The organism is Deinococcus aerius, from assembly GCF_002897375.1.
GTDB lineage: Bacteria > Deinococcota > Deinococci > Deinococcales > Deinococcaceae > Deinococcus > Deinococcus aerius.
The window spans coordinates 1-55,204 of record NZ_BFAG01000007.1 but is presented as its reverse complement, the minus strand read 5'-3'; the positions used below and the strand labels follow the sequence as shown (position 1 = coordinate 55,204).

The window sequence follows — 55,204 nt, the reverse complement described above, 5'->3', positions numbered from 1 at the left end:
GCTGATGCGGATCAAGGACGGCAAGACCATGAAGGACGTGGAAGCCTTCTTCCAGGCGCCCGATCCCTCCCAGGCGGGCGAGCCCCCCTTCGAGGACGCGGGCGGGCTGGAGACGATCTCGGGGGGCCGCAGCGCGTTCGTCTCCTTCGACCTCGCGCCCGGCGAGTACGTCGTGGCCTGCTTCCTGCCCAGCGCGAAGGAGCACATGCCCCACTTCATGCTCGGCATGATGACGGGCCTGAGCGTCCAGTAAATGCCCCCCGCGGGCGGGGCCGTGTTCCAGCCCCGCCCGATGGTTTGGAGCCGACATGCTGCCTTTGCCCCCACGCGTTCGCCCCCTTTTGGTCCCCTGGGTCCTGGGCGTCCTCCTGTTGCTGAGCGGCCCCGGCCGGGCGCAGGACCTCCCGCACGATCACACAGCCTCCAGTCCCAGCCCTTCGGCCACCCACGACGCGGTGATCCGGGACTTCGTGACGGCGCCGAACGGCACGGTGCCCCTGAAGAACTTCACGGGCCAGGTGCGCGAGTTCACCCTGGAGGTCCACGAGATCGAGGCCGAGATCGCCCCCGGCGTGCGGGTGAAGCAGTGGGCCTTCGGCTTCCCGGGCCAGCCCGCCAGCGTTCCCGGGCCGGAGTTGCGGGTCGGCACCGGGGACCTCGTGAGGATCACGCTCAGGAACACCACGAACCGCGCCCACACCCTTCACCTGCACGGCATCACCTCGCTGGCGCAGGGCATGGACGGCGTGCCCCACACCTCGCAGGCCGTGCTGCCGGGGCAGAGCTTCACCTATGCCTTCGTGGCGCAGGGGGCGGGCACCCACATGTACCACTGCCACGTGGAGACCAACCTGCACCTCGATATGGGGATGTACGGCCCCCTCATCGTCGAGCCCCGCGGGGGGCCGGTGTGGGTGAAAGACCACGTGCTCATGCTGGACGAGTGGGACAGCCACCAGGACCCGGACGTGCTGCCGCACCGGGCCACGCCTAACTATTACCTCGTCAACGGCAGGGCCTACCCCCTGATTCCCGACCTCCAGGTTCCGCAGGGGGAGGTGCACCTGATCCGCCTGCTCAACGTCGGGCAGGAGGTCCACAGCATGCACCTGCACGGCATGACCTTCCTGGTGGTCGCCAAGGACGGGCAGGACCTGCCTCTCCCCTACCGGGCGGACACGGTCCTGATCGCGCCCGGCGAGCGGTACGACCTGCTCGTGAAGGGGCGGGACGGCACCTTTCCCCTCCATGACCACATTCCCCCCCACGGCACGAACGACGGGGTGGACCCGGGCGGCATTCACCTCATGGTGGTGGGTGGGCCCGAGCTGGCGGCGGACGGCACGCCTGTTGTTACACCGTCCATGCACGACCACACATCCTCCGCCCAGAGCGCCCCGGTTCAGAGTGGAACCGTGGAGGTCCACATCAGCGGCTTCCGGTACGCCCCGGCACCCCTGCATGTGAAGCGCGGCACCAAGGTCGTGTGGGTCAACGACGACATGGCCGCCCATGCCATCGAAGTGAAGGGGGTGAAGACCTCGCCGCCGCTGCGGAGGGGCGGGCGCTTCGCCGTCACCTTCGACCAGGCGGGGACGTACACGGTGGTCTGTGTCCAGCACCCCTTCATGACGGCCACGGTGACCGTCGAGCCGTGAGCCTGAGCCTCTTCAGCCGCCGCGTTTCCCCCGGGAACGCGGCTTTTTCCCGCGTCATGCTGCAATCATCCTGACCTGGCTACCCTGGCGCCATGACACAACTCGCCCCGCGCCCCGACGACGTGAAGCCGCTCGACTCCCCGACCTCGCCCGCCTACGAGGCGCTGTGCCGCCACGCGCGGTCCCTGGGCCACGACCCCGCGTTCCTCTCCCTGCTGCGCAGACCCGGGCTGGACCTGAACGCCGCCCTGCGCTTCGCGCTCGACGCCGCGCCCGCCCTGGAACTCCTGCCCCTGCCCGTCCTCGCCGAGGAACTCAGGGTGATTCTGGAGCGGGCGAGGTGCATCGGTCGCGGCACCCCCTCGCCCGGGCGCGTGTGGCTGGCGTGAGGCGGCCTCTTCCCCGACTCGCCCTCGTGGTGCTTGCGGCGACTTCGGGGGTGGCGGCACCCGCCGGACCCGCCGGACGAATCGCGTACCTGAGAAACGGCGCGGTCTGGGTTGAAAGCAGGACCGGCCAGGCCGCCCGGCAAGTGCCGAACTCGCGCGGCGCGGTGCTGCTGGACCTGTCGCCCACGGACGGCACCCTGGCCTTTCTGACCGGTCCCCCGGGCACGAGTGTATTCGCCGACAAGGTGCCGCCCCTCACACCCTTTCTCAGCAAGCCGCCGTACACGAGGAGCGTCCCGTGGAGTGCCCTCGTTCCCGACCCCGCCCTGAGGGCGGTGCGTGCCCGCTGGCTGACCTGGGAGGACGATGGGCGCAACCTCGTGGTGGGCACGGACACGGGCACCCTGGCGTGGAAGGTCTCCACCGGGCAGAGCTTCATCCCCAACCAGTCCACCCTGTACCAGAGCACCTCACGGAATGGCAACGTCACGGCGATGCTGGGCTCGGTTCAGTCGCCGGACGACGTGGGCGTCCTGCTGTACGGCCCCGGCGCCCGTCCCGGCACGGAGGTGTTCACCCGCCGTCAGCCGGGGAACCTGATGACCGCGCTGAGGGCTGCTCCTCAGCCCGCCCTCCGACGGTTCCTGGCCGACCTCGACCCCCGGGCGCAGGCGGACGACGTGAGCTGGACGGTCACCCCACCCGAGGTCACCCCGGACGGACGGCGTGTGTACTTCGCCTCCAACGCCGGGTGGGGGGTGGGCAGCGCGGGCACGACCACCTCCGCCGTGTTCGAGCTGGACGTGGCGACCCTGAAGTTGCGGGTGCTGGGCTGGCTGGGAACCTTCGCGGGCAGTGTGCAGGGCGTCATGCCCTCGCCCGACGGGGGGAAGCTCCTGATCCTGCTCGCGCGGCATAACAGCAACGCGCAGATCAACACGTTCGTGTATGCGGCGGACCTGGGACACAAAACTGTTCGGGAACTGGCGGTCACCGCCGCCCCGAGGGGCACCCTCAGCGTCCTGGACAGCGCGTGCTGGCTGGCGGACTCGCGGGAGGTGGCGCTCAGCGTCGCCTATCCCCGGCCAGGCGACCTGAACGAGAAAAACGGCTTCGAGCCCCCGGTGGGCGCGTACACCCTCTTCGTGAAGGACACGGGGAGCGGGAAGACCCTCTCCCGCGTGCCCGGCGCCACCCGCGTCTCGTGCGGCCCGGCATGACGCGCCCGGTGCCCGTCCCCCTCCTGGGGTGGCTCGCCCGGCTGGCCCGGCAGCTCGCCCTCACCCTGCTCGCGGCGGTGTTGACGACCCTCACGGCGGCGACGCTGCTCACGGGCGCCTGGCTGATCCTTGACTCGGCGGGCGCCCTGGCCGACGCGCCCTACGCCTGGCTGGGCCTGTTCATGGTCACGCTGGCGTTCGGCTCGCCGGGTGCGGTGCTGTTCGGCCTCCTGGTGGCCCCGGTCGCGGCGCGGGCCGGGCGGATGCACCCGGGTTGGCTGTGGCTCGTCTCCGCGGCGGGAGGAGGAGCGCTGGTGCTGCTGACCACGAACATCCGCTTCGCTCTTCTGGGGGTGCTGGGCGGCCTCTTCTACGCGGCGCTGGAACATCAACTGACGGGGTGGGCGGAGCAGAGAACCGGACGGCGCGGGACGCCGGGATGAGCAAGGTTCTGAGTCCCCGCCGCGTGTCTTTGTGGGAGGAGGGGGCAGGACCAGGACGGCGCCGGGATGGGCCGGGCTCAGAGCGTGTTTTGAAAGTTGGACGGGGCTTCCCAGAAGCACGCTGAGAACGTTCTTGTTGCTCCTCCCCCCGTTCTGGGGAGGCGGGGAGGGGGGAACGCAAGCGCCCTCCCCGCGCATTTCGTCTTCAACGAGGACCCTTTTAAAACACAGGCGTTTATCTCCACTCGGTACAACCTCTGTAGCCTGCCCTCATTGGCCGATTTTGCCCGTTGCGCGCCCCCTCACCCCTGGCTGCGCCAGGCCCTCTCCCACGAGGGGAGAGGGTCGGAACAGCCAAGGAGGAAGGGGCAGAAGAGAGCAGAAGAAAGTTGTACTCGGTTGAGATAAAAGCCAGTTTAAAACACGCTCTCGCTGAACTTTCGAGCCGCTCCCGAATTCCTGACTGCTTGGCAGTCACGTCCTCGTCGGCTCCGAACTTGCCAGACGCCCGCCCCTCGCCCCGCAAGGGAAGTGGGCGCCACCCCACCCGGAGGGCGCTCACTTCCCGCCCTCCTCAGCGCCGGGTCATGGTCAGGGTGCCGCGCCCCAGGTCGTCGCCCTCGTAGTTCGTCCAGCGCACCTGGCCCCGATAACGGTCCCCGTCGAACCGCCCCTGCACCTTGAGTTCCATTGTCCGGCCCCCGACCTCCAGGCCGATATCGAGTGCCCCGGTCTCGCTGTTGCCGTTGGCATACTCCACCGGCTCGTCCCCGTAGCCCAGGATGCGCGGCGAGTCGTCCTGCAACTTGAACTGCACCCGGTATGTCTGGTCATTCACGGTGATGACCGCGTCCCACGTCCCGCTCGCCGTCCACTTCGCGGGCGTTGGGCTCGCCACCGTCCCCGAGGGGGAGTTCGGCGTGCTGTGGCTCGGCGTGGGTGAGCCGGAGGCACCCGGCGCGGGAGGCGTCACCGTTCCCCGGCCCGTTCCCGGCGCACTCTCGGGGGGCGTGCCAAGCGGGCGGTTGAAGAGGGTCTGCCCACTGCCGGAGGCCAGGCTCAGGACGTGCTGCCCGCTGGCCTCCACCTTGACCAGGGCGCGCCCGGTGTACGGCCTGACGTTGTTCTTGGCGGAGGACACCTTACTCGGCGAGCAGGTGTAGCCGGTCGAGGAACTCGTGGTGGGCGTGAAGGTCAGCGCCGCGCCGTTCACCGCCACCTTGCCCTTCTCCTGCACGAGGAGCTTGGAGGTGCAGCCGTAGGTCGTGACGACGAGGAGCCCCGTGCGTTCATACGTCAGGTTCGCGTTCAGCTTGAGGATGATGCTGGTGCCGCTGGCCTCGGCCCACTTGCCGGTGGCGACGTTGTAATACTCGACGGGCGACACGGCGCCGCTGTGCCACTCGCCGCGCAGCTCGGTGGGCAGGGTGCCGCTCGCCGCCGGGGGAGGGGCAGGCGTCCGGCGAACCCAGGTGGACGCGTCCTGCCCGGAGCCGAAGGTGAGCTTGGTTCCGGCGACACGCCACACGTCGCTCTCGGGCGGTCCCGGCTTTTTCGTGGACGCCACACCGGCAAATCGCTTGCACCCCGGATTGAGGGCCGCGGGCGAGAGCCCCGTGATGGTCTTCAGGGAGGACGGCGTGAGGGTGATCTTGTTCCCCTGCACCCTGAACGTGCCGCGCTCGGTCGTGACATCCAGCGACTCGCAGGCGATGAGTAGCGTGGACATGGGCGCGTAGCCGGGAATGTGCGTCTTGACGAACCTCGTGAACTGGTAGGTGCCGTCCTTGGCGAACACGAACCGGGCGGAGTTCGCGCCCGCGAGCGAGGGGGTGCTGTAGGCCTCGTCGGGGAGTTGCGCGCCGTTGAACCACTGGCCCACCAGACTGGCAGGCACGCCCCCGGCGGAGGCGGCGCCCCCGGGCAGGGCGATCAGGAGGGCGGGCAGCACGAGTCGGGTGAGGGTTCTGGGCGTGGCGGTCGTGCGGTTCATGGGTTCCTCCGTTCGGTGCCCGCACCGGGCGAGCGTGACGGCAAGGTAAACGGGGAACCGTGGCCCGAGGATGGCAACGAGGACGGGGGCCTGGAGGCGAGATCGTGCCCGAGAAGCGGCGGGACTGACGCCCAGGCCCCGTCACCCCTGAATCATCCACCCCCCCGTACGCTCGCCCCATGAGACTGGCCCTGCCCCTCGCCCTGCTCGTGCCCACCGCCCTTGCCGCCTCATCCCCTCTCCCTCTGCCGCGCGTGACCTTTGACGCGCGGCTCCTCGGCCTTCCCGCCACCGTCCACGACCGGCCCGCCGAGAAGCGCGGGGAGGACTCGCTTGAGTTCTACGCCCCGCGCCATGTGGAGGCCACTTTCGGCCCCGAGAACGGCAACACGCTGCGAATCCTGGACGTGTACCCCGTCGCGGGCCTGATCGCGCAGTACCCGGGAATGCGGGACGGCGTCCGCACCGAGATCGGCTTGTCGCCGTTCTGGTACTGGCTGGTGGTCTGCGTCTCGAAGGCGGCGCGGGCGGCGGTGGCCCACTGTCCCACGGTGGCGTTCGCCTCGTCCTCCCCGGTCGCGGCCCTCCGCTCCACGGTGCCATAGGCCCAGTCCGCCTTGTGACGCAGGAGCAGCAGGGCGCTCTCCCGCAGCAGGATCGCCAGCGCGCCGGGGGCGTCGGGGTCGTGGCGGCGGGCGAGAAGTTGCAACTGCCGCTTCACGTCCTCGCCGTTCCCGAACAGCACCTGGACCCGGACCGCCTGGGTGCCCCGGCGCCGCCCCGCCCACCCCTCGTACAGCGCGGAGAGGAGCACGAAGGCCAGCAGCGCCCCCACCACGAGGAGGATGGCGGTGAAGCTTCAGGAGGAGCCGTCCGGGGACGTGCCCGTCGTCTGCGTGACCACGGTGGACGACGAGGTGACGATCACCGGGCTGGAGGTGGAAGAGGGCACCGGGGCGGGGCGACTCGGCGGGGTCGCGGCAGGGGTGGCCGTATGAGAGGCCGTGCCGCCGAAGCCTCCCCCCGTCACTCCCAGGGCGCCGCCGAGCAGCAGCGCCGACAGCAGCGGCAGGAGGCGCAGGAGACGGGAAGGGTCGGGGGCCGGGTTCATGGGATTCACCTCTGCCGGAGGAGCGGGCCGTCTCTGCGGACTTCGGGCCGCCCCGCTCAGTCGCCGCTCTTGGGCAGCCGCACTTCGAGGAACATGCTGGGCGTGAGCGCGTTGTAGTCGCGGGTGAAGCCCCCCGTGTAGGACGCGCCCCATGCGGCGGGGGTGCGGCCATCCATCCGCTGGCGAATCTGAAGCGGCTTGCCGTCCAGCGTGGCCGTCACCTTGTACGTGCCCCACATGACGTTGGGGATCACTGGGCCGCTGCCGCTGGGCAGCAGCTTGAAGGTGCGCGTCTTGCCCGCCGAGCCGTCCGCGAGTTTGCCCACGGGCGTCAACGTCACCTGCACCTGCGCCGTGTCCACGTCGTACTCGCCGATCCCGCGCTCCACGAACACCCGCCCCAGGTTGCCGTAGGGGTCCTCGGCGGTGACCGGCTTGGGCCTGAACACGAAGTCGCGCACGCCCCCCGCCACGCCCGCCACGGCGTCCGGGTTGTTCGGCACCAGCTCGACGTTCACCGTGAAATCCCCGTACTTGAGCTTCATCTTCGCGTAGACCTGGAAGGTGAAGGGGAGCTTGCGGACATCCACCTTGTACCGGCCCTGCGCGTCGGTGTACGTGATGAGGCTGCTGTCGTAGGAGAGCGTGTTGTCCACGTCGATCTCGACGCCGGGCAGGGGCTTGCCCTGCTCGTTCACGACGGTCCCCGTGACAAAGCCCTTCTGGGCGGGAGTGGCGGCGCTGGCGGCTCCCGACAGGCAGGCGACGCTCAGCAGGGCGAGGGCAACGAACTTGGTGTTCTTCATGCTTCTTCTCCTTGGGCAACGCTGGGGGTTGCTTCCTTCGTGCCCCGAGGGTAGGAGGGGGAGGATGGCTGGGGGATGGCGTGGGGCAGTCCTCAGCGCCCCCCGTTCACCAGGGGGAGGCGGGCCACGAAGGCGTCCACGTCCTTCACGGCGGGCTTGCCACCCATCGGGCTGAACGAGGTGCCCGCCACGAAGAGCGCGTCCCTCGTGGGCAGCACCTGGGAGCCGTAGTCCGACTGCGCGGTGCCGAAGAGGCGGGTCCACAGCCGCTCCCCGCCCGCCGTGTAGCGGCTCACGAACACGTCGTACTCGCCCTGCCCCTTCTGGTCGAAGAGCCCGCCGTCGGCCTCCCCCGTCACGAGCACGTCCCCGTTCCCGGTGATCGTCACCCCGGAGGCGCCGGCCGTGCCCTTGCCCCCGAACTGCCGGATCCGCCTCGTCCCGCCCTTCGGGTCCACGCAGATCACGAAGGCGTCATTGTTGACGCCGTACTGGCCCGGCCCCGCCGACTTCTGCCCGGGCAGCACGGTGTCGGTGTTGCCGACGAGAACGGCCATGTCGCCGCGCACCGCCAGGCCCGTCACGTAGGACTGGCCGCCCGTGGCGTACGTCTTTGCCCACAGGGGACGGCCCGCCGCGTCGAACTGCGCGAGGAAGCCGTCGTAGTCGGCCAGGTCGTTCGTGCCGACGCTCCCGGCGGCGTAGACGTGCCCCGTGCCGTCCACGTCGACGCCCCCGGCCACGTCGTCGAACTCGTTGCCGAGCTGGTGCATCCACAGCAGCTCGCCGCCCCCCGAGAGCCGGGCGACGAAGGTATCCTGGCCGCCCGGCAACGTGCCCCCCGTCTCCCCCACGACGTAGAGCGAGCCGTCCGGCCCCAGGGCCACGCCCCGCGCCAGGTCATCGGCGGACGAGCCGAACTGGCGCGTCCACGCTACCTTTCCCCCGGGGGTCAATTTGGCGACGAAAGCGTCCTGCCCCCTGGCCGGGGCGCCGGATTGCAGCTCACCCCCCGTCGCGCCCGCGATGAAGATGTTGCCCGCGGCGTCAGCCGTCATGCCGAAGATGTTGTCCCTCTCCAGGGTCGAGATGGCCGTCGTCCACAGGACCTTGCCGCCCGGGGAGAGCTTGCGGACGAAGCCCTCGCGGTTGCCCACCACCGCCCCCTGATAAGGAGCGCGAACCTTTGCGGGCGTCAGGCCGTCTACCGGGGACGCCCCGCACAGGTCTCCCCGGTCGAGCTTTCCATTGCCATTCACGTCCTTCCACGCCACGACGCCGCGCGGGCTCTGCGGCGCGTCCTCGAAGGTGAACCCGGCGGAACTGCCGTCCTGCCGGGTGATCTGCTGGGACTGCCCCGTGCCCCCCACGCAGTTCCCGCGGGGGTCGAGGTCGCACAGGGTCACCCAGGTTCCGCGCACGTCGTGCTGGCCCGGCACGTGGACCGACCCCTTCAGGGGGCGGCCCCTGCACTGGCGGCAAGGAGGACCGCCAGCAGGGCGAGCGGGCGTGCGGCGGGGCGGCGCCGGGCCAGTCGGGTGGGAGCGAGAGTGGGCCAGTTCCGGGGGCTGGGCAGGAGCGAATTCCGGGGCATGAGGGCACGCTACGGGGCGCGCCGTGACACGGGGATGTCGCCCGCCTCACCCGCTGCCGCCCGTTTCCCCCTCGACCTGGGCGAGGAGGGAAAAGGCGGGTGAATGCACCGAATGACAGTTCTTCCCGGGAGGGCCCAACCCAGCGAGGGTGTCACCAGCGCCAACGCTCCTTTGCCGCTGGTGTCCGGGGAGCACCGCGGTCCAGCCACCGGGGCCGAGCCGGGCGGCTTGCTCCAGGCCATCCGGGCGGGTTCGCCCTTTCTGTCCAGCCCTGTGCCGGGGCAGCGCCGCTTCCGGGATTCCCACCTCGCCCTGGACTCTTTGCGGGTGTGGTTACCGTGTCCCCCGCTCAGCGCTCGTTTCTCCACCACAAGGGCAAGTTTCGCTTCACTTGGCCCCGAGAGGGCAGGCTTACACTACAACGCGGCTATGTCTCCACACTCCGGCCCGACTCCAGCGTCCTTCGACGTGTTGGTGCTGGTCGCCCCGGCCGACACGCTGGAGGTGGCCTCGGCAGTGCTGGCCGAGCTCCCCGCCGAGTGGCCCGCTCCGGTGCTGATCCATGGGGCGAGCGACGCGGCCGGGGTGCTCAGGCGCCTCACCCGGCGGCCTGTGGACCTGGCGGAGAACGGCACGGTGCTCCAGGCGGGCCGGGTGTACCTCAGCCCGCCGCACACAGTGCTGGAAGTGGGGCCGGACCGCTGTTGCGCCGTCATGCAGCCGGAGGTGCCTTCGGCACGCCCGCTGGACCGGCTGCTGCTGTCGCTGGCGGAGAGCTTCGGTCCGCGCGCACTGGCGGTTATCCTGGCTGGCCCGGGACGTGACGGGGCGGCGGGGGCGTGCGCCCTGCGCGGCGCGGGCGGGACGGTGCTGGTGCAGGACCCGGCATCCGCCACCCCCGCCGCCCTCCCGCGCGCGGTGATGGAAACCGGGGCCGCGGGCCTGGTCTTGCCACCGGGCGACCTCGGCCGTACCGTGACGGACCTGCTGGCGGGCAGGCGCGTTACCGGGGCGGCCACGGCCCGGGCCGAGCCGCGCGCGGAGGGGATTCTGGAACGGATGGGCGACGCCCACTGCGTTCTCGACCGCGACTTCCACATCGTGAGCGTGAACGCCGCCACCGAGCGCCTGCTCGGCGTCCCGCGCACGGCACTCCTGGGACGCTCGCACTGGGACGCGTTCCCGGCCTCGGTGGACGCGCCCATCGGCCTCGCCCTCCGGCGCGCCGTGGAGGAGGGCACCGAGCAGCACCTCACCCACCACTACACGGGCGAGGGCTACGACCTGCACCTGGAGGTGGACGCCTACCCGGCGGGCGAGGGTGGGGTCTCCCTGTTCTGGCGCGACGTGACCGCGCGGGTGCGGGCCGAGGCCGCGCTGCGAACGAGCGAGGAGAAATACCGTGCCCTCTTTACCGAGATGGACGAGGCCTACGCGGTCGTCGAGGTGCTGGCGGACGAGAAAGGACGCTGGACGGACTTCCGGTTCCTCGACGCGAACCCCGCGTTCCTGCGGCACACCGGGATGCCGTACCCCGTGGGGCGCACCGCGACCGAGTTGCTGGGCACGCCGAACCCGCGCTGGGCCGAGCTGTACGGGCAGGTCGCCCAGACGGGCAACCCCCTGCGCGTGGAGGAGAGCGAACTCACGCTGGGCCGGACCTTCGACCTGAACATCTTCCGCCTGGGGGGCGAGGGGAGCCGCCAGGTCGCGGTGCTCTTTACCGACATCACCGGGCGCAAGCGCCGCGAAGCGAATCAGGCACTGCTGATCGAGATTTCCAAAGACCTCAGCCAGCTTTCCCGTGAGGAGGAGCTGCTCCACACCGTTGGCGCCAAACTCACGGCCCACCTGGGGCTGACCTGCTACCACTATGTCGATGTGGACGAGGACCGCGCCGAGGTCACGGTCCGCCACTTCTGGCACGCGCTGGACGTGCCCTCCGTCCTGGGCACCTATCCCATCGATCGCTTTGTGTCGCCGGGGGAGCTGAGTAGCCTCCGCGCCGGGGAAACGTCCGTCATCCACGACGCCGAGAACGACCTGCCCGGCGACACGGCCGCCCTGGTGGCCCTGAGGGCGGGGGCCGCCGCCCAGAAGATCGGCGCGTACATCGCCGTGCCCTACAGCCAGGACGGAAGGTGGAAAGCCTACTTCGCGGTCGCAGACAGCCGCGCCCGGCGGTGGACAGGGCCCGAGGTTGAGCTGGTTCAGGAGATCGCCAGCCGATTGTTCCCGCGGATCGAGCGCGCCCGCGCCGAGGCCGCGCTCGCCGAGTCCGAGGGCCGCCTGCGGACGCTGATGGAGCACCTGCCCGGCGCGGCGGTCTTCGTGGTCGATCACGACCTGCGGTACGTGCTGGCGCAGGGTGAAGCGTTGGCCGCCGTTGGCTTGACCCCCGAAGACCTCGTGGGCCGCACCGTTGCGCAGACCATGGGGCCAGAGCTCGCCCCCGGGTACGAGGCGCTGTACCGTCAGGCGCTCGCGGGCGAGGGCTTCGACTACGAGCACACGGCGCACGGCCGCACGTTCATCACCCGGGGTGTGCCGCTCAGGAACGCGGCGGGGCGCATCTCTGCGGCCCTGGCCGTGTCCTATGACATCACCGAGCGCAAACGGGCCGAGGCCGCCCTCCAAGCCTCGGAAACGCGCTTCCGCGCCGTCGCCAACCTCGTGCCCGACCTGCTGTGGGAAAGCCTGCCGGACGGCTTCACCACCTGGTACAACCAGCGCTGGTTGGAATACACGGGGCAGACCTTCGAGCAGGCCACCGGCTGGGGCTGGACGGACGCCGTCCACCCGGAAGACCGCGAAGGATCGTCGCAGCAGTACCGGCAGGGCGTGCGGGCGAACCAGCCGCTGCGTCAGGAGCACCGCATCCGCCGCCATGACGGGGAGTACCGCTGGTTCGTGGTCAACACCTTCCCGGTCCGGGACGAACGCGGGGAGGTGGTCCGGGTGTACGGCGCGGCCACCGACATCCACCACCTGCGGGCGCTGAACGCGGATCTGGAGGCGCGGGTGGCCGAGCGCACCCGCCGCCTGGCGGACCTGAATGCCGAACTGGGCAACGTGATCACCCGCACCGCCCACAACCTGGAAGCCCCGGCCCGGCGGCTGGGCCACCTGCTCGACCCCGGACGGCCCGTTGACCCGGAGGCCCTGGACGGCCTCTCGCCCTATGATCCGGCGGCGCTGCACGACGAGGTGACGCGGCTCAGGGGGGTCGCCCAGGACCTGCGGCAACTCGCCCGGCTGGAGGGGCAGGACGTGACGAAGGACCTGCTGCCGCTGGGCGAACTGTTCGAGGAGGTGCGGGCTGAGGTCTCCGCCACGCCGCGGGGCGCCCAGGTGTACTGGCTGATCAACCCCCTCCCCATCGTGCGGGGGGACCGGGCGCTGCTGCGCCAGGCCCTGGAGGTGCTGATGACGTTCACGCTGAGCGAGTCGCGGGGGGCGCGGTACGTGACGGTGAGCAGCCAGGACGTCGAGGGGGAGGTGCAGGTCACGGTGGAGGACAATGGCCTCGGCCTGACCGGGGAGGAGGCGGCGACGCTCTTCGACCTCGCGGTGCGGACGGACCAGGCGGTGCCGGTGCTCCCGGGAAGCGGCCTGGTGCAGGTGCGGCGCATCCTGGCCCGGCATGGGGGATGGGCCTGGGCGGAAGCGCAACGCATGAGCGGCAAGGTCGTCCTGGCCTTCCCCCGGGACGAGGCGGTGAATGAACTCGAAGCCCTCTTCCGGCAGGACAAACCCGGGTGGTAGCGGCGGAAAGGACCGCGGCCAGGTCTAACCGCCGGAGTCATTTCACTGCCGGAACCTTGGGCCAGGCGAACTACAAGGTCGCCCCCTGGTCTACCCTCCCCTCACCCCAGGCCCGGCCCCCGAAGCGCTCGCACAGCCGCCGGACCAGGGCGAGACCGATGCCCGTTCCCTCATACACCCCGGAAGGGTGCAGTCGCCCGAACAGCTCGAAGACCTTGTCCTTCTGGCGCTGGTTGAAGCCCACCCCGTTGTCTTCCACCCCGATGTGGTACTCGGCCCCGGCCTCCTGCACGAGGACCCGCAGCCGGGCCTGGGGCCGCGTGCGGGTGAACTTCAGGGCGTTGTGCACGTCCTCGTGCGGTGGCATTTACACCGTCAAAACCAGTCACGCCCACACCGGGGCACCACGTGACCTGTGCCGAGTCTGCGGCTGGCCGTTCACGCTCGACCCCACCTGGCGCCGGAGGCCCCCGGAAACGGAAGCGTTGGTGGACCGGTTGCTCGGCCAGCGCATCGCCCTCCTGGGGAGGCGCCGGGTGACCGGGGGGCGCCCGGTCGTGGTTGCGCCGTCCCCTGCTGAAGTTGAACAAGGTTGTGCCACACAGCCTTCAACTCCCCGAGCCCCCACCAACAAAAGGGGCGCATTCCACCGCCGCTGGTGCTGGAGTGCGCCGAGTTCTGCCCCTTTGTGGGTCGGCACGACCGCCCTCTCTGGCTGGCAATGGACCGGACCTCCCGATGCACCGCCGGGTGTTTCGTGGGCCAGCCAGACGCGCTGGGCGCGTTCGGACCCTGGGAGAGCCTGCTCACCCCCTCCCTGGATACCGGCTGTATGACAGACGGCCTGTCCCTTTCCCGGGGCGGGAGCTTTGGTGCCCTTCACCGCCTCGGCGGGATCCAGCATATGGGGCGGTTCCATGCCCCATCACCTGGTGCCCAAAAGGCTCTCCTGCCGCCGCACACAAGCCAACCTGGACACCCGCCCCGGGCTCTTCATCCACCGCTACGACGCCTCTTGACCTTGAACCCCCGACCCGGCCCCGGCGTGATGGTGTGCTGGCACGGTACTCGGCGCGTTCGTTGGGGTGGGGCGGTGGGTGCAGCCGCCCGGCGCGCACCACCACGTTCTCCTCCAGGTGGTAGCCCGCGTCGAGGAACTCCTGGATAGGAACTTGCCCCGTGCGGGAACGTCCCAGCCGAAGAGGCGGTGGCGCACGGCGGGGGGCATCCCCACATGGCGCGCGAACAGCGCCTCCCAGCGTGCGTGGTCGCCTGTGCGGGGAGGGCCGCGGAACACCTATACGGGCCGCTTCCAGGGCCTCGCCGCGAACGGGCAGCCGCTGGGCGGCGGGCAGGTGCGGCTCACCCGCGAGCCCCTGCCCGTGCGGCAGCGGTAGGGGGCACATCACTCCCCCGGGGCGCCGACTTTCGGCATACCCTCGTCAGGGCGTGAAGCGGCGCAGCTCCACCCCGTACCTCCCCCCCCGGTCCTCCCGCCACGCGAGGACCACGTTCCCGGAGGAGTCCACCGCGACCGAGGGCGACCGCGCGTCCCTCGCCGGGTCCCGGTTCACCGTCCCGAACGTCTGCCAGGCCGCGCCCGTCCAGCGCGCGAGGTGGACCTGCCCCACCCCCCCGCGCTCCTCCACCCAGGCGAGGACCGGGCGGCCAGCGGGACCCAGGGCGAGCGAGGGCGCCGAGGCGAAGCCGCTGCTCAGCGCCCCCCCGAGCGCGGCCCAACGTCCCCCCGTCCAGCGGGAGACGAACAGGGTGTCGCGCCCGTCCACGTCCTCCAGCCACGCCACCGTCGGGGTCCCCCGCGTGTCCAGGGCGAGGCGCGGGGAGGCGACATACGTTGGGCCCCGGCGGGCCAGCGGTTCGCCCACCCGCTGCCAGCCCGCCCCGGCCTGGCGCGCCACGACGACCTGGCTCGCGTCCACGTCCCCCTCCAGCCACGCGGCGGTGACCTCACCCCGGGCACCCAGCGCGAGGGCGGGCTGGCGCCCGTACGTTCCCGGGGTGTTCAGCGGGGCGCTCCTCTCCCAACCGCCGTCCCGCCAGCGCCGCAGGGTCAGGACCGTTCCGGGGCCCTGGCGCGGGTTCTCGCCCCAGACCAGCACGGGGTCACCCTGCCACGCCGCCACGGCCCGCGTCTTGGCCGCCTGGGGGGAGCTGATGCCCAGGTAGCGCGCCCGCCAGTCGGTCCAGGCGCCACCCTGCCAGGCGCGGAACACCACCACGTCGTTGTCGCCGGAGTTCTCGTTCCAGGCCAGGACGGGGGTGCCCCCGGCGTCGAGCGCCAGGTTGAGGTTGGCCGCCGGGCGCGGCTGGTCGTAGTTGAGGACGCCGCCGAGCGCCCTCCAGGTGTCCGCCGTCCACTCCCAGGCCGTGACGGTGCGCGCGGTGAAGGTGCCCCGGCCGCTCGTGGCCTGGCCGGAGTCCGCGATCACGGCGAGGACCAGATGTCCGCCCCGGTCGGCGGCGAGGCGCAGGTCCCGGACGGGCCGGGCGGGGTCGAGCGCGGGAGGAGTGAGCGTCCGGGCGGGGTCAGTTCCCCCGGCCAGGGCGAGGCCGAGCAGGAAGAGGGGAGGCAGCAGGGCTCTGGGCATGGGACCTTTCTCGCCGCGCCGGGAACGCGGCTGGGGGAGTGGCGCGGGGTGGCCATATTGTGCGGCCCGCGCCAGCCCCGGACAACGCACGGAGCGCATGAAAGGGCGGCCCCCGATCGAAGGGGCCGATGGGCCAGGGGGTGAGTGCGGAGCGGGTCAACCCCGGGCCGTCCGGGGTGATCCCTACCCCCCGTTGGGGGACTTCGGGCCGCGTCATCCCCCAGTCATCCTCTGTCCGGCACACTGCGGGCATGAAGAGAAGCCTCCTTCCGCTGTCCCTCGCCGCCTTCTCGCTCAGCGCCCTGGCCCCGGCCCACGCCGCGACCGCCGAGGTCATCGACGCCAAACCCGCCTCGCTGGTCAAGGTGCTGGGCGACGAGGGCTACAAGCCCGAACTCCGGCCCGGCGACGACAAGACCCAGCCGTCCATCGTCCTCAAGGCGAACGGCGACAGCGTGTACCTCTACTTCAGCGGGTGCAAGAACGGGCTGTGTACCCGCGTCACCGCCAGCAACGGCTTCGAGTTCCCCAAGGACAAGAGCGGGCTCGCGGGGAAGCTGGCGAGCTGGAACTCGCAGTGGTACAGCCAGGCGTATGAGGACAAGGACGGCGTATACCTCGACGCCTCGTACATGCTCACGGGGAGCTACACGAAGGCGAACTTCGTGGCGTGGCTGGGCGCTTACCTGGACGAGCTGGACAAGTTCGCTGACGAGCTGTACTGAGCGGCGCGTCCGCGAGGGGCCGGGGGGACGAATCCTCCCGGCCCTTCTCTTTGGGGCGGACCGGCGCCGAGGGGGCCCAGCGGCGCAGGCGAGCCCCACTCCCCGGGAGAACCTCAGGCGAGAGGCCCTCCTCGACGGCCAGCGCGCCCATGCCCCCAGGACGGCTAAACGTTTTCTGGCGGCCCCGTAAAGACCGGCCAAGCGACTTCCTCCCCCGATATGTCGTATGACGACATGACGTGGACCCGGTGGCCACCTGACTACCCCGGAAAGGAGCCCTTGTCAGGAGAGACAGCCCAGAACCTTCATGCCCGAAGGGAGTCCGACATGAGGCCGTATTTTATTCACACGCCGAGCGGGCAGATGCTTGCCTTTCACCACATCGTGAGTCTGGACGTGGAGATGTCGGGGGTCCTCGACCAGCTCCGGCACGAGGTGCAGGCCACCACCGTCACGGGCGACAAGCACGTGGTCCGCAGCTACAGCGGGCCTGACTCGCGGGACCATGCCGACCGCCTGATCGCCGAACTGCTGCGCCAGGGCGAGGTTCAGGCCTTCAACCCCGGGCTGCTCCGCTAACGCCCAGTTGCTCACTGCCCCCGGGGCATGGAGGAAAGCTACGGACCTCTCTGGACGTTTCGTGCCGACGGGTGGGGAAGTCGGCCTGCTCGCGCAGGTGACCTACTACGTGATGGTCGTCACGATGTTCGCCTTTTTCGCGGGCCTCGTGCACTTCCTGACCACCCAGAACCGGGTCGTCCAGGAGCACCGCGCGGCGATGGTGCTGCACGCCATCATCTGCCTGATCGCGGGGCTGTCGTACTTCGTCATCCAGGACAACTACCGCTATTACCTGGAGACCATCGCGCGGGTGGGCAACCCCGCCGAGCGGCTGAACATCACCCGCGAGGCCTACGTCGCCACCGGGCAGTAGCGCTACATGGACTGGACGGTCACCACCCCGCTGCTGCTGCTCGCCAGGCTGCTCGGGCTGCGGCTGAGAACGCGCCACATCCTGCGGCCCGTCACCCTGCTGATCCTGGCCGACCTGTTCATGATCTTTACGGGCTATATCGGCAACAACCAGATCAGTGACGGGGGCGTCATCCTGGCGGGGCCGCGCCTGCTGTGGGGCACCATCTCGACGGTGGGGTACCTGACCGTCGTGTCCATCATGTGGACCCAGTTTCGGACGTACCAGCGCGCCGCCACCCGCGAGGAGGACCACTCGTTCAGGACGCGACTGCTGGCGCTCGTCACGACCTGGGGCGTCTATCCGCTGGGCTACCTGGTGCCCGTGCTGTTCTAGAACGTGAACCTCAATTGGGTCCACATCGCCTTCTCGCTCGCCGACATCGTCAACAAGATCGGGATCGCCACCGTGGCCTTCTGGGCGGCAGCGACCGTGTACGAGCGGCGCCACGCCCCGCGCGAGGAACACCTCGGGGCAGCCTGAGCCCGGCGATGAAGTTCCCCACGGCCGACCCCCCATCCTGGAGAAGCGCCGCCCGGCGTGATCCCCCGAGAATGCGCGGTGTGGACGCCGCCCCCGCCCGCCTGCCCGCCGCCCGCCCGTCCTGGCCTGTTCCCCGGCCCCTCGTCGCGCTGCCGTGGGGGGCGGTGGCCGGGCTGCTCCTCGCATGGAACCTCGCCCCGGGGTGGCTCTCGCAGTACGCCTTCGTGCCGCTGCTGCTGAGCGTGGTCCTGTTCGGCCTGCCGCACGGGGCGCTCGACCACCTTGTACCCGGGCGGCTGGGGTGGGGGCGGCGGCCCCTCCCGGTGCTGCTGAGTTACCTGATCGGGCTGCTGGGCCTCGTCGCCCTCGCCCGGAGGACGGGGGGGCAGGGTTAGGCATGCCCTCCTCCCACAGCCGCGCCTACACTCCGGTATCCCCTGCGGAGGTCCCGACTTGATCTATTTCATGTTCGCCACCGGCATCGAGAACTCGTACCCCACCATCCAGGGTGGCCGGGTCCGCATGGACGAGATGGAGAAGTGCCGCCACTACGACCTGTGGCGCAAGGACTTCGACCTCGTGCGGGAACTCGGGATCGAGTACCTGCGCTACGGCCCGCCGCTGCACAACACCTGGCTCGGCCCCGACCGCTACGACTGGGGCTTCGCGGACGAGACGTACGCCGAGCTGCGGCGCCGGGACATCACCCCCATCACCGACCTGTGCCACTTCGGGGTGCCGGACTGGATCGGGAACTTCCAGAACCCCGACTTCCCGGGGCAGTTCGCGCGCTACGCGCGGGCCTTCGCCCTGCGGTATCCCTGGGTGCAGCTCTACACGCCGATCAACGAGATGTACATCACTGCGCTCTTCTCGGCGAAGTACGGCTGGTGGAACGAGCAGATGACGACGGACACGGCCTTCGTCACCGCCCTCAAGCACATCGTGAAGGCGAACGTCCTCGCCATGCGCGCCATTCTGGCGGTGCGCGCCGACGCCATCTTCATCCAGAGCGAGTCCAGCGAGTACTTCCACGCCGAGAACCCCGCCGCCATCCGCCCGGCGGAGATCCTGAACGCGGTGCGCTTCCTGAGCCTGGACCTGAACTACGGGCACCAGGTGTCCTCCGAGATGTACGAGTACCTGCTCGACCACGGCATGACCCGCGCGGAATACCACTTCTTCCTGAACGAGACCCGCAAGCACCACTGCATCATGGGGAACGACTACTACGTGACGAACGAACACCTCGTCCACCCCGACGGCAGGACGGAGGCGAGCGGCGAGATCTTCGGGTACTCGGTGATCACCACCCAGTATTACAACCGCTACGGCCTGCCCATCATGCACACCGAGACGAACTTCAACCAGGGGCCGGGCGGCGACGAGGCGGTGAGGTGGCTGCGCAAGGAGTGGGCGAACGTGCTGCGGGTGCGCAACGACGGCCTGCCCATCGTGGGCTTCACCTGGTACTCGCTCACCGATCAGGTGGACTGGGACTCCGCCCTGCGCGAGAACAACGGCCACGTCAACCCGCTCGGTCTGTACGACCTGGACCGCAACATCCGCCCGGTGGGGGCAGCGTACAAGGAACTCATCGCCCAGTGGCGCGACGTGCTGCCCACCCAGAGCGTCGTCCTGTCGCTGCCGATCTTTCCACCCAGCCAGCAGCAGGAACCCGTGCTGCGCCGGGTGGAGAACAATGCCCGTGAGCGCGAGAACCGCTACCGGGCAGCCCCCTCCGACCCCGCCTCCTCGAAAGGGACCTGAAGATGCGCTTCCAGAACAAGACCGTGATCGTGACCGGCGCGGCGAGCGGCATCGGCCTCGCCACCGCCACCCGTTTCGCCCAGGAGGGCGCCCGGGTCGTGATCGCCGACCTGCACGGCAACGAGGCGCAGAAGGCCGCTGAGGAGATGAAGGCCGCCGGGGCCCCGGACGCGCTGGGCCTGCCCTGCGACGTGTCCAAACCTGACCAGGTGCAGGGCTGCGTGGCTCAGACGCTCGCCCGCTTCGGCACCCTCGACGTGATCGTGAACAACGCGGGCCTGATGACCTTCAAGCCGCTGCCCGAGCTGACGCTGGACGACTGGAACCGGGTGCTGGGGGTGGACCTCCTGGGCGCCTTTCTCTTCATCCAGCAGGGCTTTCTGCACATGAAACCGGGCAGCTCGGTCGTCAACGTCTCCAGCATCCACGCCCGCGAGACCGAGCCTCTGGTCGCGCCCTACGCGGCGGCGAAGGCGGCCCTGCTCTCGCTGACCCGCAGCGCCGCCATCGAGGGCAGGCCGCGCGGTCTGCGCGTCAACGCGGTGCTGCCGGGCGCGGTGGACACCCCCATGCTGTGGGACAACCCCAACGTGAAAAGCGGCGTGGAGAAGATCAACCCCGCCGACGTGGGGAAAGCCCAGGACCTCGCGGCGGCCATCGCCTTTCTCGCCTCGGAGGACGCGGCCTTCATCCAGGGCACCGGGCTGGTGGTGGACGGCGGGCGGCTGGACCACCTGTAAGCGGGAAAGGCGCGATGGGAACGCGGTTTTTCTCCCTCTCCCCTTGCGGGGGAGGCTCGGGGAGAGGGGGCCTGGACATTCGGGCCAGCCTCTGATGCCGTGCCCGCTCAGCCCCCTCTCCTGCGGAGCTGTCCCAGTCCCAGCCTCCGCCCTCAAGGGGGGAGAGCTTTTTCTGCAAATAACGTCCGGGCGCCGAAAAATTCCTCTGGCGCCCGGGACGATGTTCGAACAGGCCGTGATCTACATGCCCGGCACGAGTTCGACCTTCAGCCAGCCGGGCTGCCGCTCGTCGAAGGCGTGGTAAGCCTCAACCGCCGTGTGCATCTCCTCGACCTGGGAGAGCAGTTTCTCGGGGTCGAGCGCGCCGCTCTGGATCAGGTCGAGCAGGTCCGGGATGTACTTGCGGTGGTTGCAGTTGCCCATCCGGATCGTCAGGTTCTTGTTCATCGCCATGCCGATGGGAAAGCTCTGCATGGTCTGCGGGTACACGCCGATGATGCTCAGCGTCCCCGCCTTGGCGAGCCCCTGCACCGCCCACTCCAGCGCCTGGCTGGGCGCGTTGCCCGCGTTCCAGGCGGTGCCCTGCGGGGCCACCTGCTGGACTTCCTGCTCGAACTGCCCCTCCTCCTGCCGGGCCTGCGCCGCCGCCGGGCCGTGGTCGGCGTGCTTGGCGTCCACCCCCACCACGTCGATGGCGCAGTCCACCCCAATCCCGCCCGTCAGCCGCCGCAGGGCCTCCACCGGGTCCTCCTCGTCGAAGTTGATCGTCTCGGCGCCCTGGTACCGCGCGGTGTCGAGCCGGGAGGGGATGCGGTCGATGGCGAAAACCCTTCCCGCCCCCATCAGCTTGGCCGAGGTGATCGTGAACTGCCCCACCGGCCCGCAGCCGAACACGGCGACGGTGTGGCCGGGCTTGATGTCGGCGAGGTCGGCCCCGAAGTAGCCGGTGGGGAAGATGTCGGAGACCAGGATCGCCTGCTGGTCCGTCACGGAGTCCGGAACCTTCACGAGGTTGGTTGCGGCAAAGGGGATGCGCGCCTTTTCGGCCTGCAGACCCTGGAAGGGGCCACTCATCTTGGGGCCGCCGTAAAAGGCCGTGCCCGCCAGGGGGCCGTGGGGGTTGGCAGTGTCGCACTGGGCGTAATAGCCCGCGCGGCAGTACGAGCAGTACCCGCAGGCGATGGTGGAGGGGATGACCACCCGGTCACCGGGGCGGAAGTTGCGGACATCGGGGCCGACCTCCTCGACGATCCCCACCCCTTCGTGCCCCAGGATGGTGCCGGGGACCATCTCACCGCCCGTTCCCCGTACGAAGTGCAGGTCGGTGCCGCAGATCGCGCTGGCCGTCAGGCGCACGGTGGCGTCCGTCGGCTGCTCGATGCGGGGTTCGGGAACGTCGTCGAGCCGAATGTCGCCTATACCGTGCCAGACCACTGCTTTCATACGCTCCTCCTGTCTCGCGGGGGCCTAACGCAGAATCACGGGCTGCGCGTCCACCTTCACCCGGAACAGGGCGTAGGGCCTGACCCGCTGGTCGATGCCGTAGTGGTAGCGCCCCTGGCGGTTGAGCTGGTTGCTCAGGATGTACAGGTAGCCGCCCCGGATGGCGAGGGTGTCGGGCCAGATGAGGCGGGGGTCACGCACCACCGTCTCTAAGTCGTTGTTGGGCAGCCTGCGGATGATCGCGTTTTGCTCGTGGTTGGTCGTGTAGAGGCGCCCGGCGGTGTCCTCCGCCATGCCGTCCGACACGCCCTTTTCCCCCAGGTCGCGCACCTGCCGCTTCACCTCGGCGCCACTCAGGTTCTCGTCCCGCAGCGCGGCGGTGGGCACCGCGTACAGGCGGCGCGAGGCGGTCGGCGCGTAATACAGGTCGTCGCCCTTCGGGCTGATGGCGATGGAGTCGGCCCCGAAGGAGAGATACTGGGCAGGTCCCCCCTGCGGCCGTTCCAGCAGCGCCCTCCCGTCGGCAAAGGAGACGAACCCCGGCACGGGCTTCACCGTCGCGTCCCCGGTCAGCTTGCGCCAGCTCCGCCCCGAGGCGAGGTCCACCACGATGATCCCGGCCCCCGACTTCGCCCCCGAGTCGGTGATGTACGCGACGCCGTCCTGCCCGAACCGCAGGTCGATCCGCAGGTCGTTGAGGTAGGTGTTCTTCAACACCACGTTCGCGGGGAAGCGGATGGTCTTGACCACCCGGTTCGTGCGGGTGTCGATGCCCACGAGCTTCGGCGCCCGCTGATCCACGATGGGGCCGAGGTTGATGGTCCCGGTGTCCAGCACCCACAACCGGTCCTTGCCGTCCACCAGCAGGCCCTGCACCCCCACGAAGGAGTCGTAGTTGTTCGGGATCTTGAGGGTGTTGATGTCGGTGTTGGGATAGGGCACCTCGCGCCCGCTTTTGATCTCCGCGACCGAGAAGGGCACGATGTCCTCCCAGCGCGGGTAGGACACGAAGATGCGCCCCTGGCTGTTCACCGTGACGCCCACCGGCATCTGGTTGTAAAAGGCATGGACGAGTTCCAGGCGCGGGCCTTGCTGAACCGGGGATTGCGGCAGGCCCTGGCCGAGCGCCGTCGTCAGGGCGAGGAGGGCGGGAAGCGCGGAGCGCTTGAGCATAGGGGTCCTTTCCGGCACAGCGAACGGTGACCCCGGAAAGACCCTTCCCGGGGCGGTCTTCGGCCGGATTCAGCTATGGCCGGGGTCGGAATCGTCCGAGGGGCGGCCATTCTGGCCGTCGTCCTGGGCCTCGTCCTGCTCCGCGCGGGCCGTTGCGGCGGAATCGCCCTGGGCCTCGTCCTGCCCGGGCGCACTCTCGGAAAGCTGAACGTCGTCGTCCTGACGGTCTGTCATGGTGGGCCTCCCGGCGGCGAATTCGTGTGAAGGCCGTCCGCACGGCCTCAACCCCAAGACCATCCCCCATCCGCACGCCCAGGCGTTGAAAGAAGCATGAAGCGGGCTTGGCCGTTGCAGAGGGGATCAGGGGCGACACTCCTGCCGCGCCGCCGACCGGTCCGGCGCAGCGTCCCGAACATCCAACTTCGCGCCGTCTGCATATAACCCGGCAACCCACGGGTTGGTGCCGGGCGCCCTCCCTGGCCCCGGCGGAACTCCCCTCAGGAGGACGCAGGCACCTGACCCCGGGGACGGCTCCGGCCGGGGGGTGCGAGGTGGGGGAGTCCCGGGAGACGGCGGGCAGGCGGCGAATCCGGGCGGCGGGTTGGCTGGCGGGGGGTCTGAGCGGTGTGCTGCTCGCCGGTGCCCTCGCCAGCGACGGGGCCTATGCGCGCCAGGCGTGGGTGCCGCTGCTCCTGGCGGTCGGGGTGGGCTATCTGCACACGTTCCTCTCCCTCCTCTTTCTGGAGAGGCGAGTGGGGACCGTGCGGGCCTGGCGCCTGGGGGCCGTGCGGCGGACCTTCCTGCTGCTGTGGGAGGCCCCCGCCGGGATGCTCGCCACGCTGGCCCTGTTCTGGTGGATGGCCCAGCGTTTCTGAGGCCGCCGAACGCCTGAAACCCGCGGCGGGGCCGGGCCATGCTGGCCTGTTTTCCCTCTCCCCTCCCCGCCGGGGCAAGTATGCCGGCTCCGGCCAGGCGTCACCTCGACCCCGGTAGCCCACCCGGCCCGCGATGAGCTTCATGACCGTTTTCTCTTTTTCGGGTGGGCGGGTGGTCGTGGATACTGGAGCGGCTATGGCCGATACCACCGCACAGAAAGTGGACTCCCGCTACTCTCCCAAGGGCAAGCTCGGCCAGAAGTATCTGGTCAGCGGCAAGTCGATGGCGATGCGGTTGTGGGAGCAGGAGCAGCCGGGCGAGGGGGACGAGCCCCACGCCCGCCCCTACGAGACCATCGGCTACGTGATCGCGGGCCGGGCCGAACTGCACGTCGAGGGGTCGATGCTGCTGCTCGAACCGGGCAACTCGTGGGTGATCCCCGAGGGCGCGCAGCACCACTACAAAATCCTGGAGCCCTTCACCGCCGTCGAGGTCACCCACCCGCCCGCCCAGGTTCACGGCCGGGACGAGTAACGGCGCTGGCCCGGGGGGCCGAATCCGCCACGCCCCAGGGGGAGGCGATTTGCTACCCTGGGGCTCTCCATGTCCACGCCACCCCCATGGGAGCTTCTCGTCCTGGGAACGCCCCGACTTGTCGCGCCCGATGGCCGGGAGTGGCGCCCCGAGCGCAAGACGCTGGCCCTGCTCACGTACCTGGCCCTGGAGGGACCGGCGCCCCGGTCGCGCCTGGCCGCGCTCCTCTGGCCCGGGACGCCGGGGGCGGGCGCGCGCAACAACCTCGTCCACCTGCTGCGCCGCCTCACCCGGCTGTGCGGGGAGGAACTCGTGCGCGGGCGGGACGTGCTCGCCCTCATCCCCGGAGTCACGGTGGACGTGCGGGACCTGCTGGAAGAGGGCGGGGAGGCGGCGCCCGCCGGGGAACTCCTGGGCAGCCTGGACTTCGACGACCTGCCCGACCTCGCCGACTGGGTCGCCGCCTGGCGGGAGGAGCTGGACGCCCGGCGCCGGGCCGCCCTGGCCCGCGCGGCGACGAGGAGCGAGGAGCGCGGGGAGTGGGCGGAGGCGCTGCGGGCCGCCGGGCGCCTGCTGGACCTCGACCCCCTCTCGGAGGAGGCGTGGCGGCGGGTGATGCGGCTGCACTACCTCTCGGGGGACCGCCCGGCGGCGCTGCGGGCGTACCAGCGGTGCCAGGAGGGGCTGGAGCGCGAGCTGGGCCTGACCCCCGAGGCGGAGACCCAGGCCCTGGCCCGGCTGATCGACCGGGGAGAGCCCCTGCACGGCGCGGCCCAGGCGCCGCTGCGGACCCTGCCGCTCGCGGTGCTGCGCCCGCCCGTCCTGGTGGGGCGCGAGCGGGCCTGGGCACAGATGGAGGCGGCCTGGGCGGCGGGCAAGACGATCTACGTCACGGGGGACGCCGGGGTGGGCAAGACGCGCTTCGCCCAGGACTTCGTGGGCAGCAAGGGCCGCGCGCTGTACCTGCCCGGCCACGCGGGCGCCGAACACGTGCCCTTCGCGGCGGCGGCCCACAACATCCGCGCCCGGCTGAACGCGGCCCCGCACGTCGAGCTGCCCGGGTGGGTCCGGCGCGAGCTGTCACGCCTGCTGCCGGAGTTCCGGGGCGGGGAGGAGCCCGCCCCGATCGACTCGGAGGCCACCCGGCTGAACTACTTCCTGGCGCACCTGGAGGTCGTGCGCCTCACCGCGCCGGGCTTCGCGGCGGTCATCACCGACGACGTGCAGTACTACGACCCGGCGACCGTCGAGCTGGGAGCCTTCTTCCTCACGCAGAGTTTTCCCATGGGGACGCCGGGGGAGGTGCCCCGGCACGTGATCATCTACCGGCGGGGGACGTTGCCCCCGGGCACCCAGCGGCACATTGACGGCCTCGTGACCGCCGGGCTCGCGGCGCGGATCGACGTTGAGCCCCTGGACGGCCCGGCGGTGGCGGCGCTGCTCGACGAGCTGAACGTGGCGCCCGGTGCGGCCTCGCCCAGCCTGCCGGGTGAGCTGCACGACCTGACGGGGGGCAACCCGCAGTTCCTGCTGGAGGCGCTGCGGCACATGTTCCAGACCGGCGAGTTCGCGGTGGACGACGCGCTGCGCTCGCGGGCGGGCGGGGCGGCCCCCCTCGTCGCCGAGCGGCTCGCCCGTCTGTCCCCGGTGGCGCTCCAGGCGGCCCGGGGCGCGGCGGTGCTGCGCGACGGCTTCACGCTGGAACTGCTCGCCGAGGTGCTGGGCACGGGCCTGTTCGAGCTGGCGAGCGCCTGGGAGGAGCTGGAGGGCGCCCAGATCGTGAGCGGCGAGCGCTTCAGCCACGACCTCGTGCGCGAGGCGGTCACCGCGGGCATGTCGCCCACCGTGCGGACGCTGCTGCACCGGGCCAGCGCGCGGGTGCTGGCCCGCCACGCCGCCCATCCCGGGCGGGTCGCCCGGCACTGGATCGAGGCGGGCGACCCCCGCCAGGCGGCCCCCTGGCTGATGGCGGCGGGCCAGGCCGCCGAGCAGACCCTCCGCCCCGGCGAGGCCGCCGACTTCTACGCCTCCGCCGCCAGGGCCTACGCGGAGTCGGGAGACCGCGAGGGCGAGCAGGCGGCCCGCCTCGCGCGGGAGGCCGTGCCGGGACGGGTGGGGAGCGGGGCCTAGCAGGCGCGGCCCGGCCGCCCAGCCCGCACCGGGCGACCGGGCCGATCACGGTGCAATCAGGGGGCTCTCCCTACGGTGGGGGCACCCCGGGGGGCAGGGGCCGCGGAACTCGCGGCGAACGGCAGCCTTCCCCGGGCAAGCCAGGAGGGCTCTATGACGGCACAACCATTCGCCAGGTCGGAACTTCCCATCCTCGTCGCGGGCGCCACCGGGGCCATCGGCCGGGAGGTCGTGCGGGCCCTGCTGGAACGGGGGGCACCCGTCCGGGTCTTCGTCCGCTCGCCCGGAAAGGTGGCCGCCCTCCCGGAGAGCGTGGAGCGGGTGAGCGGCACCCTGGAGGACCCCCAGGCCGTCGCGCGGGCGCTGCGCGGGGTCCGGGCCGCCTTCTTCGTCTCGCCGCACGACGAGGCCGAGGAGAGGATGGCGGGGAACTTCGTGCGCGCGTGCGAGCGGGAGGGCGTGCGGCTGGTGTTCGCGGGCGTTCACGCGGACGGCGCCAGCCGCGTGTCCCGCCTGCTCCAGCGGACGCTGTACCGCCTGCTCTTCCCCCACTACAGCCCCAAGATGCGGATCGCCGAGCGCGTCCGCACCTCACGCACGAATCCGGTGCTGCTGATTCCCGGCAACTACTACCAGAACGACGAGCTTTGCCTGGAGCAGATCCGGTCGGGCCACTACCCGCTCCCGCTGCGGCTGATCTCGCGGGTGGACACGCGGGACGTGGGCGACGCGGCGGCGCGGGCGCTCCTGGACCCGGGCGTGCCCTCCGGGGCGTACGCGCTCGTGGGCCCGGAGTCCCTCGGCGGCGAGGCGACGGCGGCGAACTGGGCGGCGGCGTTGGGCCGGCCCGTCCGCTACGCGCCGGACCTCGACCTCACGGACCGCCTGCTGGAGGAGGCCTACGGTGGCCGCAAGGCGCTCGACTTCCAGAAGACCTACCGGCTGCTGGCACGGTTCGCCATGCGGACGAACGAGGCCCAGGTGCGGCAGACGGCGTGGCTGCTGGGCCGGGCCCCCCGCACCCACGCCGAGTACACCCGCGACGTGGCCGCCGGGTGGAAGGACGTGACCGTGCCCGTTCTCCGGCGGCCCGAGGTGGGGCATCTGGCCCTGTGAGGCGGGAAGGCCGCCCGCTTTGTTCCTCATTCCTTCTTTCGCGGGGGGCGTTCCCTGCTACGTTGAGGTATGTCACACGTTCCCCTCACATGGCGGCTCACGCTGCTGGGCGAACCCGGGCTGCGTGCCCCGGACGGGAGGGCCCGGCGCTGCGAGGGCAAGATGCTGGCGGTCCTCGCCTACCTCGGGCTGGAGGGCCAGGTGCCCAGGACCCACCTCGCGGGGTTGCTGTGGCCCGAGACGGTGGAGGCGAGCGCGCGCAACAACCTCGTCCACCTGCTGCGCCGGATGCGGGGGCAGCTCGGGGCCGACCTCGTGGTCGCGGGCGACATGCTCGCCCTGGCACCGGGGGTCACCGTGGACGTGCGGGACGCGCCGGGCTCCGGGGAGCTGCTGGAGGGCGTCGCCTGGCCGGAGTTGCCCGAGCTGACCGACTGGCTGCTGGCCCAGCGCGAGCGGCTGAACGGCGAGCGCGCGGGCGCCTGGCGCGCCGAGGCCGCCCGGCTGGAGGAGCAGGGCCGCTGGGCCCAGGCCCTGGACGTGGTACGCCGCCTGCGCGAACTCGACCCCACCTCCGAGGACGCGCTGCGGCGCGAGATGCGGCTGCACTACCTGCTGGGCGACGTGGAGCGGGCGCGCGCCGTGTACGAGCGGGGGGCCGAGGACCTGCGCCGGGCGTTCGGGACCCCGCCGCTGCCCGAGACGCAGGCCCTGGCGCGGGACATCGGGCGCGGGGCGGCGCTGCCCGCCCGGCCCGCGGCACAGGCCACGCCCACGCCGCGGGTGGGGCGCCTCCCGCTCGTGGGACGCGAGGAGGCCTGGGCGCGGATGGAGGCGGCGTGGGCGGCGGGCAAGGGGATCGTCCTCACCGGCGAGCCGGGGGTGGGCAAGACGCGGCTGGCCCTCGACTTCCTGGAGGCGCACGGGGGCGGGATGCGCTTCCGCGGCTGCCTGGGCGACGGGGGGCTGCCCTACGCCACCCACGCCCGCACCTACCGCCAGGTTCTCGCAGCCTACCCGGACCTGGAGCTGCCCGGCTGGGTGCGGGAGGAACTCGCCCGCATCCTCCCGCAGCTCGGGCCTGCCCCCGCCCCCATCACGGATGAGGCGCAGAAGACGCGCTTCTGGCAGGCGAAGACCGAGGCCCTGCGGGCCGCCATCGATCAGGGGCTGCGCCGCATGGTCTTCGACGACACGCAGTTCATGGACGGGGCGAGCATCGAGGCGGGCGCGTTCGTGTTCGCGCACCTGGGCTGGGGTGACCCGGGCGCGCCCTACCGCACCATCCACTGCTTCCGCAAGGGGGAACTGACCCCCCACCAGCAGGGCGTGCTGGGAGCGATGGTCGGGGCGGGGCTCGTCGCCCTCGTGGAGCTGGAGCCGCTGGACGGGCAGGCGGTCGAGGAACTCGTCGCGGGGCTCAACCTGCCCCCCGGCGCCCACCTGGCCTCCGACCTGGCCCGCTTCACCGGGGGGAATCCCCTGCTGCTGCTGGAGACGGCGCGCAGCCTGCACGAGACGGGCGCCCGGGGGGGCCTCGCGCCTGCCGCTGCCCGAATCCGCAGGCGGCGTGATCGCCTCGCGCCTGTCCCGGCTCTCGCCGACCGCGCTGCACGCCGCCCGGGCCGCCGCAGTTCTGGACAGCGACTTCGACCTCGACCTCGTGGCGCAGGTTCTCGGGGCGCCGCTGCTGGAGACCGCCGCCGCCTGGGAGGAACTGGAGGCGGCGCAGATCGTGCGCGGCTCGGCGTTCGAACACGACCTGATCGCCGAGGCGGTGCGGGCCGGGCTGCCGGGGGCGGTGCGCCGACTGCTGCACCGCTCGGCCGCGCGGACCCTCGCCGCGCACCGCGCCCCGCCCGCCCGCGTCGCCCGGCACTGGCGCGAGGGCGGCGACCCGCGCGAGGCCGCGCCGTGGTTTGTCCGCGCCGCCGGGGAGGCGCGCGCCGCCTTCCGGTTCGGGGAGGCCGCCGCGTACGACCTCGAAGCCGCCGAGGCCTTTGAGGAGGCCGGGCAGCCGGAGGAGGCCCGTCCCCTGCGCGAGCGGGCGCAGGCGGCGACCACGCCCCTGGCGGGCTGAGCCCTCGCTTCTTCCCCTATTCAATCCTGACGCTGGCGTGTGCTGCGCCCAAAGGGGAGGGGCACCTTCCGCGTGTCGCGGCAGTGCCCCCGGCAGGACGCCCGCCCTCAGCGCCGCACGAGTTCGCCGTACAGGTGTTCGATGCAGTCGTCGATGCTGGCGAAGTGCCGCCGCTCGCCGTGGGTGCCCTCGCGCAGGCTGGCCCGCCAGTGCTGGGTTGGGGCCTGCCCCTCGTACCACACGCGCAGCACATACACGCGCCCGTCAACCCCGATGAGCTGTGCGCCCGTTTCCTCTTCCATGTCCTTCTCCTTTCACGGCTCATCACGGCCGCGACTGGACCTGCCCTCTGATGGTGGGGGACCGGGCATGGCTGGGGGATGGTGGGAGAGTTCTCTCATCACGCCTGATTCGGCAAGCGGTCCTTCCCGCAGCGGTTCAACTCGGCCCGGGTCGAACCGTTGCCGGTACGGGGGATGCGTATGACCCTCGCTCCCGGTCACCGCCTTCCCGGGAAGCGGGCGGGAGGCCCAGCTCCCGCGCCCGCCTGTCCGCCGGCTCAAGGCGTTCAGTAATGGAGCAATTTCTGTAGTACCGTCACCGCGTCGCCCTGCGCCAGGTGCCCCAGGCTGAAGGCGCCGAGGACCGCCCTGGAGGTCGAGGTGGCCCCGATGTTCGCCTTGCCCGCCGCCACGACGTTCGTGCCCTCGCGCAGCAGAGCCTGGGCGCCCGCGCCGGGTTGCAGGAAGCCGCGCACGGAGCTCGCCACGTTCACCGTGATCCCGCCCATGACCGTGTTCGCCTCGCCCGTCAGGGTGAACGCCGCCGAACCGGGGAAGGCCACCTTGTCGATGCCCAGCAGACCCGTCACGAGGGGCTGGTACGCCGTTCCCGGGGCGGCCAGCGTCCCGCCGTTCGTCGCCCCGTCGCGCACGAAGCCGGGCGAGAGCAGGATCAGCTTGCGGTTCGCCGTGTTCAGGAACGCGGCCAGCTCGGCGCGGTCGGTGTCGGTGATGGGATGGACGATGGTGCCCCCCGTGTACCAAATCACGCCGCTGTAGCGCGACAGTTCCTGCGCACTCGGGCCGTTCGGCTCGTCCTTGTCCTGGCCGCTGCCGCTGTAGGGCACCACCTTGACCTCGAAGGTCTTGCCGGACGCCTGCATCGCGGCCCGCGAGAACGTGTCGGCATTCGAGTCCGGCTTGTTCGGGTCGTTCGCGGGCCAGTTGTTCGAGGAGCGGTCGTCGTCCACGAGGAGCCACCGCTCGACGTTGACGATGATCTGGGCAGTTTTCTCGACCGCGCCGTTCTTGCCGCGCACGGTGACGGTGTGGGGCCCGACGGCAACATCCGCCCCGACGCTGAGGGTGAGCGTCGTGCCGTTCGCCCCGCCGAAAGTACCCGCGATCTTGCCCGCGCCACTCCCCACGTCCGGCCCTTCCAGCGACAGGGCGACGGTGCCCTCGGGATTCTGCGGGCGGGTGATGGTTAGGTCCACCGTCCCGCTCTTCCCGCTCTGGATCGTGACTGAGCGCGGCGCGCTCAGGGTGAAATCGGGGTCGCCGGGCGCGGGGGTGGTGACGGTGCGCTCGACGCCCGAGCTGGACCCGGCGGAGTTCACGGCCTTCAGGCGGTAGGTGTACGAGGTGTTCGGCGTGAGGGCCGTGTCCGTGTACGTGTTCGCGCCCAGGTTCGCGGCGACCGTCGCGTAGGCCCCGCCGTTCGTCTTGCGCTCCAGGGTGAAGTTGCTGGCGCCCGACACGGCACTCCAGTTCAGCAGGGCCGTGGTGCTGTTCGTGGCCGTCGCGGTGAAGGTTGCGGGATTGTCGGGCAGGGTGGCCGGGGCGGGGGAACCCCCTCCGCAACTGGCGAGCGAGAGGGTCACGAGCAGCAGGCCGAGGGTCATCTTCGTCGTCTTGTTCATAGTCTTGTCTCCTTGAGGTTCGGGGTTCACTTCTCGTGGCTGAATGCCCAGGTCCAGCGGTTCTCGCCCAGGCTGTACTCGCCCGCGAGGCTTCGGCCATCCGCCGAGACGTTCCAGGTCCGGTCGGCGGGGATGGTCAGCCAGCCGCCGATGCCCACGACGGTCGAGTAGGAGAGGGACCGGTCCGGGCAGGTCACGGAGACGGTCGCCTGGCCGCTCGTTCCCCCCGACCCGCTGTAGGTGATGGGGCTCGTGCCCGTATCCAGGGTGAGCTGGCCGTCCTCCGGGGCGATGGGCAGCGTGACGGGACCGGCGCTGTAGGTGCAGCCCCCCACCGTGTCCGACAGGCTCCAGGTCACCGTGCCGTTCTCGACGTGGTAGGTGCAGAGGTCCGGCTGCGCGGGGTCGAGGGGGTCGCGCACGAAGCCCACCTTCGCCTTCATCGTCTCGTGCAGGCCGTTCACGAGCATGGTCGCCGTCGTGGTGCCCGCCCAGCGGTCAGGGGCGTTCTCCTGGGTGCAGGGCGGCTGCTCGTCGTCCCTCACGGTGATGGTGGAGACGAGCGTGACGGCGCTCGCGCCCTTGCCCCAGTTCACGGTGACGGCGACGGGGTTCGGGGTGGGCACCGAGAGCGGCGCGAGGTACTGGCCGCGCGCCTCGGTCCCGTCGATCTTCTTGACGGTCCCGATCTCGAAGGTCCCGCCCGGGTGACCGTTCACGGCCCAGCCATTCGCCAGCGGTCCCAGCCGCGACGGCCTGCACGTGTCCACCAGGGGCGCGAGCATCAGGTCGAGCGGTGTGTTCGGGTCGTACGCCGTGTCGTCCACGCAGAGGTTCACGGCGAGTCCAACGCTGCCGCCCGTCTCCACGGTGGCCGATTCCGGCGACAGGCGGATGGCCTCCGCCCACGCGAAGTCCCCGAAGCCGCGCAGGTTCATCTTGAGGGTGTGCGCCGCGCGGTCCTGCACCGTGCCCAGGTTCGCCTGCCATGTGCCGTTCCCGTCCCGCACGGCGAGCACGGACCCCACCGAGGGGGTCTCGGCGGCGAGCCCCGCTGTTCCGTAATTCAGGCTGAGTTCCGCCGGCTTGGCGAGGGTCACATCCGTTGGGGACAGGCGATAGGCGAGCCGCGCGTGCGGCGCCGTGGCCGTGATGGGCTGGACCGAGAGGGTGGTGTCCTTGCCCAGCGCCCCCGCCGGAATCGTCACCCGCACCCGCCCGTCGGCGGAGGTGAGCGTCCCGCCGCCCGGTCCCACCACCGCACTGCCGGACTGTCCGCCGGGGGTGCCGCCGCCCGTGTCCGGTGTTCCCGGAGCGCCCCCGCCGCAGCTCATGAGCGAGAGGGTCAGGAGCCCCAACCCCAGCGCGCCTTTCAGGTTCGTCGTTCTCGTCATCGTTCCTCCTTCGTTCGGAGGACACCGTAGGGAAGGGTGGGTGGCTGGCGGATGGCACCGGGTGAGGTGCTGCCCGGTGGCGTTCCACCCCTGACCCGGGTGAAGCAGGGCAGAGCCTGGCGGAGGATGATCGATTGTCACCCGCTCGCCATTCCTGGTTCCCTATGCTCGTCCCATGACTCAGCACCTCTCCCTGCGGGAAGCCACCCCCGCCGATCTCCCCTTCATGCTCAGCCTGGCCCCCCGCCTCACGGTCACGGCCCCAGCGTGGCGTGACCGGGACGCGCTCACGGCGGACTACGAGGACCTGTTCACCGGCGCGCTCCACGAGCCGGAGGAGGGCTCAGCCGTCCTCATCGCGCAGGACGGGGAGGGCCGCCCGCTGGGCTTCACCCTGCTGTACTGGAACCCGAAAGAGAGGAGCGCCTTCGTCAAGGATCTGGCGGTGACTGGGGAGGCGGAGGGCCAGGGCGTCGGCACCTTTCTAATGGAGGCCATCGTGGCCTGGGCCAGGGCGAGGGGTGCGGCTGAAATCATGCTGAAGACGTCCTGGGACAACACCCGGGCACGGGCCTTCTACGAGCGCGCCGGGTTCCGGGAAGACCACGTGGCCCTGGTGCGGCGCCTGGAATGAGCGGCCAGACGCTCTCCCAGGGTGGTGCCACGCGCCAATCATCCCGGGCCGGGCAGGTTGATCCCATGACCCTGAACCCCGACCGGCTCCCCGTGCCCGACTCGCTCACCAGGCCTCTCTTCACGCTGCGTCGCCAGCGACCGGAGGACAACGCCCTCGACTACGAGGCGGTCATGGACTCGAAAGAGGAGCTGCGCGTCTGGAGCGATTCCGAGTGGCCCGAGGACAGCTTCACCGCCGAGGCCAACCTCGAAGACCTTCACATGCACATCGGCGAACACGACCGGGACAAGGCCTACGGCTTCAGCATTTTCACGCCGGACGAGCGGACCCTGCTGGGCTCGCTCTACCTCAGCGAGGTGGCCCCCTTTCTCGACAACTACGACGCGAGCCCCGACCAGCGTGAGGCTCTCGCGCGGGCCGATGTGCGGGTGGAATACTGGCTGCGCCGGGGCACGGACCCCGAGTTCGAGCGGCAATTTCTGGAGGCCGTGCGCCGCTGGCTGGCCGAGGCGTGGTGGTTTGGGAGCGTCGTGTACGGCTCCCGGCGCGGAGCCGAGACTCAACGGTCGGCCTACGAGGCCGTCGGGCTGCGGGAGGTCGTGCGCCTGACCTCGAAAGACGGGGCGCGGCGCTTCCACTTCCACGGCTGAGGGGGCAGCCCAGCTAACGGGCGGTGGGAACACCCGGCGCTCCACCAGCAACATCACCAAAGGCACGGGGGAGGCGAGGACGCTTCCCCCGTGCCCTCCGTGTTGGAGTCGGTGCCGCCTGGCCCGTCCTACTTCTGCGGCGTGCGGGAGGACAGTTCCATTCGAATCCCGTACAGGGTTTCGCGGAACGTGCCCACGGTCGAGGCGCCGTAGTCGTCCTGCCCCTCGGCCCGCACCTCCAGCGCCTCACGCCTGCCGTCCGGCGCGTGTGTGGCGGTAACCCGGTAGCGGCCCACGGGCACGTCCCCGATGGTGCTGCCGGTGACCCTGCGGGTGAAGGGCTTCCCCGTACTGCCGTCGATGAGGGGGCCGACGGGAGTGAAGGTGAATTCGAGCGTGTTCATGTCCACCTTCTCGTCGCCGGAGTAGACGTTGACCTTCTGGCCGAGCACGCCGTCCCCGTACTTGCCCTGGAGGCGCCACACGAAGTTCCGCACTGCCCCGACCTGTGCCTGGAAAGCGGAGTCGTCGTCGGGGTAGACCGTGAACTTGAAGACCTGATCGCCCCACGGGCGCTGGATCGACGCATAGGGTCGCCAGGTGCCGATGGCGTGGGGCAGTTCCAGGCGGTAGCGTCCCTGGGCGTCCGTCTTTCCGACCACGTTCATGTCGTAGTACACGGTGTTGTCAGCGACGACCTCGACTCCTGCCAGTGGCTGGCCCGCCGCGTTTCGCACCACTCCTGTCATGACCCAGGGGGTGGGCTTTGCCGGGGCGGACCCGACCGCGCAGGCAGGGGCGACGAGCGAGAGGGCGAGGAGGGTCAGGGCGGACAGGCGGGCGTGCTTCATCAGGCTTTCCTTTCGCGCTGCGTCGTGCGGCTTGAATGCGCTGACCCTACGCCGGGGTGAGTGGCTGGCAGATGGCAGAGGGGCGGCTCGGGGCCCACGGGCTGATCTCATCCATCCCCCGAGAGGTACATCAAGGAGGGCGGGGGGCTCATCCGCGCCTCCCCGCCCTTCCCGTAGGTTCTGTTTCAGGCGGCGGCCAGGATCGTCTGCCGCTCCTCGCGGGGGCGCGCGGCCACCAGGCTGAGCCCGAGCAGGAACCAGCCGATGGCCGTGTGCCAGCCGAACTCGGCGATGGGCATGTCCTGCAACCGGGCAAAGGCCATGTAGGCGAAGCCCACCGGCAGCGAGATGCCGCAGAACAGGGGCGCGAGGCGGTGGGGCAGCGGCAGCTGGCGGGCGAACAGCACGGCCACGCTCACCACGAAGGTGAGGACCATGCTCAGCGGCCAGGCGAGGTCCGTCACCATGTACAGCGGGCTCCCCATGTCGAAGTGCAGAATGTCGAGGGGACTCTGCAGGATCGCCAGGAAGATCGTGACCAGCGGCAGGGTGACGATGAACCGCCCGAGCTTGCCGCGCCCGGTGGCGTGCAGCCGCTTCAGGCCCAGCATCGCGCACCACCAGCCGACCGCGAAGGCCATGTAGAGCAGGTTGCCCAGCAGGTCGTTCTCGCCGTTGAGGGTGCGCTGCATCCCGTGGCGAAAGCCGTCGATGAGCATGGTGGGCGCGCAGAGCATGGTGAGAAGGCCGAGGGTGCGGACATTCATGGTGTTCTCCTTGGGGCTGGTCGGCCGGGTGGCCTGAGAAACGGGGCCGTTCATCTCATACGGATTCCGCTTCATTCCGTATCATCCGGGACGGCACCGGATGCTCCTCCACTGCGCGGAACCCGTATCTTTTCCTGCTCGCTCCGCTCGGAAAATTTCCGTAAGGGTACGGAAATTCTCGGAATACGTATCACTTGACCGAAACGAGATCGAGGTGCGTGTCGTCGTTGGGGGGGCGGACGCTGGGCCGGGCGCCGGGGGCGTCCGTGGTGCTGTACACGTCCACGAGGTCGCCGCTGTCCACCACGCCGTTGCCGTTGTTGTCCTGCACGGCGCTCAGCACATAGGGGCGGTCCTCCAAGGCCGGGAAGGCGAAGGTGCCGCCACCCTGCACCGGCTGAATCTTGGTGGCCGGGCTCTGACAGGTGGGGTCCTCGGCGTAGCAGGCGACCACCAGGGTGCCTGCCACGCTGCGGCCCTCGGGCGCCGTCACGGTGCCGCGAATGCCAATCTTGGGATACGTCTTGCCGGGCCGGTCGGTGCGGTAGAAGGCATCCGGGGCGCCCGAACCGTCCTGAAGCTGAGTGAACAGGGCTTCCTTCCCGTAGTTATCCACGCTCAGCGCCCAGCGGCGCACCGAGGGGGTGACGGGGGCATGCTTGACGGGGCCGCCGCAGACCGTGGACTGCACGTCGCCCTCGGTGGGCGTGAAGGTCATCTTGTCGCCACCAAAGGTCACCCGGCCCGTCTCTGTGCTCAAGATCTTGCTCTGGCACGAGCCGCTCCCCACCGCCAGCAGGCCGGTGTACGAGTACGTGCCGTCCGCGCGCAGCTTGAGGATGAAGCTGCTGCCGGTCGCACCCTGCCACGCGCCGCTGCTCGGGTCGTAGTAGCCGATGGGTGAGGCCTCGCCCGCCTGCCAGTCGCCCTGGAGGTCGGTGGGCACGGACGAATAACCGGTCCCGGTGCCCCCGCCGCTGGTCGGGGGCGGGGTGCCCGTGCCCCCGTCCGAGGACGGAGGGGTCCCGCCCCCACAGGCGGCGAGCAGAGCAGTGAGCAGGAGGGCGGCGAGGGTCAGAGGGGCTTTCGTCTTCATGGTGGTCTCCTAGGTGTCCTCGCTCTCGGCGAGCGTGACGCCACGGTAGACAAGGGGGGATGGCTGGCGAGTGGCAGGAGCCAGCACCGCGCTCCCCTCAGGGCGCCTTGGCGGTGAATTCCATCGTGGTGCCGGAGGAGGACTTCTCGAAGTCGGCGGTCGCCGAGGGGGCGTAGCTCCCGCCCTGCCCCACGCTCACCAGCACAGGCAGCGGCGTCTGGCCCGCCCGCAGCAGCCGGGCCGTCGCCCGGTACCGGCTCACCGGCACGTCCTCAATGCGTCCGCCCTCCACAGTGCGGGTGATGGGTTTGCCAGGGCTGCCCTCCACCAGGGACCGTCGGGCGTCAGGGTCACCTCAACCTTCTGGTTGTAGGCGACGCCCTCGCCGCTGTACACGAGCACCTTCTCCCCCAGGTACCCGTTCCCGTCCGGCAGCTCGCCGCTCAGCCTCCACACGAAGTTCCAAATGACTCCCTCAGCAGTGGCAAAGGCCTTGTTATTGTCGTCGCACAGCCGGAACTCATAGGTCACACTGTGGTAATTGCGGTTCACATACGCGCCCGGCGCCCAAGTGCCGATCTCGTTCTTCGGCAGCTTGACCGTGGAGCGGCCCTTGGCGTCCGTGTACCCGGTGGCGTTCATGTTGTGGTACAGCGTGTTGTCGGCAAAGATCCGGGCGCCCTCGACCGGCTGGCCTGACGAGTTCACGACCACGCCGGTCATCGTGTAGGGGGTGGGCTTGCGCGTGTCCGCCTGGCCGACGCCGAGCGCGAGCAGGCTGGCGAGCATGAGGGCGCCCGCGGCCTTGGTCCTGTCCACGGTGTGCCCCAGCGTCCTTGAACGCTGGGGCACACCGCAGGAGGGAGAGAGGATGGCGGGCCGATGGCGCCGGGACTGGGCCTGTGTTCCGCACGCGCCGGAGCCGCTACGGCGCGGGGAAGGGCACCTTTCCCCAGGAGACGGGGTGGGGATGGGCGCGCAGCACCTCGTGGGTCCCGTCCCCGGTCAGGCGGCAGGCCCGCACGGCGGCGACGCCCTCAAACCCGCCCCGCGCGAGGAACTCGACCTCCAGCCGGTCGAAGAAGCTGGCGAGATTGAGGCGGCGAGCCAGGCCGGGGTGGGGTGCCCCCTCGTCCGACAGGAAGATGTACACGGTGCCCACGGGCCACGAGAGGAGTTCCGCGCCCAGGCGGGCCGAATCCACCTCCCGCACCCGGGGCTGCCCCAGGTCCATGCCGAGGCGGCGCTCCAGCTCGGCCTCACTCCACTCGCGGAAGGGCAGGGGCGGGCCGCCCGCGCCGCCCTCGTCGAGGACCCCGGGGGTGCCGCGCCACTCCCCCTCCCCCTCCCGCAGGATCAGGTGGGCCCCCAGCAGGTCCGCGCTGTCCTGCACGGCCAGGCCGAGCGCGCCGCGCGCCCTTAGCGCCCGCAGGTCGGCGAAGCGCGCGTCGCAGCGGGCAAACTGCTCAGCGGTGAGGTCCAGGGTGAACTGCGGGGGGTGCGGGGCATACAGCACGCGAAAGGACATGCAGCCTCCCGGAGGGGATGAGGGGGATGGTTGAGCCCAGCATAGGACAGGCGCGGGCCGATGGCGCGGCGCGGCAGCACGGCCTCTGCTCACGGCGCCCCCCCTCTCCCCTCCCCCACCCCCGCAGGTTGACCGTTCTGGAGGTGCTGACCCAGAAAGTGGAGGAGCGCGCCGGGCGTGGCGAAGTACCGCCGCTGCGGGTCAGCGTGCAGCAGGATGGAGGCGCGCCACACGGGCCGCGCCCCGTCGAGTTCGTACCAGACGCGCAGCAGGTAGAGCTGATGCTCGGCCGGGCAAAGGACGTGGCCGTCTTCGTTCATGTCGTGGACCTCCCGACGCCGCCCTCCGGCGACGTGCGGTGAGGGTACGGCCCCCCGCGTGATTGCAGCCTGACTGCGCGGGCCACCCCTCCCCCTCAGGCGGGCGGCGCGGCGCGGTCAGGCTTAATTGAACATGCGGCGCAGGTCGGCGGTGTACCTCGCCAGCTCCTGGGGGGCGGCGAAGGTCTCGGCCGCCCGCAGGCGGACCTCCAGCACCTCGGGCTCGTAGGGGATGATCCGCAGGTACTGGTTGGCGAGCAGCACCACCCGGCGGCAGTCGCCCGCCGCCTGGTAGCGGTCGATCTGGCGGCGCAGCTCGAAGGTGAGGGACAGCAGGGCCTCGTCGCGCAACTGCGCCGCCCACTCGCTCTCCTCCAGCTCGGGCAGGAAGGGGCCGCGGTAGAGCGCCAGCGCGCGGGCCACCTCGCCGCCCGAGAGGGCCTCGCGCAGGTGCAGCAGGTCCAGGTCCACATGCACGTCGCGGCCCAGCGAGTAGCGCGGCGCCTGGTGCGGCCCCTTGAAGCGCACGATCTGCGGCCCCAGCCGGTCGCGCAGCTCCTTGAGGCACTGGCGCATGTACGCCGCCCCGCTCTTGGCGTCCTTTTCCGGGAAGAGGTCGAGCTGCATCTCCGCCCGCGTGCGCCCCGGCCTCAGGGCGATATACACGAGGAGCGGCACGGTGCCCGCGTAGGTGAATTTGATCTCCTGGCCGTCCTGGCGAACCGACGTGCGGCCCAGCGTCGTGACCTGCACGGAGACCACGCCGTCCTCGGGGAGCCGGGGCGCCCCGGCCAGGTTGGCGAGGTTGTCCAGCAGCGGCTCCATGTAGGGCGCGATCTCGGGCTCCAGCACCGCGTAGTGCAGCAGTTCGCGCAACTCCTCCAGGTCAGGGCGGAACTCGCTGAGCTGGCGCAGCCGCAGCATGTTCGTCAGCGCCTCCTTGAGCAGGGCGGCCGTCACCTCCTCCTGCCGCAGTTGCAGGGTCGCCGCCGCCTGGTGAAGCTGCACGCGCACGAGTTCGGGGATATTGCCCGCCTCCCGCAGCATCTGCGCCGCGCGCTCCAGGTCCGTCGCCGCGCCCCCAGGGTCACCCCGGCGCCGGGCCAGCACGCCGCTCGTCGCCCACAGCTCGGCGGGCCACTCGGCGGGCGGGCGCTCGAAGCCCAGCAGGGTGTACAGCGCCCGGCTGTGCTGCCCGGTCAGGCTCTGGTGTTCGGCCAGCCGCGAGATCGCCCAGACCCGCAGGTTGTGGTCCTGCAACCCCTCCGCCCGCAGCCGCAGGTCCTCGAGCAGGGAAAGGTAGCCGGAGTAGTCACCGCTCAGGCGCAGGAGTTCGGCCTCCGCACCGAGCAACAATACGCGCAACCGGGGGGAATCCGCCTGGGCGAGGGTTTGTTTGGCCGACTGCAAGGTCTCGCGGGCCTGGGCGAATTCCCCTTGCGCGACCTGGAGTTCCAGCAGCGCCTTGAGCGCACTCAGGCGCGGCGCGGGATCAGGGAGAACGGGGAGGATCTCCACCGCCTCGGAGAGCAACAGCCGGGCACGACGGTGATTGCCGAGTGCCATGTGCATCTGCGCCAGTGAAACCGTGATGCGAGCGGTCGATTCCTCGTTCCCCATGGCTACGTAGCCGTGCCACGCCCGCTCCACGCGCCTGAGGCCCTCCTGCGTCTGTCCGGCCTGGAACTCCGCCACGCCCCACCACCGCAGGCAGCGCAGTTGTAATTCCCCTGTCAGATTGGGGGCAATAGCTTGCAGGTGCGTGGCCGCCTCGTCAAAACGGCCCAGGAGCCGCAGCGCATTGCCGAGTTCCACCTGCCCCTCGGGCTCGCCGAGCAGGCTGGCCTTGGTCAGGGCCAGCTCCGCTTCCTCCAGCCGTCCGCAGTAGAGCAGGGACATCCCGAGGAGCGCATGCTCGCGCGCCGTACTGGCGTTTCCCGCCAGAGCCGTGACGACGGCCCCGAATTGCCCGGCCTCGAATTGCCCCTCAATATCGTTCACGAACGGTCCCCCAATCCTTATACGTCTCGGCCTTTATGTTAGCGATATGAAAGTTAACGCGGGACGCAAAGTAGGCACGGTGCTGTTGGTGGTCCTCCTAGGGGTACTTACGGGGGCACAGGCTGGCGGGGCCAAGGATTACGGTCAACGTGGCGTGACCCAGCCCGACAATCTGGTACAACCCCTGGCTGGCCCCAAGGATTTCGGTCAGCGTGGAGTGATTCAACCTGATGGTGGCGCCAAGGAATTTGGGGACAGGTAACGGTGACTCGCCCTCACGCTCCAAGGCCAAAGGATAAGCTTCCCCTTCCGGCGCAGCCCCTTCAGCTTCCTACACGGCCGAATCTGCCAGTCATCATGGGTGGCCCACTGGACTTCGGCCAGCGTTGAAGCTGCCCAACCTTCAAACCTCCCGGACCGCGTGAGCCGGGAGGTTTGCTTTTGACCCAACGGGAACTCGGCCCAACTACGACCGCCCGGCCCGCAGCTTCCGCACCTCCAGCACCACGGGAATCAGGCTCAGGACCACGGCGGCGCCGACCACGAGCAGGATGTAGCGGTCGAGGTTGGGGATCAGCCCGCCCAGCCAGTAACCCAGCACGGGGACACTGACGGCCCACAGCAGCCCGCCGACAATGTTGTACGTCAGGAAGCGGGGGTAGGGCATCTGGCCCACGCCCGCCATCGGCGGGGCAACGGTCCGCACGACCGGCACGAAGCGCGCCAGGATCAGCGACAAGCCCCCGTACCGCGCGAAAAATTCCTGGGTGCGCGTGACGTACTCCGGGCGAAAGAGGCGGCTGTCCTGCCGCCGGAACAGGCCGGGGCCGTAGCGGTGGCCGATGAGGTAGCCGACGCTCGCCCCGATGATCGCGCCCAGCGCCACGGCAATCACGATGCCCGGCAGGTGCAGGCTGCCGTGCCGCGCCAGCAGGCCCGCCGTGATCAGCAGGCTGTCTCCCGGCAGAAAAAAGCCCAGCAGCAGCCCCGTCTCTGCGAAGACGATGGCGAAGATCCCCAGGTAGGACGCGCTGAGCAGCACTTGGGTGAGGTCGAGCATGGGAACAGGGTAGAGGGCTTTGGGCCGGGGGAAGTCAACCTATAGGGGGAAGGTGGGGGTGCCCCCGCCACCTCACGGGGTCAGGCGCCGCAGTTCCACCCTGTACACGCCGTCCACGTCCTCGCGCCAGGCCAGGACGATCCTGCCCGAGGTCTCCACGGTGACCGACGGCGAGCGGGCGTCACGCCGGGCGTCCGCATTGAAGACCCCGAAGTCCCGCCACGCCGAGCCGTTCCAGCGGGCGAGCCGGACCTGGCCCACCCCTCCCCGCTCCTCCACCCAGGCGAGCACGGCGTTTCCCCCCCGGTCCAGCGTGAGCGACGGGGAGGAGGCGAGGCCCGAACTCACCGCCCCACCCAGCGGCACCCAGCGCGCTCCCGTCCAGCGGGAGGCGAACAGCGTGTCCTGCCCATTCACGTCCTCCAGCCAGGCGACGATGGGCCGGGCCTGAGTGTCGAGGGCGAGGCGCGTCGAGGCGACGTAGGTATTCGGGCGGCGGCCCAGCGGCCCGCCGAGCGGTTCCCAGGCCGCGCCATTCCAGCGCGCCGCGAGGACATTGCTCGCCAGCACCTCGCCCTGGAGCCACGCGACCGTGGGCCGCCCCGCCGGGTCGAGGGCCAGGGCGGGCGCGCGCGAGAAGGCGCGGAGGTCGTTGAAGGCCGGGCCACGCCCCCAACTCTGCCCGTTCCACCTCCGCACGGTGAGGCGGCTGCCGGGCGGGTCCCGCAGCGTCTCCCCCCAGGCGAGGACGGGTTCGCCGCCGCGGGCGGCCAGGGCACGGGTGCGGGCCGCGTAGGTCACGTCCTCGCCCAGATACCGCGTGCCCCAGTCGGTCCACGCGCCGCCCTTCCAGGCGCGGAACTCGACCACGTTGTTGTCGCCGTAGTTCTCGTTCCAGGCCAGCACGGGCGTGCCCCGCTCGTCGAGGGCGAGATTCAGGTCGGCCAGCGGGCGCGGCTGGCGGTAGTTCAGCACGCGGCCGAGTTGTCGCCAGGTTCCGTTCGTGAGGCGCCAGGCCGTCAGGAGGCGGCCGGTAAAGGTGCCCCGCCCGCTGCTGTAGCGGCCCTCGTCCGCGATGACGGCGAGGACGAGCGACCCGTCCGGCGCGGCGGCGAGTTGCAGCTCACGCACGGGGCGGGCGGCGAGGGGTGGAGGGGCGAGGGCGGTGGGGCTGGACGAGCCGCCCGCGTGGGCGAGGCCGAGGAGGGCGAGGAGGCCGGGAATGAGATGGGCTGGGCGCATGCGTCCTTTCCTGGGATTGATGAAGTGTGCCCCCGATTATCCGGGTCCGCCCGCCATGGGACAACGCGGCGGGCCGATGCTGCCGGGGCCTTCCACCGAAGTTCTCGATAGACTGCGGCGGTGAAGCCCCCAGGAAAGCCCGACCTGCCGCCGCTGACGGCCACGCAGCTCTCGGCCCTGATCGGCGTGGCGGAGGCGGGCAGCTTCGGGGAGGCGGCGCTGCGGCTGGGGGTGGCGCAGTCTACGGTGAGCCACGCGGTGCGCGCGGCGGAGGACGCCCTGGGGCTGTGCCTCTTCGAGCGGGGACGGCATGGCGCCCGGCTCACGCCCGGGGGTGAGCGTGTCCTGGAACACGCACGCCACGCCTTCCACGCCCTGCAAGCGATGGCGCTGGCGGCGCGGGGCTCCTCCGCCCTGAGCGGCACCCTGCACGTCGCCTCGTGCCGGAGTGTTCTGCGCCACTTCGTCACCCCGGCCCTGCGCCGTTTCGGGGAGCTGTACCCGGGCGTGGGGGTGGCCGTCCACGACACGAGCGGTGAGCACGACGACATCGAGCGGATGGTCGCGGGGGGCGAGGCGCACCTGGGGCTGGGGCGGCTGCCCATGCGGGCGGGCCTGGTGACGGGGCCCCTCTTCGCGGACGAGTACCTGATCGTCCGGGCGGCGGACGCGCCCCCCCTGCGGGGCTGGGAGGACCTGCACCGCGCCGCCTACATCGTGTGCGACGAGGACTGCGCCCCGCACCTGGCCGCCCATATCGCCCACTGCTCGCGCCCCCCACAACCCGCCGTGCGGCTGCGCGACCCCGCCGTGGCCCTGGGCATGGTCGCCGAGGGGCACGGGTTCACCATCCTCTCGCGCCTCGTGGTGACGCCGCTGCCTCCGGGCGTCCGCGTCCAGCCCCTCCCCACGCCGCTGTGGCGCACCATCGGAGCCGTCATGACGCCGGGGGGGGCGGCCCACCCGCTGGTGGAGGCGTTTCGGCGTGTGGCCCTGTCACCGGTGGTCCTGCGGACACATGCGGGGGAGGCGGCGGCGCTGCTGCGCTTCCCGAACGCGGAAGGCTGAGCCCCCAACGAGAACTGCACCCACGGGTCGCGCCCCTCCCAATCGCGGTCCAGAGAGTGGCGCACGTCAGGAATGAGCGGTCACCTCCGTTGAAACGACGCGGACACGCCCGTTTCACCCGCCACAAACGCCCTTTTGATCCCCTATCGCTTGGGGAAGTCGTTGAAACGCTGCCGAACTGCAACGCATCCTGATCGGCGAGAAAAACTTTCAGTCCCCTAACGTTCGGGGAAGTCGTTGAAACCCCCCGCCCCGCCGCGCGGACACCCCACCGCGCACCGTGCCGTGTGCCGTTCGGTCGTCCCGCTATTTCAGTCCCCTATCGCTCGGGGAAATCATTGAAACCTCGTCACGTTGTTCGCCGCACGCGTCACCCCGGGCTTTCAGTCCCCTATCGCTCGGGGAAATCATTGAAACATGCTGGGGCGCGGACGCCACGGTGGTGAGGGTCGCCTTTCAGTCCCCTATCGCTCGGGGAAATCATTGAAACCTCGAGGTCGAGCTGCGAGATGAGCAGGGTGCGCCACTTTCAGTCCCCTATCGCTCGGGGAAATCATTGAAAACCGGCCAGCACCACGGCGCCGCGCTCGGTCTCGGCGACTTTCAGTCCCCTATCGCTCGGGGAAATCATTGAAACCCACTCCTCTCCCCCCTGCCTGAGTCTACCCATGTTACCTTTCAGTCCCCTATCGCTCGGGGAAATCATTGAAACGAGCTGGTGTTTCGTCTCGCCCAGCCGGGGGGCCGGCTTTCAGTCCCCTATCGCTCGGGGAAATCATTGAAACACTGGTGGTGGTTGGGCGGGATGCGCGACTTCCACCACTTTCAGTCCCCTATCGCTCGGGGAAATCATTGAAACACGCCGTGTTCGGCGGCGAGGTCGAGGACGAGCAGAACTTTCAGTCCCCTATCGCTCGGGGAAATCATTGAAACACGACCAGGTCGTTCCCCGCTCCCGCTGGAAGCGGGCCTTTCAGTCCCCTATCGCTCGGGGAAATCATTGAAACGGCTTATTTCGCGAGGCTGGGCCGTTTGTCATCTCTGTTGTCATGGGGCGCGCGGCGCGGTGGCTGCGGCATTTAGCATAGTTCATCGGGCGGCTTCGCAAACCGCGACCCCCGGCCGTGGTCCTCGCCATTTGCGGGCCGCTCCCCACGCTGTTTCCACCTCCGGGCGGCGCCCCCACGTCAGCCACCGCCCGCAAGTTGCCCGAACGCGCGTCCTGCACGGCTCGCAGATGACCGCTGCCCGGAAGCAGGCCAGCCTCTTGCGGCGTCACAGCGTATCCCCGCAGAAGTTTCGCAGCTCGCATTCCAGGCACTTGGTCGCCTGAGGGGTGGGCGGCGGGCAGCGTTCGGCCAGGATGAAGCCGCGCAATGTCTCGATGGCGGCCCGCGTGCGGTTTCGCAGCCGGGTGTCGAAGGGGATGGTGTGGGTCTGGCGGGTGCGGCTGCTGTGCCAGTAGCCGTGGGGGCAGCTCAGGTGCAGTTCGGCCTCGACCAGCAGGGCGTAGGCGCACAGTTGCAGCTTGTGGCCGGGGTCGGGCGGGCGCGAGGTGTGCTTGAACTCGACCGGAAAGGCGAGCGTGCCGTCCACGATCAGCAGGTCCAGCTCGCCGGTCAGGCCGAGCGCGGGGCTGGTGAGCCGCAGGTCGTAGCGGCGTTCGCCCTCGGCCAGGTCGTAACGGGAAAGGGTGCGCCGCCGTTCCCGGAGCAGTTCGGTCTGATGCTTCTCGCGCCCGTGGGTCATCAGCACGGTTTCGCGCCGCCGGACGGGCGTGCAGCGTTCGAAGAAGACCACGCGGGGGCAGTAGTGGTGCTGCCGCAGTTCGGTGGGCGTGATGAGCAGCGGCTCAGGCATCTTCCGCCTCCTGGTGGAGGATGGTGGCGTCATCGATCTGCCACTGTTCGAGTTGGAGGACGGCGATCAGGCCGGGGCTGTCCCCCAGAGCCTTTTCCAGCCGCGTTTCCAGTTCGCGGCGGGCCGCGCCCGTCAACCGCCCGTGGTAGGCGCTGTACTGCCAGCGGGCCAGGCCGTAATCCTTGCAGGCGTTCATCACCTTCGCGCGGCGTTTGTCGTCCTGCACGTCGTACAGCACCAGGGTGGGCTGTCCGGCCTTGCGGGGGTCTTGCAGCAGTCTCGGCACGGCTCACCAACTCGCGACGTACACGGGATAGTCGCCCTCCCCGCGCAGGAAGCCCGCGAGGCGGCGGGCCTGCATCACCATGATGTTCTGGAGACGGAAGCGTTTGCCGCCCACCACGTCGCGGGTGTCGAGACGGTCATTCACGGCGGTCGCGATCCGCCGGCGCGTCTCCGGGGTCAGCTTGCCGTGTTCGTCGGTCTCGGGCCGCCAGCCACGGCCCAGCAGGGCGAGGACGGGCCGGTCCACGCAGGCGGCGCGAAAACCCTCCACGAAGTCCAGCACCAGGCTGGGTTTGCCGGGCCGGTCGGTGTGCAGGAAGCCCGCGAAGGGTTCCAGGCCCGCCGTCGCCAGCACCCCCGCCACCCGCGCGTAGAGGATGCCGTAGCCGTAGTTCAGCGTCATGTTCGTGGGGTCGGTCGCCCCGCGCCCCAGGCGGCCCGGAAAGGCGAGGTCGGCGGGCAGCAGCGCCGCCACCGCGCCCCAGTACATCACGCCGCCGCGCCCCTCGATCCCCAGCAGCACATCGCGCAGGTCGTCAATGCACCCGCCCTGCCGCGCGTCCAGCTCGGCCTCCAGCGCGCTCAGGCCGGGGAGGGCACGCTGGATCGCCTCGTACGCGGCGGGATCGGCCTCCTTGCGGTACTTGCCGAAGTACTTGAGCAGGCTGGCCTGGTTCCGCAGCCGGGCGCGGATGGCATGCCGGGCGACCTCCACGCCCGCCGGGGTGAGGTAGGCCCCCATCTGGGCGCGGCGGGTGCTGACGGTGCCCACCAGGAACGGGCTGCTGAACTTGGCGTAGGGGGCGCCCAGCCCGTCCACCAGGTCGATCTGCACGCCGAATTTCGCGCAGGCGCGGATGGCCTCGGCGCTGAGGGTGCAGGCGGTGGTCGTCACCGTGACGGTCTCCAGGTCGCGCAGGGCCACCTCCCGCGTCTCCTGCCCCGGGTGCCGCAGTTGCAGCCGCTCGCTCCGCAGGGCCAGGAAGGTGCCCCGCTCCGAGATGATGAGGTTCATGCGGGCAGGGTGACATGGGGAAGCGTCATCCAGTGACGCTCTGAAACCTGGGCCTGTCCCCCTTCCAGACCTGGAGATCGCTGTTCTTCTCTGCCAGCACCTTCAGGGCCTGTTCGGCCCGCTTCCTGACCCGGGCTCCCCCCGTTCCCGGGTTATGCCAGTAGGCCCAGGCCAGCGGCATCAGGCCCCTGACCAGGGCGATCACACCGGCCGGAAGCTGCTCCGCGAGGTCGCAAACGGCGTAGAAACCCGCCGGGGCCTCATAGACGCGGCGAAACTCCACCCCGTCCCCACGCACCCGCACCAGCGGCCCCTTGACCTGAAGGTCGTACACCCGGCGGGGCCGGTCTTCCAGGCTGCGGTAGCGGGACAGGGCAGGCCAGTGGGCGCGGTTTTCCGCCGAGGTGACCTTCACCAGTTCCAGCTCGATTCCCCGCGCCCCGGCCAGGGCCAGAATGCGCTCGCCCAGGCCCAGGAAGGCGGCCCCCTGCCCATGCTGCCCGGTGAGCGCGTGGATCACGAACGCGCTGTCCACATGGAGCCGCAGCGGCAGGTGGGCGGGCGCGTGCAGCACGGCGAGTTCCGCGGCCAGCAGCTCCGCCTCGGCCACCGAGGTCACCGGCGCCTCCTGCACGACGCTCTTCCCAGGCAACACCGCCGCGAGAACCGCGTGGCGGGCGTAAGGCTGCATACTCGCGTCGCTGTACGCCCAGCTCACGTACGGCTCGTCGGGCATCGGGAGTGGCGGGGCTCCAGTCATGGGACCAGCGTGACATGAGGAGGCGTCACCGGATGACGCACCATCAGCACACGTATGGTGTGCAAGACTTTGTGCATGAGTCAAGCCCACCGTAAGCACGTCGTGTTTGACCCCCAGGTCATCTCCTTTCTGGAGCACTATCAACAACGCCACAACCTGCCGTCATTCAGCGCCGCGGTCGAGGCCGCCGCTCACGCTTTGCGGCGGCAGGAACTGAGGGCCGAATACGAACAATTCGCCCGCGACTACGCCCAGGACCGGGAGGCCCAGACCGAAGCCGAAGCGTGGCTGGGTCTCCCCATGCAGGAGCAGGAATGAGGCGTGGCGATGTCTACCAGGTCAACTTTGAACCCAGCGTTCCCGGTGAGCCTGCCCGTACCCGGCCCGCCGTCCTTCTAACCAACGATATCGCCAACGACACCCTGCCCCACCTGGTCGTCGCGCCGGTGACCAGCAACGTCAGTCGGGAATATCCATTCGACGTCATGCTGCCCGCCGGGAGCTGCGGCCTCCTGGAAGCCAGCCGTGTCCAACTGAACTACATTCGTGGTCTGAACCGCACCCGTTTCGGCCGTTACCTCGGCAGCTTGACTGCGGCCCAGATGGCGGAACTGGACAGGAGGCTGAAGGTGCATCTGGGCCTGGGGTAAGTCACCCTGTGCGCTGATAGAGCGTGGACCTCTTGCTGGAGCGCACCAACCGGTAAGGCACCAGGGCTGAAACCACCATGCGGTCAGGCTTCTCTGCCGTGAAGGTGCTGAGCTTGTCCCAGGTCATCTTTGGGCCGTAATCGTCCAGATAGTGCATCACGGCCCCGCTGAGGGTGGTGCGCGGGTCGCCCGTATGGGTAACAAAGGTAGCGTCCAGTTCGGAGAGTTCCGCGCTGTCCAGCCACTGAATGAAGCCGCCCCGTTTGCCCAGCATGTTCAGCCGCATCAGGAGTTCAGAGAGAAGTTGCCGCTGGTCGACTTTCAAACCGGAGACCTCGAACGCCAGGCGCAACTCGCCGCGAAACTGGATGTATTCCCGGAAAGCCACCGTCGGCTTGAAGGGATTGCCCGGCTCGGCATTCTTGGGTGGGCGCTGCACTTTCACAAAGGCATTCGTCACACAGGCCCACCGCGGCGGGCTGCTCCGCACAGCGAGACGCCGCAGCCAGCCGAAGACCTCCTGAGCGAAGGCCACCCCCTGCCAGTTCACGGCCACGTCGATCAGGGCCGTCTTGACCGCGTAGGGACTCGGCACCAGCAGGGATTTCCCAGCGGCACTCGTCGCCTGCGAGTCTTTGAGGCTGAAGAGGGCCGTCGGCTCGTACGTCGCCACCAGCCAGGTCATGACGGCAGGGTTCGGCTCATCGCCTCGGCAAAGGCGCCCAGGGAGTCGAAGTTCTGTACGCCGATGGGTCGGCCGCTCATTCTGGAAAGCGCCCCCGCGATCTGCTCCACCTGCGCCTCGAACTCGGGGTTCAGGGCGCTGACGGTCGGCGCGGGCACGCTGTGGTCGCTGGTCGTGATGACGCCCCGGAAGTCGGTCAGGTGCGGACTCTGGGTGTTCCGCATCGCGCCGCCGGGATGGAGGAAGGTCTGCGTCAGCGCCCGCAGCACGGCGGTCAGACGCCTATGCCGCTCGGCCTCGTCGATGGCGTACTCGCGCGTGATGTCGTTCAGGCCGATGCGGTGCGCCTCCAGGTGGGCGACCAGCGCGTACTGACCGCTGGATGCGGGCCGGTGGAAGATGGCCTGCCCCCGGTTGCTGCCGTCGTCCGAACCCGTCTTGCCCCGCCCCTGCGGATCGTATTTGACGTGGAAATAGCTGCCCGTCTTGACCTTCTCCGGCACGCCCGGCACCCAGGAGAACTCCACCACGCTCTTGCGCCCCAGGCTGCGGTTACCCTGCGTGATGAGGATACCGGCCACGTCATCCAGCGCACAGGCATTCGGCAGCAGATCAAGGACTTCGGCGTTGCTCTTCCCCTTGGTGGCCTGCTCGAAGTCGGAGGCGGCGTTCAACCGGTTCGCATTCAGCGTGCGACAGCCCGCGCACAGCGTCAGCCCCATTTCCTGCACGACGGCGTGGAAATGCTCCGCGAAGATGTGCTTGAACATGTCGCCGGACACAGCATTAACGGGATGCAGTTCACCATCCGCCGTCACCACATCCACCATGCGGGTCTGGATGTGATTGCCCTCGCCACCCTCGTTGTTGAGCGAGTGCAGGTTCAGGGTGGCGAGGCCGGAGATGGACAGGGTACGCAGGGTCATTCTTGTTCCTCCACATTGGGTTCAGGCTGGGTGGTGGCTTCGGGTTCGGGCGTCTCTTCTCTGGGCTCCTTGGCGTAGCCGTAGGCGATCAGCAGCATCGCCACCATCTGCGGGTCGTGTTCGTCCAGCAGCCTGCCGATTTCCAGCAGGTCCTCGGTGGTCACGGGAGCGCGGCCACGCTTGCCCCGGTCGGCAGCACGGAGGTTCTCGGTCATGTATTCGGCCACGAAGTCCGCGAGGGCGGCCATGAACTTCGGCTTGGTCACGGCGCTGCGCTTGAGTTCCTGCGCCAGACCGTAATGCACGTCGTAGGTCCGGTCGCCGCTGAGTTTGCGGGTGTAGAGCGCGGTGCGGGTCGCCCGCCGGATCGCCCCGGCCACGCTCTGAAAACCGCTGTTCGTGATGATGCTGGTGATGTCGTTTCTCTCCATGTTGTTCAGGACCCTCCCCAGGTTTTCCGTGGTCATCCAGAGCGCGTACTTGCCCCTGTCGGCCAGCCGCAGCGCGTGCGGCCCGTAGTCCGACAGGAACTCCAGAAAAGCCCGCACGTCCTGACCACTCAGGAAGTCGCGGTATTTCTCCAGCAGGTTGCGCTCCTCCGAATGGCTCTCATCCAGATTGCGGATGACTTGCCGGTGCTCCTTCAGCACGTCCAGCCAGAGTTGCCGCTTCTTTTCGGCCTCGTCGCCGTCGAGCCGCACCCAGGCGGGCAGGGCGATGAAGGAGATGTTCGTCACGCCCTTCGCGCTGCCGAGGTTCTGGAAGTAGGCGATCTGGAAACCGGACAGAGCTTCCATGGGAGTGAGCCAGTCCGCTTCCTGAGACTCGTGGTACTTCAACAGTGTCTCTGTCAGGATCAACGCCGCGAGGATGTCCACCTGAATAGCTCCGCCGCCCATGAAGTCCCGGCGAAAGGCATTCATTACCTGCCGCAATGTCTCCAGCTCAATGTCGGTGGGCTGGACCACCAGCACCTTGAGGTCTTTGCTCCCTCTCGGCGTCACGGCCACGGCGCCCACAAACCAGCCCGTGTACTTCAGGGCTTCCAGCACCAGCGGCGCTTTCGCCTGATTCATCCCGATGCTGTTGGCCTTGGGCGAGTTCATGCCTTTGCCGGTCATGGGGTTGAAGATCTGAACGATGGAAACTTCGTTGGCCTTGTTACCCTTGAGCCGTTTTTTCAGGCCAGCCTCGGCTTTTTCCAGGGGTAAACCATCACTGCTGAAGACTTCCAGCGCAATTCCGATATGTTCTCCAAAGCGTTGTGAAGCGAGTTCCCGGTGGGCGGCGGCGTAACCGCTGGTATCCAGGGGTTTGAGCATGTCCACCAGACTGGAATAGAGCGAATAGTCGGGGCGCGGGAGGTGGATTCCTTCCGGCATGTCGTCGAGAGAAGCTCTCTTGTTGTTCTCGCGCCACTTGAAAAAACGCTGACGATGATCCTTCGCGCCCTCGTAATCAAATGCGTCGGGCGGCGCGTTCCCGTCCCTATCCGTTTTAATGTAGTCGTAGAGCGTGGGCGGAGTCCCATTTGGAAGAGTGATGGGTTGAGCAACTTCCAACGTGAAGGCGTCCTGCGCGGCGTTCAGCCGTACGACAACTTCGCCCTGTTCACTGAGCGCCTCAAGCAGCCGCCCCAGCCCCAGCGCCTGCAAGGTATCGGCATAGGTTCCCTGCGCGCGCGGCACCGTATATGTCGTCAAAGTGTTTCCTCCTTCCAGCGAACGTCTTCAAAGGATCTCGTATCCCCCAGGCGTAAAGCGCGGGAAGTTAGGGTATAGATCATCCAGGCAAGCGGGTCTGACGGTGACAGCGGCAGGGGCTTTATGACAGAGGAGACGCCTCCCTTCTGAACCTTCGCCAGGGCAGCGGCATCCAGTTCGGCATCGGCAACCTGTTTGAAAACCCGCCGAATCTCCAGCCACGCGCCGTCATCCAGCCGCCAGGCATCTGTCTCCCCCGTGGCGCTTGCGGAATGATGACGGCTTACGGCTCCGCAGATACCCAACATGACACTTCGGGCCTTCCGGTCATCCCCGATGCTGGTTCTCAACACCTGACCAAATGCGGAGACGAGGACCGCCGCCGACTCCCCCGCGTGCGGCGGGCGCGGTCCCATGCGCTTGTTGCGCTCCTTGTCGTAGGCGGGGTGGTAATCAGTGTGGGCGCAGTATTCGCCCTTAGCCTGCGCTTTTGCCCCGTGCCGCGCCGCTTCCTCCACGCCATTCCACAGCAGGCGGCCCGCGTATTCCTGCACCTGCTCGGCCTGCCAGCGGCGTGTCCAGTCCTGCCAGCCCACAGACAGCTTGCCGATGTCGTGCCCGGCAATCGCCGCCTTCAGGGCCAGTTCCATCGTCCCGGCGGGCAGACCGAACTTCTGGTCCACCTTCGGGCAGACGCGCCACACGTCGGCGGCGTGCTTCCTGGAAGCCTTCAACACGCGGTCTATGTGTTCCTCGTAGGTTTCGTAGGTGTACCAGTAATCGGGCCGCTCACCAGAGGGGCGGCGCGCGTGGACCGGCGGGAAGTCCGCGACACCGAGTTGCCCGCCTTCGGGGGTGGTCCAGCGAAAGCCCTCCTGCCGGTTGTAGAAGACGAAGGTGGGATTGACCTGGACCAGCGGCTCGTTCCTGAGCTGTTCGGCTGTATTGACGGGAAGCCACTCCAGGCGCGTCGGCTGGCGGCTGTCCCCGCCCTGGCCCTTCCGGCGCTCCGGTTCCACTTCGCGGGGAACCCTAGCGAGCCAGTTCACTTCGTGGTCAAAGTTCAGCCCCAATGCCTCACGGTTCGCCTCCAGCGCGGCGAAATTAACCCAGGTCACGCCGATACGTTCATGGCGGTTCACCTCGTCCCAGGTGGACAGGTCGGTTTCCGGCGGCACGATCAGCAGGCTGACGTTCTGGATGTCGCGGATGAGTTCGGGCCGCATGGCCCGGTCGCCCAGGAAGGCCGACTTCATCCTGTCGCTGTGGGTGGTCTGGCGGGTGGCGAGATATCCCTCCCAGTTCTTCCGGTCGCCCGCCGTATGCACCGCGTCGATCAGCCGATCCTCGGCCTCGGGGTGGACGGGTGAGGGCAGTTCGGCCAGCGCCTCCCAGGTGGCCCGGATCACGTCCTCCTGCCCCTTGTACGGCAACACGTCCCACTCGCCCTTCTCCGTGAGCGGCAGGGCGTACACGCTGACCACACCGCGCTCTCCCGCGTACCTCGCATTCCGGCCGGCCCGTTGAAGCAGGGCGTTCGCGGGGCAGACTTCGGTATGCAGTTCCTCGGAGCTGATGTCGATGCCGACTTCGACCGCCTGCGACGCGACCAGGATGACCTTTTCCTGCGACTCCCTGCCCAGCAGCGTTTTCAGGCGCTGCTCGTGGGCGCCCCGGTGCGTGGGGAAGAAGCGCGAGTGCAGCAGGGCGAGGGTCACCCCCTGCAAGTTGGGATGCCCCTCGCGCTGAAGCCGCTGCAAATCGGCGTACAGCGTCTGCACGCGGTCCACGGTGTTGGCGATGGCGATGCTGCGCCGCCCGTGCGCCTCGGCCACGGCCTGCGCCGTCAGCGGGGCCTCCACCTGACGGAACTGGCGGGTCTTCTGCTGGCTGGTCATCACGTCCAATTCCGCCTGGCTCGGCGTGATGAACTCAGCCCCCACCGCCTCGGCCAGCTCCCGTGTGAGGTCCCCAGACATGGTGGCCGTCATGAACAGGAAAGGCGTGACGCCCGACAGTGCGCGCGCCATCTCCAGGGCGGTGCGGAAGGCCCGCTGCGGATCAAAGAGGTGGAACTCGTCCAGCACGACGTAACTCGCCACCACGCCGCCCGCACCGATGTTGCGGCTGCGCTGGCTCTGCGAGTACGGCACATGCAGGTAATTGCTGAGCAGTTGGTCGACGGTCGTGATGATGATGTCGCCCTCCAGCAGCGGCGATTGCGGGTCCTCGCCGGTGTGAAGGCGGATATCCAGCCCCAGCGCGGCCTTCTTGTTGACTTCGCCCATACGCTCATACAGGTCCTGCGCCAGCGTCCGCATCGGGGAGGCGAAGATGCAGCGGAGGGGAAAGTCCCGGCGCTCCTCCTGCCGGGCCAGCAGGAAAGGACCGAGGGCCGCCTCCGTCTTCCCTGACCCCGTTGGAGCGCGGAGGATGACGTTCCGGCCGCTCAGAAGCGTCTCCCCGACACGCTGCTGGTAGGGGTAGGGGTTCAGGCCGAAAAGACTTCGCAGGGCGGAAGAGGTGTCCACGGAGTGACCTTGGCAGAGAGAGGCGTCATTGGGTGACGGCAGAAAAACAGGCAAGCCCGTCGGTGCTGCAAAGTCTGTTTCAGTCCCCTATCGCTCGGGGCGGCTGATACAGCAATGGTCGGGATTGCCTGACGAGTTGACTCTAGGGCATAGGCACAGAAGTTTCAACCACCCAGACTATGTAATACCGAATGGCTGCCCAAGCGTGAGCCGACCTACAGACGTGCGGAGCCTCCGCATCGTACAAAGTCGGAACCAGCGTGGTTAACGAAGCTCCGCCCGCTGGAATTCCATCGGACGGAGGCTCGGCTGCACGGAGTGCAACAGGTTGGGGAACCCGAGCGTATCTCGTGCATTCTGAGCCTCAATAGGAGGCGCGTCACGTATGTCTTCTTAGGTGTGTTCGCTCCAGCTCATACGCTCAGCCTGCATACTCGATCCAGCACATTAGGCTGAGCTAGTCTTCGCGCCCCAGTTAGCCTGGGGCGTCTTTTTCGTCCCCCAGGCGGACAACCTCTACGACGCTCACCTGCAAACCCTGCAAAGGGAGGAGGAAGACCGTGGCTAAGAAGTGGAGCACCCTCCGCAGCACCCTGTCCCCCGAGGCCCAGGCCCGCGC

General features: G+C 69.6%; 56 protein-coding genes and 1 CRISPR repeat array (1 of these 57 cut by a window edge). Of the genes, 26 read left to right on the top strand and 30 right to left on the bottom strand.

The window, feature by feature from the left end:
- From DAERI_RS10930 to DAERI_RS10910, 5 genes are all read left to right on the top strand, one after another.
- Positions 1–253: the end of a hypothetical protein gene (locus DAERI_RS10930; RefSeq protein ID WP_103129468.1), read on the top strand. Its footprint begins 602 nt before the window's first position; the window shows 253 of its 855 coding nt (coding positions 603–855); its start codon lies off the left edge, out of view; its stop codon occupies positions 251–253.
- 55 nt (positions 254–308) lie between these two features.
- Positions 309–1,658 (top strand): multicopper oxidase domain-containing protein, encoded by a 1,350-nt coding sequence (locus tag DAERI_RS10925; RefSeq protein ID WP_103129467.1) that lies wholly within the window; start codon positions 309–311, stop codon positions 1,656–1,658.
- Between the two features lie 92 nt (positions 1,659–1,750).
- On the top strand, positions 1,751–2,047 hold the full coding sequence (locus DAERI_RS10920; RefSeq protein ID WP_103129466.1) for a hypothetical protein: 297 nt from the start codon (positions 1,751–1,753) through the stop codon (positions 2,045–2,047).
- A complete protein-coding gene (locus tag DAERI_RS10915; RefSeq protein ID WP_133162017.1) occupies positions 2,044–3,267 on the top strand; it encodes a hypothetical protein in 1,224 nt (407 codons plus the stop codon). Before DAERI_RS10920 ends, DAERI_RS10915 begins: the two co-directional genes overlap by 4 nt.
- Positions 3,264–3,710 (top strand): hypothetical protein, encoded by a 447-nt coding sequence (locus DAERI_RS10910; protein WP_133162016.1) that lies wholly within the window; start codon positions 3,264–3,266, stop codon positions 3,708–3,710. The genes DAERI_RS10915 and DAERI_RS10910 overlap by 4 nt, the downstream gene beginning before the upstream one ends.
- 574 nt (positions 3,711–4,284) lie before the next feature.
- Here DAERI_RS10910 and DAERI_RS10905 read toward each other — a convergent pair.
- Together DAERI_RS10905 and DAERI_RS10900 are read right to left on the bottom strand one after the other, a co-directional pair.
- Entirely contained in the window at positions 4,285–5,703 is a 1,419-nt protein-coding gene (locus DAERI_RS10905) for a hypothetical protein (protein WP_103129463.1), read from the bottom strand.
- Positions 5,704–6,043: 340 nt separating this feature from the next.
- Positions 6,044–6,538, bottom strand: coding sequence for a DUF1517 domain-containing protein (locus DAERI_RS10900; protein ID WP_165794166.1), 495 nt, complete (start codon positions 6,536–6,538; stop codon positions 6,044–6,046).
- 16 nt (positions 6,539–6,554) lie between these two features.
- Between DAERI_RS10900 and DAERI_RS22415 the strand changes: the two genes are divergently transcribed.
- Complete coding sequence (locus DAERI_RS22415) at positions 6,555–6,701, top strand: hypothetical protein (protein ID WP_165794165.1); 147 nt, start codon at positions 6,555–6,557, stop codon at positions 6,699–6,701.
- 169 nt (positions 6,702–6,870) lie between these two features.
- Here DAERI_RS22415 and DAERI_RS10895 read toward each other — a convergent pair whose 3' ends face one another.
- Together DAERI_RS10895 and DAERI_RS10890 are read right to left on the bottom strand one after the other, a co-directional pair.
- Entirely contained in the window at positions 6,871–7,620 is a 750-nt protein-coding gene (locus tag DAERI_RS10895; RefSeq protein WP_103129461.1) for a carboxypeptidase-like regulatory domain-containing protein, read from the bottom strand.
- Positions 7,621–7,712: 92 nt separating this feature from the next.
- Positions 7,713–9,059, bottom strand: a complete 1,347-nt coding sequence (locus DAERI_RS10890; protein ID WP_103129460.1) for an NHL repeat-containing protein — start codon at positions 9,057–9,059, stop codon at positions 7,713–7,715.
- Between the two features lie 585 nt (positions 9,060–9,644).
- On the opposite strand from DAERI_RS10890, the gene DAERI_RS10885 reads away from it, so the two are divergent.
- On the top strand, positions 9,645–12,980 hold the full coding sequence (locus tag DAERI_RS10885) for a PAS domain-containing protein (protein ID WP_165794164.1): 3,336 nt from the start codon (positions 9,645–9,647) through the stop codon (positions 12,978–12,980).
- Between the two features lie 70 nt (positions 12,981–13,050).
- Here DAERI_RS10885 and DAERI_RS10880 read toward each other — a convergent pair whose 3' ends face one another.
- Positions 13,051–13,347 (bottom strand): sensor histidine kinase, encoded by a 297-nt coding sequence (locus tag DAERI_RS10880; protein WP_103129458.1) that lies wholly within the window; start codon positions 13,345–13,347, stop codon positions 13,051–13,053.
- 730 nt (positions 13,348–14,077) lie between these two features.
- On the opposite strand from DAERI_RS10880, the gene DAERI_RS22005 reads away from it, so the two are divergent.
- A complete protein-coding gene (locus DAERI_RS22005; protein ID WP_133162015.1) occupies positions 14,078–14,377 on the top strand; it encodes a hypothetical protein in 300 nt (99 codons plus the stop codon).
- Positions 14,378–14,422: 45 nt separating this feature from the next.
- On the opposite strand, the gene DAERI_RS10875 is transcribed toward DAERI_RS22005, so the two are convergent.
- Entirely contained in the window at positions 14,423–15,589 is a 1,167-nt protein-coding gene (locus DAERI_RS10875) for a hypothetical protein (RefSeq protein ID WP_103129457.1), read from the bottom strand.
- A gap of 251 nt (positions 15,590–15,840) precedes the next feature.
- On the opposite strand from DAERI_RS10875, the gene DAERI_RS10870 reads away from it, so the two are divergent.
- The 8 genes from DAERI_RS10870 (at position 15,841) to DAERI_RS10840 (ending at position 20,280) form a co-directional block, all read left to right on the top strand.
- Complete coding sequence (locus DAERI_RS10870) at positions 15,841–16,314, top strand: YbjN domain-containing protein (protein WP_165794163.1); 474 nt, start codon at positions 15,841–15,843, stop codon at positions 16,312–16,314.
- Positions 16,315–16,641: 327 nt separating this feature from the next.
- Positions 16,642–16,893: a hypothetical protein gene (locus DAERI_RS10865; RefSeq protein ID WP_133162014.1), complete on the top strand. Its 252-nt coding sequence runs from the start codon at positions 16,642–16,644 to the stop codon at positions 16,891–16,893.
- Positions 16,894–16,954: 61 nt separating this feature from the next.
- A complete protein-coding gene (locus DAERI_RS10860; protein ID WP_103129454.1) occupies positions 16,955–17,248 on the top strand; it encodes a hypothetical protein in 294 nt (97 codons plus the stop codon).
- A 6-nt stretch (positions 17,249–17,254) separates the two neighbouring features.
- A complete protein-coding gene (locus DAERI_RS10855) occupies positions 17,255–17,623 on the top strand; it encodes a bacteriorhodopsin (RefSeq protein WP_103129453.1) in 369 nt (122 codons plus the stop codon).
- Between the two features lie 3 nt (positions 17,624–17,626).
- Positions 17,627–17,770, top strand: a complete 144-nt coding sequence (locus DAERI_RS22410; RefSeq protein WP_165794162.1) for a hypothetical protein — start codon at positions 17,627–17,629, stop codon at positions 17,768–17,770.
- Between the two features lie 8 nt (positions 17,771–17,778).
- On the top strand, positions 17,779–18,165 hold the full coding sequence (locus DAERI_RS10850; protein WP_133162013.1) for a hypothetical protein: 387 nt from the start codon (positions 17,779–17,781) through the stop codon (positions 18,163–18,165).
- 58 nt (positions 18,166–18,223) lie between these two features.
- On the top strand, positions 18,224–19,540 hold the full coding sequence (locus DAERI_RS10845) for a glycoside hydrolase family 1 protein (protein WP_103129451.1): 1,317 nt from the start codon (positions 18,224–18,226) through the stop codon (positions 19,538–19,540).
- 2 nt (positions 19,541–19,542) lie between these two features.
- Positions 19,543–20,280: an SDR family NAD(P)-dependent oxidoreductase gene (locus DAERI_RS10840; RefSeq protein WP_103129450.1), complete on the top strand. Its 738-nt coding sequence runs from the start codon at positions 19,543–19,545 to the stop codon at positions 20,278–20,280.
- Between the two features lie 240 nt (positions 20,281–20,520).
- Here DAERI_RS10840 and DAERI_RS10835 read toward each other — a convergent pair whose 3' ends face one another.
- The 3 genes from DAERI_RS10835 to DAERI_RS22405 form a co-directional block, all read right to left on the bottom strand.
- Positions 20,521–21,723, bottom strand: a complete 1,203-nt coding sequence (locus DAERI_RS10835) for a zinc-dependent alcohol dehydrogenase (RefSeq protein WP_103129449.1) — start codon at positions 21,721–21,723, stop codon at positions 20,521–20,523.
- A 24-nt stretch (positions 21,724–21,747) separates the two neighbouring features.
- A complete protein-coding gene (locus DAERI_RS10830; RefSeq protein WP_103129448.1) occupies positions 21,748–22,896 on the bottom strand; it encodes an L-dopachrome tautomerase-related protein in 1,149 nt (382 codons plus the stop codon).
- Between the two features lie 69 nt (positions 22,897–22,965).
- Positions 22,966–23,130: a hypothetical protein gene (locus DAERI_RS22405; protein WP_165794161.1), complete on the bottom strand. Its 165-nt coding sequence runs from the start codon at positions 23,128–23,130 to the stop codon at positions 22,966–22,968.
- Positions 23,131–23,447: 317 nt separating this feature from the next.
- Here DAERI_RS22405 and DAERI_RS10825 point away from each other — a divergent pair, with 317 nt between their 5' ends.
- The 5 genes from DAERI_RS10825 to DAERI_RS10805 all read left to right on the top strand — a co-directional run bounded on the left by DAERI_RS10825 (position 23,448) and on the right by DAERI_RS10805 (position 29,556).
- Positions 23,448–23,771 (top strand): hypothetical protein, encoded by a 324-nt coding sequence (locus tag DAERI_RS10825; RefSeq protein ID WP_133162012.1) that lies wholly within the window; start codon positions 23,448–23,450, stop codon positions 23,769–23,771.
- Positions 23,772–23,913: 142 nt separating this feature from the next.
- Positions 23,914–24,306 (top strand): cupin domain-containing protein, encoded by a 393-nt coding sequence (locus tag DAERI_RS10820; RefSeq protein ID WP_235610343.1) that lies wholly within the window; start codon positions 23,914–23,916, stop codon positions 24,304–24,306.
- 69 nt (positions 24,307–24,375) lie between these two features.
- Entirely contained in the window at positions 24,376–26,436 is a 2,061-nt protein-coding gene (locus tag DAERI_RS10815; RefSeq protein ID WP_103129445.1) for an ATP-binding protein, read from the top strand.
- Between the two features lie 153 nt (positions 26,437–26,589).
- Positions 26,590–27,552 (top strand): SDR family oxidoreductase, encoded by a 963-nt coding sequence (locus tag DAERI_RS10810; RefSeq protein WP_103129444.1) that lies wholly within the window; start codon positions 26,590–26,592, stop codon positions 27,550–27,552.
- 69 nt (positions 27,553–27,621) lie between these two features.
- Positions 27,622–29,556 carry an ATP-binding protein gene (locus DAERI_RS10805; RefSeq protein ID WP_103129443.1) on the top strand — a complete coding sequence of 645 codons (1,935 nt, stop codon included), beginning with the start codon at positions 27,622–27,624 and terminating at the stop codon, positions 29,554–29,556.
- Between the two features lie 183 nt (positions 29,557–29,739).
- Here the strand turns inward: DAERI_RS10805 and DAERI_RS10800 are convergent, their stop codons facing one another.
- From DAERI_RS10800 to DAERI_RS10790, 3 genes are all read right to left on the bottom strand, one after another.
- The gene (locus DAERI_RS10800; RefSeq protein ID WP_103129442.1) at positions 29,740–29,934 is read right to left on the bottom strand and encodes a hypothetical protein; all 195 of its coding nucleotides are present in this window, start codon (positions 29,932–29,934) and stop codon (positions 29,740–29,742) included.
- Between the two features lie 266 nt (positions 29,935–30,200).
- The gene (locus DAERI_RS10795) at positions 30,201–31,556 is read right to left on the bottom strand and encodes a fibronectin type III domain-containing protein (RefSeq protein ID WP_103129441.1); all 1,356 of its coding nucleotides are present in this window, start codon (positions 31,554–31,556) and stop codon (positions 30,201–30,203) included.
- Positions 31,557–31,582: 26 nt separating this feature from the next.
- Positions 31,583–32,950: a hypothetical protein gene (locus tag DAERI_RS10790; RefSeq protein WP_103129440.1), complete on the bottom strand. Its 1,368-nt coding sequence runs from the start codon at positions 32,948–32,950 to the stop codon at positions 31,583–31,585.
- A gap of 175 nt (positions 32,951–33,125) precedes the next feature.
- On the opposite strand from DAERI_RS10790, the gene DAERI_RS10785 reads away from it, so the two are divergent.
- Positions 33,126–33,584: a GNAT family N-acetyltransferase gene (locus DAERI_RS10785; RefSeq protein WP_103129439.1), complete on the top strand. Its 459-nt coding sequence runs from the start codon at positions 33,126–33,128 to the stop codon at positions 33,582–33,584.
- Positions 33,585–33,649: 65 nt separating this feature from the next.
- Positions 33,650–34,237: a hypothetical protein gene (locus tag DAERI_RS10780; protein ID WP_103129438.1), complete on the top strand. Its 588-nt coding sequence runs from the start codon at positions 33,650–33,652 to the stop codon at positions 34,235–34,237.
- A gap of 128 nt (positions 34,238–34,365) precedes the next feature.
- Here the strand turns inward: DAERI_RS10780 and DAERI_RS10775 are convergent, their stop codons facing one another.
- The 10 genes from DAERI_RS10775 to DAERI_RS10730 form a co-directional block, all read right to left on the bottom strand.
- Positions 34,366–35,088, bottom strand: a complete 723-nt coding sequence (locus DAERI_RS10775; RefSeq protein ID WP_103129437.1) for a carboxypeptidase regulatory-like domain-containing protein — start codon at positions 35,086–35,088, stop codon at positions 34,366–34,368.
- A gap of 185 nt (positions 35,089–35,273) precedes the next feature.
- Positions 35,274–35,855, bottom strand: coding sequence for a hypothetical protein (locus tag DAERI_RS10770; protein WP_133162011.1), 582 nt, complete (start codon positions 35,853–35,855; stop codon positions 35,274–35,276).
- A gap of 190 nt (positions 35,856–36,045) precedes the next feature.
- Entirely contained in the window at positions 36,046–36,951 is a 906-nt protein-coding gene (locus DAERI_RS10765) for a hypothetical protein (protein WP_103129435.1), read from the bottom strand.
- A 97-nt stretch (positions 36,952–37,048) separates the two neighbouring features.
- A complete protein-coding gene (locus DAERI_RS22400) occupies positions 37,049–37,213 on the bottom strand; it encodes a hypothetical protein (protein ID WP_165794160.1) in 165 nt (54 codons plus the stop codon).
- On the bottom strand, positions 37,210–37,770 hold the full coding sequence (locus DAERI_RS10760; RefSeq protein WP_103129434.1) for a carboxypeptidase-like regulatory domain-containing protein: 561 nt from the start codon (positions 37,768–37,770) through the stop codon (positions 37,210–37,212). Before DAERI_RS10760 ends, DAERI_RS22400 begins: the two co-directional genes overlap by 4 nt.
- A gap of 106 nt (positions 37,771–37,876) precedes the next feature.
- A complete protein-coding gene (locus DAERI_RS10755) occupies positions 37,877–38,479 on the bottom strand; it encodes a hypothetical protein (protein ID WP_103129433.1) in 603 nt (200 codons plus the stop codon).
- 89 nt (positions 38,480–38,568) lie between these two features.
- Complete coding sequence (locus tag DAERI_RS10750) at positions 38,569–38,799, bottom strand: hypothetical protein (protein ID WP_103129432.1); 231 nt, start codon at positions 38,797–38,799, stop codon at positions 38,569–38,571.
- Between the two features lie 123 nt (positions 38,800–38,922).
- Positions 38,923–40,800, bottom strand: coding sequence for an AfsR/SARP family transcriptional regulator (locus DAERI_RS23085; RefSeq protein WP_103129431.1), 1,878 nt, complete (start codon positions 40,798–40,800; stop codon positions 38,923–38,925).
- A gap of 466 nt (positions 40,801–41,266) precedes the next feature.
- Positions 41,267–41,860: a DedA family protein gene (locus DAERI_RS10735; RefSeq protein ID WP_103129429.1), complete on the bottom strand. Its 594-nt coding sequence runs from the start codon at positions 41,858–41,860 to the stop codon at positions 41,267–41,269.
- A 72-nt stretch (positions 41,861–41,932) separates the two neighbouring features.
- Complete coding sequence (locus tag DAERI_RS10730; RefSeq protein ID WP_201262731.1) at positions 41,933–43,102, bottom strand: hypothetical protein; 1,170 nt, start codon at positions 43,100–43,102, stop codon at positions 41,933–41,935.
- A gap of 120 nt (positions 43,103–43,222) precedes the next feature.
- On the opposite strand from DAERI_RS10730, the gene DAERI_RS10725 reads away from it, so the two are divergent.
- Positions 43,223–44,170 carry a LysR family transcriptional regulator gene (locus tag DAERI_RS10725; protein WP_103129428.1) on the top strand — a complete coding sequence of 316 codons (948 nt, stop codon included), beginning with the start codon at positions 43,223–43,225 and terminating at the stop codon, positions 44,168–44,170.
- A 132-nt stretch (positions 44,171–44,302) separates the two neighbouring features.
- A CRISPR array of direct repeats spans positions 44,303–45,177; the repeat unit is 37 nt; unit sequence CTTTCAGTCCCCTATCGCTCGGGGAAATCATTGAAAC.
- 268 nt (positions 45,178–45,445) lie between these two features.
- Here the strand turns inward: DAERI_RS10725 and cas4 are convergent.
- Genes cas4 through DAERI_RS10705 form a run of 4 tightly spaced genes read right to left on the bottom strand, consistent with a single transcriptional unit; the run spans position 45,446 to position 48,090 of the window.
- Positions 45,446–46,030: a CRISPR-associated protein Cas4 gene (gene cas4, locus DAERI_RS10720; RefSeq protein ID WP_103129427.1), complete on the bottom strand. Its 585-nt coding sequence runs from the start codon at positions 46,028–46,030 to the stop codon at positions 45,446–45,448.
- Positions 46,023–46,316 (bottom strand): CRISPR-associated endonuclease Cas2, encoded by a 294-nt coding sequence (gene cas2, locus DAERI_RS10715; RefSeq protein WP_103129426.1) that lies wholly within the window; start codon positions 46,314–46,316, stop codon positions 46,023–46,025. The genes cas4 and cas2 overlap by 8 nt, the downstream gene beginning before the upstream one ends.
- 3 nt (positions 46,317–46,319) lie before the next feature.
- Positions 46,320–47,330 (bottom strand): CRISPR-associated endonuclease Cas1, encoded by a 1,011-nt coding sequence (gene cas1, locus DAERI_RS10710; protein ID WP_103129425.1) that lies wholly within the window; start codon positions 47,328–47,330, stop codon positions 46,320–46,322.
- A gap of 25 nt (positions 47,331–47,355) precedes the next feature.
- Positions 47,356–48,090 carry a hypothetical protein gene (locus DAERI_RS10705; protein ID WP_133162010.1) on the bottom strand — a complete coding sequence of 245 codons (735 nt, stop codon included), beginning with the start codon at positions 48,088–48,090 and terminating at the stop codon, positions 47,356–47,358.
- A gap of 75 nt (positions 48,091–48,165) precedes the next feature.
- Here DAERI_RS10705 and DAERI_RS10700 point away from each other — a divergent pair, with 75 nt between their 5' ends.
- Both DAERI_RS10700 and DAERI_RS10695 read left to right on the top strand, forming a co-directional pair.
- A complete protein-coding gene (locus tag DAERI_RS10700; protein WP_133162009.1) occupies positions 48,166–48,408 on the top strand; it encodes a hypothetical protein in 243 nt (80 codons plus the stop codon).
- Positions 48,405–48,740: a type II toxin-antitoxin system PemK/MazF family toxin gene (locus DAERI_RS10695; protein ID WP_103129422.1), complete on the top strand. Its 336-nt coding sequence runs from the start codon at positions 48,405–48,407 to the stop codon at positions 48,738–48,740. Before DAERI_RS10700 ends, DAERI_RS10695 begins: the two co-directional genes overlap by 4 nt.
- Position 48,741: 1 nt before the next feature.
- On the opposite strand, the gene DAERI_RS10690 is transcribed toward DAERI_RS10695, so the two are convergent.
- The 4 genes from DAERI_RS10690 to cas3 are packed head-to-tail and all read right to left on the bottom strand — an operon-like array spanning position 48,742 to position 54,585.
- On the bottom strand, positions 48,742–49,425 hold the full coding sequence (locus tag DAERI_RS10690; protein WP_103129421.1) for a hypothetical protein: 684 nt from the start codon (positions 49,423–49,425) through the stop codon (positions 48,742–48,744).
- Positions 49,422–50,351, bottom strand: coding sequence for a DevR family CRISPR-associated autoregulator (locus DAERI_RS10685; protein WP_103129420.1), 930 nt, complete (start codon positions 50,349–50,351; stop codon positions 49,422–49,424). The genes DAERI_RS10690 and DAERI_RS10685 overlap by 4 nt, the downstream gene beginning before the upstream one ends.
- Positions 50,348–52,054, bottom strand: coding sequence for a hypothetical protein (locus DAERI_RS10680; RefSeq protein WP_235610342.1), 1,707 nt, complete (start codon positions 52,052–52,054; stop codon positions 50,348–50,350). The genes DAERI_RS10685 and DAERI_RS10680 overlap by 4 nt, the downstream gene beginning before the upstream one ends.
- Entirely contained in the window at positions 52,051–54,585 is a 2,535-nt protein-coding gene (gene cas3 / locus DAERI_RS10675) for a CRISPR-associated helicase Cas3' (RefSeq protein WP_103129419.1), read from the bottom strand. The genes DAERI_RS10680 and cas3 overlap by 4 nt, the downstream gene beginning before the upstream one ends.
- Positions 54,586–55,204 lie beyond the last annotated feature (619 nt).

Excerpts from the sequence above, each read along its gene's own strand:
- DAERI_RS10925 (WP_103129467.1), top strand. The coding sequence starts at position 309 with ATGCTGCCTTTGCCCCCACGCGTTCGCCCCCTTTTGGTCCCCTGGGTC.
- DAERI_RS10920 (WP_103129466.1), top strand. The coding sequence starts at position 1,751 with ATGACACAACTCGCCCCGCGCCCCGACGACGTGAAGCCGCTCGACTCC.
- DAERI_RS10910 (WP_133162016.1), top strand. The coding sequence starts at position 3,264 with ATGACGCGCCCGGTGCCCGTCCCCCTCCTGGGGTGGCTCGCCCGGCTG.
- DAERI_RS10905 (WP_103129463.1), bottom strand. The coding sequence starts at position 5,703 with ATGAACCGCACGACCGCCACGCCCAGAACCCTCACCCGACTCGTGCTG.
- DAERI_RS10895 (WP_103129461.1), bottom strand. The coding sequence starts at position 7,620 with ATGAAGAACACCAAGTTCGTTGCCCTCGCCCTGCTGAGCGTCGCCTGC.
- DAERI_RS10885 (WP_165794164.1), top strand. The coding sequence starts at position 9,645 with ATGTCTCCACACTCCGGCCCGACTCCAGCGTCCTTCGACGTGTTGGTG.
- DAERI_RS10880 (WP_103129458.1), bottom strand. The coding sequence starts at position 13,347 with ATGCCACCGCACGAGGACGTGCACAACGCCCTGAAGTTCACCCGCACG.
- DAERI_RS10875 (WP_103129457.1), bottom strand. The coding sequence starts at position 15,589 with ATGCCCAGAGCCCTGCTGCCTCCCCTCTTCCTGCTCGGCCTCGCCCTG.
- DAERI_RS10870 (WP_165794163.1), top strand. The coding sequence starts at position 15,841 with ATGAAGAGAAGCCTCCTTCCGCTGTCCCTCGCCGCCTTCTCGCTCAGC.
- DAERI_RS10865 (WP_133162014.1), top strand. The coding sequence starts at position 16,642 with ATGAGGCCGTATTTTATTCACACGCCGAGCGGGCAGATGCTTGCCTTT.
- DAERI_RS10855 (WP_103129453.1), top strand. The coding sequence starts at position 17,255 with ATGGACTGGACGGTCACCACCCCGCTGCTGCTGCTCGCCAGGCTGCTC.
- DAERI_RS10850 (WP_133162013.1), top strand. The coding sequence starts at position 17,779 with ATGAAGTTCCCCACGGCCGACCCCCCATCCTGGAGAAGCGCCGCCCGG.
- DAERI_RS10840 (WP_103129450.1), top strand. The coding sequence starts at position 19,543 with ATGCGCTTCCAGAACAAGACCGTGATCGTGACCGGCGCGGCGAGCGGC.
- DAERI_RS10835 (WP_103129449.1), bottom strand. The coding sequence starts at position 21,723 with ATGAAAGCAGTGGTCTGGCACGGTATAGGCGACATTCGGCTCGACGAC.
- DAERI_RS10830 (WP_103129448.1), bottom strand. The coding sequence starts at position 22,896 with ATGCTCAAGCGCTCCGCGCTTCCCGCCCTCCTCGCCCTGACGACGGCG.
- DAERI_RS22405 (WP_165794161.1), bottom strand. The coding sequence starts at position 23,130 with ATGACAGACCGTCAGGACGACGACGTTCAGCTTTCCGAGAGTGCGCCC.
- DAERI_RS10820 (WP_235610343.1), top strand. The coding sequence starts at position 23,914 with ATGACCGTTTTCTCTTTTTCGGGTGGGCGGGTGGTCGTGGATACTGGA.
- DAERI_RS10815 (WP_103129445.1), top strand. The coding sequence starts at position 24,376 with ATGTCCACGCCACCCCCATGGGAGCTTCTCGTCCTGGGAACGCCCCGA.
- DAERI_RS10810 (WP_103129444.1), top strand. The coding sequence starts at position 26,590 with ATGACGGCACAACCATTCGCCAGGTCGGAACTTCCCATCCTCGTCGCG.
- DAERI_RS10805 (WP_103129443.1), top strand. The coding sequence starts at position 27,622 with ATGTCACACGTTCCCCTCACATGGCGGCTCACGCTGCTGGGCGAACCC.
- DAERI_RS10800 (WP_103129442.1), bottom strand. The coding sequence starts at position 29,934 with ATGGAAGAGGAAACGGGCGCACAGCTCATCGGGGTTGACGGGCGCGTG.
- DAERI_RS10795 (WP_103129441.1), bottom strand. The coding sequence starts at position 31,556 with ATGAACAAGACGACGAAGATGACCCTCGGCCTGCTGCTCGTGACCCTC.
- DAERI_RS10790 (WP_103129440.1), bottom strand. The coding sequence starts at position 32,950 with ATGACGAGAACGACGAACCTGAAAGGCGCGCTGGGGTTGGGGCTCCTG.
- DAERI_RS10785 (WP_103129439.1), top strand. The coding sequence starts at position 33,126 with ATGACTCAGCACCTCTCCCTGCGGGAAGCCACCCCCGCCGATCTCCCC.
- DAERI_RS10780 (WP_103129438.1), top strand. The coding sequence starts at position 33,650 with ATGACCCTGAACCCCGACCGGCTCCCCGTGCCCGACTCGCTCACCAGG.
- DAERI_RS10775 (WP_103129437.1), bottom strand. The coding sequence starts at position 35,088 with ATGAAGCACGCCCGCCTGTCCGCCCTGACCCTCCTCGCCCTCTCGCTC.
- DAERI_RS10770 (WP_133162011.1), bottom strand. The coding sequence starts at position 35,855 with ATGAATGTCCGCACCCTCGGCCTTCTCACCATGCTCTGCGCGCCCACC.
- DAERI_RS10765 (WP_103129435.1), bottom strand. The coding sequence starts at position 36,951 with ATGAAGACGAAAGCCCCTCTGACCCTCGCCGCCCTCCTGCTCACTGCT.
- DAERI_RS10755 (WP_103129433.1), bottom strand. The coding sequence starts at position 38,479 with ATGTCCTTTCGCGTGCTGTATGCCCCGCACCCCCCGCAGTTCACCCTG.
- DAERI_RS10750 (WP_103129432.1), bottom strand. The coding sequence starts at position 38,799 with ATGAACGAAGACGGCCACGTCCTTTGCCCGGCCGAGCATCAGCTCTAC.
- DAERI_RS10735 (WP_103129429.1), bottom strand. The coding sequence starts at position 41,860 with ATGCTCGACCTCACCCAAGTGCTGCTCAGCGCGTCCTACCTGGGGATC.
- DAERI_RS10730 (WP_201262731.1), bottom strand. The coding sequence starts at position 43,102 with ATGCGCCCAGCCCATCTCATTCCCGGCCTCCTCGCCCTCCTCGGCCTC.
- cas4 (WP_103129427.1), bottom strand. The coding sequence starts at position 46,030 with ATGCCTGAGCCGCTGCTCATCACGCCCACCGAACTGCGGCAGCACCAC.
- cas1 (WP_103129425.1), bottom strand. The coding sequence starts at position 47,330 with ATGAACCTCATCATCTCGGAGCGGGGCACCTTCCTGGCCCTGCGGAGC.
- DAERI_RS10705 (WP_133162010.1), bottom strand. The coding sequence starts at position 48,090 with ATGACTGGAGCCCCGCCACTCCCGATGCCCGACGAGCCGTACGTGAGC.
- DAERI_RS10700 (WP_133162009.1), top strand. The coding sequence starts at position 48,166 with ATGAGTCAAGCCCACCGTAAGCACGTCGTGTTTGACCCCCAGGTCATC.
- DAERI_RS10695 (WP_103129422.1), top strand. The coding sequence starts at position 48,405 with ATGAGGCGTGGCGATGTCTACCAGGTCAACTTTGAACCCAGCGTTCCC.
- DAERI_RS10690 (WP_103129421.1), bottom strand. The coding sequence starts at position 49,425 with ATGACCTGGCTGGTGGCGACGTACGAGCCGACGGCCCTCTTCAGCCTC.
- DAERI_RS10685 (WP_103129420.1), bottom strand. The coding sequence starts at position 50,351 with ATGACCCTGCGTACCCTGTCCATCTCCGGCCTCGCCACCCTGAACCTG.